The sequence below is a fragment of the Arthrobacter sp. JB02-1C genome (genome assembly GCF_057748045.1).
Map to the genome: position 1 here is coordinate 2595334 of NZ_CM173235.1, position 57671 is coordinate 2653004.

A 57671-nucleotide genomic window follows, 5' to 3' on the forward strand; every position below is an offset into this window, starting at 1 on the left:
GTGCAGATCCTGGGGGCCAACGCCGGCCAGGTCCTCGGCATCCTGCACGGGGTGCGTGAGGACCTGAACCGGCTGATCGGTACGCTGGAGGATCCGACCGCGCCCGGCGCCAGGCTTGACCTGGCCCAGCTGATCAGCGAGGGCAACGCCGGCCAGGCCCGGATTCCCGGCAAACACGGCGGACCCCCGCAGGCCTACTCCTGGCTGACCGTACTGGTGGATGACACCCCCGGCCAGATCGCCCGGCTGCTGACCGAGATCGGCGAAATCGGCGTCAACCTCGAGGACCTCCGCCTGGACCACTCCTCGGGACAAAATGTCGGCATGGTGGAAATCTCCGTGCTGCCCAGCAAGCATGAGCTGCTCATCGAAGCCCTCAACGACCGTGGATGGCGGGTACTCCAGTAATGACCCAGGAACTCATTGAAACGGTGGACATCCTCCGCCCCGGGAAAAGCCTGATCGTCGCGATCGACGGCCCTTCCGGCTCCGGCAAGTCCAGCGTCAGCAAAGAGGTGGCACGCCGGCTCCGGCTCGCCTACCTCGACACCGGCGCGATGTACCGGGCCCTGACCTGGTACTGCCTGCACAGCGGCACGGATCTCGCCGACGCCCAGGCCGTTGAGGACGCCGCCGAAGCCCTCGACCTTGAGATCAGCACCGGCCCGCAGGACGAGTACGTCCGGGTCGCGGGGGCGGACATCACCGAGGCCATCCGCGAGCCGGCCATCTCGGCCGCCGTCAGCGCCGTCGCCACCACGCTCGGAGCCAGGACCGAACTGATCCGCCGGCAGCGGGCGCTGATCGAAAAGCACCACCGCCGGATGGTGGTGGAAGGACGGGACATCACCACCGTCGTCGCACCCCAGGCCGAGGTGCGCATGCTGCTCACCGCCAGCGAGGAAGCCCGGCTGCGGCGCCGCGGCATCCAGCTCGGCGGCAGCCAGAACGCCGAACAGCTCGCGGCCCAGGTCACGGCACGGGACGCCAAGGACTCCACGGTGGTGAACTTCACCCAGGCCGCCGACGGCGTGGTGACGCTGGACTCCTCGGACCTGGACTTCGCCCAGACCGTCGACGCTGCGCTGGGAATCGTGCACAAGATCATCGACCACACGGCCTTCAACCGTGACTAAAGCGTCCGCAGGGTCGTCGTTGCCCAGCCGCTGGCTGCTGGACGGGGCCACGGCCTGGAGCCGCCCGGTCGGCTGGCTGCTGGACCACCTGGTCTACCGGACCACGGTCAGGGGCCGCACCAACGTCCCGGCGGCCGGGCCGGTTCTTTTCGCCGGCAACCACATCAGTTTCCTCGACGGCCCGGTGATGTTCGGCGCCGCGCCCCGGCCGATGCACATCTTCGTCAAGAAGGAAATGTTCACGGGCCTGCCGGGCCTGGTCCTGACCGCCGCCGGGCAGCTGCCGGTTGACCGTACGGGGGACCGGGGAGCGCTGCAACGGGCCAAGGCCCTCCTCGACGACGGCCGGTGCGTGGGCATCCTGCCGGAAGGCACCCGGGGGAGCGGACAGGCGGCAGCGATCAATAACGGGGTCGCGTGGCTGGCGCTGAACTCGACGGCCACCGTCATCCCGGTCGCCATCCTCGGAACCCGGATCGGCGCCGAGCCCCTCAACACCGTTCCCCGCCCCCGCCGCCGGCTGCATGTCAGCTTCGGCGAGGCCCTCCAGGTCAGCCGCAAACCCGGCGAGACCGGGCGTGCTTCAATGGACAGGGTGGGAGACGAGATCCGCGCCGCCCTTGCAGGGCACGTCCAGGACACCATCAAGCGCAGCGGGCATCGCCTGCCCGCCGCGGAATTCCCGCCAGAACGCCAAACAGCAGTAGCCGGGACGCCGGCAGATCACCACCTAAGGAAAGTGCAATGAGCGATACGACTCAAACCCCCGGCCATTTTGGCGCCGGCGAAGACGAATACACGCCCACCGGCACGGACCAGGTGGCCGAGCACCTCGCCGCCCTGGACGACGAGGAAGCCGAGCTCCGCGCCGCCACCCTCCGCGCCGGGCTGGACGATTACGACCTGGACGAAGAGGACGCCGCGCTGCTGAGCGGCCGCGACGACGACGAAGACTTCGACGGACCGGTCAAGCTGGATCCGGTCCTGGCCATCATCGGCCGGCCGAACGTGGGCAAATCCACGCTCGTCAACCGGATCCTGGGCCGGCGTGAAGCCGTCGTCGAGGACACCCCCGGCGTCACCCGCGACCGGGTCATGTACTCCGCGCACTGGAACGGCCGGAACTTCACTGTGGTGGATACCGGCGGCTGGGAGCACGACGCCCGCGGCATCCACGCCCGGGTCGCTGAGCAGGCCGAAATGGCGGTAGAGCTCGCCGACGCGGTGCTCTTCGTGGTGGATTCGGCTGTTGGCGCGACCGCCACGGACGAAGGCGTCATGAAGATGCTGCGCAAGTCCAAGAAACCGGTCATCATGGTGGCCAACAAGGTCGACGACTTCGCCCAGGAAGCCGACTCGGCCGCGCTCTGGGGCCTCGGCTTCGGCGAACCGTACCCGGTGTCCGCGCTGCACGGCCGCGGCGTCGCCGACCTGCTGGACCACGTCATGGACACGCTGCCCGAGTTCTCCACGATCGAAGGCCTGGAACGAAGCGGCGGCCCCCGCCGGATCGCCCTGATCGGCCGGCCCAACGTGGGGAAGTCCTCGCTGCTGAACAAGCTGGCCGGTTCCGAACGCGTCGTCGTCGACAACACGGCAGGAACCACCCGCGACCCGGTGGACGAGTTCATCGAGCTCGGTGGCCGCACCTGGCGTTTCGTTGACACCGCGGGCATCCGCCGCCGCCAGCACATGGCCCAGGGCGCCGACTTCTACGCCTCGCTCCGGACCCAGAGCGCCCTCGAGAAGGCCGAGGTCGCCGTCGTCCTGCTCGCCGTCGACGAGGTGCTCAGCGAGCAGGATGTGCGCATCCTGCAGCTGGCCATCGAGTCGGGCCGGGCGCTGGTGCTCGCCTTCAACAAGTGGGACCTGCTCGACGACGAACGCCGCAGCTACCTGGAACGCGAAATCGAGCAGGACCTGGCCCACGTGGCCTGGGCGCCCCGCGTCAACATCTCCGCCAAGACCGGGTGGCACAAGGACCGCCTGGTCCCGGCACTGGACGTCGCGCTGGAGAGCTGGGACAAGCGCATCCCCACCGGACGCCTCAACGCCTTCCTCGGCGAGCTGGTTGCGGCTCATCCGCACCCGGTCCGCGGCGGCAAGCAGCCGCGCATCCTCTTCGGCACCCAGGCCTCCAGCCGGCCGCCGAAGTTCGTGCTGTTCACCACTGGCTTCCTGGACCCGGGGTACCGCCGCTTCATCACCCGCCGGCTCCGCGAAACCTTCGGCTTCGAGGGCACTCCGATCGAGGTCAATATGCGGGTCCGGGAAAAGCGCGGCAAGAAGCGTTAATTCCGGGCGCCCCCGCCGGGAAAAATCGCTTGACATGGTGAAAGTGTCACGGGCACCCTCCGGAGTCGTGTAAGCTTTTGGAGGTGGTTCGGCCGGACTGCTCGATGAAATTCTTCTGGTTTACCGGAGGATCGCATCAGGAGCGGAGAACGGCAGAACCAGCGGGCTGTAGCGCAGCTTGGTAGCGCACTTGACTGGGGGTCAAGGGGTCGCAGGTTCAAATCCTGTCAGCCCGACCAACAGAAAGTACCCCGCCGTTCCGGCAACGGAGCGGCGGGGTTTCTGTTTCCCGGCCGGGGCTGGATTCCTCGGGGGCACCTACTTCAAGAACCGCGACGTCCGCCGGTCGGCCAGGATCTTTCCCTTGGTCTGGCAGGTGGGGCAGTACTGCAGCGCGGAGTCCGCGAACGACACTTCCCGCACCGTGTCACCGCACACCGGGCACGCCTCGCCGGTCCGGCCGTGCACCCGCATGTGGCTGCGCTTCGCATCCTTCAGCTCACTCGGGGGTTTCCCGCGTGCTTCAGCCACCGCCGTCCCCAGAATCTCGTGGATCGAGTCGTAAAGACGCTGCACGGCCGGCCGGTCCAAGGAGCCGGCGACCGCGAAGGGCGACATGTTGGCCGCGTGCAGGATCTCGTCGCTGTAGGCGTTGCCGATTCCGGCCATGATGGCCTGGCTGCGCAGCACACCCTTGATCTGCTGGGAACTGCCGGCCAGGACCGCGGCCAGGGCGTCGACGTCGAACCCGGGGCTGAACGGGTCCGGACCCAGCGCCGCAACGCCGGGAACGTCCAGGGGATCCCGGACCAGATAGACGGCCAGGCTTTTCTTGGTGCCGGCCTCGGTCAGGTCCAGGCCCAGCGGGCCGGTTCCGCTCGAAAACGAGAGCCGCGCGGCGATGTGCCCGCTGCCCATTTTCAGCAGCGTCCCGGTGGGGGTTTCGGTGAAGCGCACCCAGCCCGCCCTGGCCAGGTGGAAGACAAAGTGAAGGCCGCCGGCCTCAAGATCCACGAACTTGCCGTGCCGGCTCACTCCGGTCACGGTCCTGCCCTCCAGCTCGGAGAGCGGCGGATCGGCGGTCTTCAGGACGGCGAAGGAGACAATCTGGACCTTCGCCAGGACAGCGCCGCGCAGCCGCCTGTCGAGAAAGTCCGCCAGGGCCGCCACCTCGGGGAGCTCAGGCATGGTCACATCCCTGCGCGGCCGGTGCTGGTGCTGCCATGGGCCCATCATGCCAGAGACCTCCCTGGCCCGGGCCGATGTGCCTATACTTTCAGCGGCGGCCGGAACGATCGGCCGCCGCCGACCTTGATGATTGACCCGACGAAAGGCCCGTCATGAGCAACATTCCCGAAGAGCTGTCCTACACCGCCGAACACGAATGGATCACGGCCCCGGATGCCGACGGCGTCGTACGCGTGGGAATCACGGACTTCGCGCAGGACGCCCTGGGCGACGTCGTCTATGCCCAGATGCCGGAGGTCGGCACCGCCATCAAAGCCAACGACGTCGTGGGCGAGGTTGAATCCACCAAGAGCGTCAGCGACATCTACGCCCCGGTGAGCGGCGAAGTGGTGGCCCGCAACGAGGCCCTGGACACCGATTCCGCCCTGATCAACTCGGATCCCTATGGTGAGGGCTGGCTGATGGAAATCAAGCTCGCGGAGGCTGACGCCATGGAATCGTTGCTCAGTGCATCGGAGTACGAACAGCAGGTAGGCTAAGGGAACGGTCTCCGGGGCGTGCCGCTGCGCAATACTTAAATTGCGGGAGTTCGTGGACGCTGCAGTTCTTGGACGCGGTGGTTCCTGGCCCCAGCGGTTTGTAGGAACCAGCGGCCCGCCCGGGGGGACTGAATACCGGATCTGCCAGGCTTTTCCGGACGGCATGCGTTGTTTGCAGGGGGGACACCTGCAACGAATGAGGAGGACTCAATGGCTCGGCACGGACAGAACGACACCGGTGACTACGGCACGGGTGGCGTGAAAGCGTCGGAGACCACCTCGATCCATCTCTCGCCCGTACGGGACGAGCCCACGATCGCCCCCAAGGTTTCGCTCGATGAGCGTTCATCGATCGAGTCCCTGCCCGCCGGCTCGGCCCTGCTGGTCGCGCACAGTGGGCCGAACGCCGGGGCACGCTTCCTGCTTGACTCGGATGTCACGACCGCCGGACGCCACCCGGACGCCGACATCTTCCTTGACGACGTCACCGTCTCGCGGCGGCACGTCGAATTCCGCCGCACGGCGCGCAGCTTTGAGGTTGTTGACACCGGAAGCCTGAACGGCACCTATGTCAACCACGACCGTGTCGACAGTGTAGAGCTGAAGTCCGGCAATGAGGTGCAGATCGGCAAGTTCCGACTCACCTTCTACCTCAGCCCTGCCCGTACCACAGGCAACGTCTGATCCCGGGGTAGTTGCCGGTGGCCATGGCACAAGCCGAACGGCGCGGACCCCAGGTCCTGAACATCGGGGAGGTCCTGGCTCAGCTGAGCGATGACTTCCCCACCATGACCGCGTCGAAAATCAGGTTCCTCGAAGAAAAGGGACTCATCAATCCGCAGCGGACGCCGGCAGGTTACCGGCAGTACTCCGAGAGCGACGTCGAACGGCTGCGCTTCGTGCTGGCCCTGCAGCGGGACCAGTACCTGCCGCTGAAGGTCATCAAGGACTACCTGGACGCCATCGACCGCGGCGAACGCCCGGACAACCTGCCGCCGGGCGTGACCGTGTCCCCGCGCATCGTCTCACCGGAGCTGGCCGCCGAATTGAACAACCGGGTGCGGCGGCTCAGCGAGGAGCAGCTCCGGGCCGAGTCCGGTGCCAGCGTCCCGCTGCTGGAGTCGTTGCTCAGCTTTGGCCTGATCGGCCACGTGAACGGCCACTTCGATGACCACGCCCTGCAGGTGGCCCGCGCCTGCGTGCAGCTTGAGGGCCACGGGCTGGAACCACGCCACCTGCGCCCGTTCCAGGCCGCGGCCGACCGCGAGTTCGGGCTGGTAGAGCGTGCGGTGGCCACCCTGATGTCCCGCAAGGACGCCGCCTCGCAGGCCCGTGCGGCCGAGGCGGCGCGGGAGATCAGCGAACTTTGCCTGTCCCTGCACCGCGCCCTGGTCCAGGACCGCATCTCGAGGATGGACAGCTGATGATTGAGGTGGAGATTGTAGGCGTACGGATCGAGCTGCCGTCCAACCAGCCGCTGGTCCTGCTCAAGGAGCTGCACGGGGAACGCCACGTGCCGATCTGGATCGGCACCCCGGAGGCCAGTGCCATTGCCCTGGCCCAGCAGGGCGTCGTTCCGCCGCGGCCGATGACCCACGACCTGCTGATCGACGTCGTCGAAGCGCTGGGACACGCGATTGTCAGCGTGAACATCGTGGCGGTGGAAGACAACGTCTTTTACGGCCAGCTGCAGTTCGACGACGGCACCACCGTCAGCTCGCGGGCTTCGGATGCGCTGGCGCTGGCGCTGCGGGCGCAGTGCCGGATCTGGTGCGCCGACGCCGTGATGGAGGAAGCGGGCGTGCGGATCACCGAGCACGACGACGGGGAAGAGGCCGAGCCGGGTCCCGCCGTCGACGAGGAAGGCGAACTGCGGCGCTTCCGCGAATTTCTGGACGACGTCGAACCCGAGGACTTTGCCGGCTGAAAATGCCAAAAGCTTAAAGTCGAGGTCGAAACTTTCGACACGCCCCGGTAATACCCCCAACGTCTTTGACCTTGGGGCCCGGCGGGCCTAACGTCGGAGGTAGAAGTTCCCATTGCATACAACAGCCGCGCAAGTCACACTGGACAGTGCAGCCCGATCCGAAACTACACGGATGCTTTTACGCCGTCCCGGACCGACGCCCGCCCGGAGGTGTGCTGTTGCTGCAGGTTCCCGCGGGAGCTCATGACAAGGAGGATCCACGTGAGTCCTAAAGGCGAAGCAGGCGAGCTGAAGCAGGCCTCGACGGCAGGCGTAGCCCGGCCCGCGAGCGGTGCCCAGGGCCTGCTCTTCACCGAAGATCTTCCGGTCCTCGACGAAGACGCCGGCTACCGTGGCCCGACCGCCTGCAAGGCGGCCGGCATCACCTACCGCCAGCTCGACTACTGGGCCCGCACCGGCCTCGTCGAGCCTGCCGTCCGCGGCGCCGCCGGATCCGGTTCGCAGCGGCTGTATGGCTTCCGTGACATTCTGGTGCTCAAAGTCGTCAAGCGGCTCCTCGACACCGGCGTCTCACTCCAGCAGATCCGCACTGCCGTGGAGCACCTCCGGGAGCGCGGCGTCGAAGACCTGGCCCAAATCACCCTCATGAGTGACGGTGCCAGCGTCTACGAGTGCACCTCGGCGGACGAGGTCATTGACCTGGTTCAGGGTGGACAGGGTGTCTTCGGGATTGCCGTCGGACGGGTCTGGCGGGAAGTTGAAGGCAGCCTCGCCGCTCTCCCCAGCGAACATGCCGTGGATCAGTCATTCCCGGACGATGAGCTCAGCAAACGCCGGGCCGCACGCAAGATCGGTTAATCTGGCCGGCACCCGGTAAGAACGCAGCAAAAACTAGAACGCAGCAAAAACAAGAACGCAGCAAAAACGCGGGGCCAGGCGGCTCCGCGTTTTTCGTGCCGTCGCAGCGACATGCCCTCGTGCCGTCGTGCCGAAGCTGGCCGGTCTCTCCGCGAGCTGGCCGGTCTCTCCGCGCTAGCGCTGGTTGCGGTTCCGGGCCGGGCCCGCGGCCACCGGCTCTCCGCCGGCCTCCAACAAGTTGGCCAGCAGCGCGTCGAACAGACCGGCCGCATTCTTGGCGGAGTCCCCGGGCCAGTGATGGATCGAATGCGCCGCCCCCTGGATCTGCTGCCAGTTGGCCTGTTCCGGGATGTGCGGGCTGAGCAGGAGCCCGCCAAACATGGACTCCATTTCGGCCAGCCGGAAGCTGTGTTCGGCAGAGCCTGAGCGTACCCGGTTCGCCACGATGCCTGCGGGGGAGAGGCCGGGCGCGAACTCCTGCCGGAACAGCTGGATCGCCCGCAAGGTCCGCTCGGTGCCGGCGACAGAGAACAACCCCGGCTCGGCGACGAGGGTGACCTTGTCGCTGGCCGACCACGCCATCCGGGTCAGCCCGTTCAGGGACGGCGGGCAGTCGATCAGGACCAGTTTGTACGTGCCTGCGCCGGCCAGCACCGTGGAGAGCCGGCGCAGATCCCGGCGGCCGAGGTCCGGCCGGTCGTAGATGCCGGTGTACGCAGACCCGACGGCGACGTCGAGGACCGGCGCCGCGGCACCGTCCGCGGCGCCGCGGGACGAAGCGCCGTTGCCGTGCTCCACCCAGCCGCTGGGAACCACATTCTCGGCGAGCCGGGCGCGTCGGGGAGCTTTCAGCATCCGGCCGATGTCCAGCTGTTCGCCGGGGCGGACTCCGAGGGCCGTACTGGCATCCGCATGCGGGTCAAGATCGACCACGAGGGTGGGGATGCCGGCGGCGAGGGCGGCCGAGGCGAGTCCGGTGGTCACGGAGGTCTTGCCGACGCCGCCCTTGAGGCTGCTGATGCTGACTACTTGCACTTGAAAATCAATACCTAACGCCGGTTGCCGAGACTGGGTCATGCCGGCCGCGCGATCCGTAGGGCCGGGGCGTGCGTGCGCCACCCACCAACTCATCATATGTTGACCGCGCGGCCAAACCCGTTTCATCCGGCCGGCGGCAGCGTTGCCCGCGGGATGGTCTGCCGGGCAGGCTCCGGCTGGACGGCTGATCTGCCATAACCGGCCGAAATGACGGATAATGCTGTGATGGTCGCCACAAGGATTTGTGCATGCGTGCACAGGTCCTAGAAACTGTGACAACTTACCAACACCGGCAATGATGCAGGAGAAGTATGTTTTCCAAGATTCTGGTGGCTAACCGCGGCGAAATCGCGATCCGGGCCTTCCGTGCCAGCTACGAGCTGGGTGCCAAAACCGTTGCGGTGTTTCCGAACGAAGACCGCAACTCCATCCACCGGCAAAAGGCCGACGAGGCGTATCTGATCGGTGAGGAAGGCCACCCCGTCCGGGCCTACCTGGACGTCGATGAAGTAGTCCGGGTGGCGAAGGAGTCCGGCGCCGACGCCATCTACCCCGGCTACGGGTTCCTCTCCGAAAACCCCAACCTGGCCCGCGCGGCCAAGGCCGCCGGTATCACCTTTGTGGGTCCGCCGGCCGAGGTCCTGGAACTTGCCGGCAACAAGGTGGCTGCCCTCGAGGCGGCCCGGAACGCCGGCGTCCCGGTGCTGAAGTCCAGCCGGCCGTCGAAAGACCCTGACGAACTGATCGCCGCCGCGGACGAGATCGGCTTCCCCATCTTCGCGAAAGCCGTCGCCGGCGGCGGCGGCCGCGGCATGCGGCGGGTGGACACCCGGGAGGCCCTGCCCGATGCCCTGCAGGCCGCGATGCGCGAGGCCGATGCCGCGTTCGGGGACCCCACCATGTTCCTGGAGCAGGCGGTCCTGCGGCCGCGCCACATCGAGGTGCAGATCCTCGCGGATGCCGAGGGCAACGTCATGCACCTCTTCGAGCGGGACTGCTCCATCCAACGCCGGCACCAGAAGGTCATCGAGATCGCGCCCGCGCCCAACCTCGACGACGGCATCCGGCAGGCCCTGTACCGGGACGCCATCAAGTTCGCCAAGGCGCTGAACTACGTCAACGCCGGCACCGTGGAATTCCTGGTGGACACCGTGGGGGAGCGCGCCGGCCAGCACGTCTTCATCGAGATGAACCCCCGCATTCAGGTCGAACACACCGTCACCGAGGAAGTCACCGACGTCGACCTGGTCCAGGCGCAACTGCGCATCGCGTCGGGCGAGACCCTCGCGGACCTGGGCCTGTCCCAGGAAACGGTCAAGCTCAACGGTGCAGCGCTGCAGTCCAGGATCACCACCGAGGACCCGGCGAACGGCTTCCGGCCCGACGTCGGCAAGATCACCGGCTACCGTTCCGCCGGCGGCGCGGGCGTCCGGCTCGACGGCGGCACCGTCTACTCCGGCGCCGAAATCAGCCCGCACTTTGACTCGATGCTGGTCAAACTGACCTGCCGCGGCCGTGACTACCCGACCGCCGTCGCCCGCGCCCGCCGGGCCCTCGCGGAATTCCGGATCCGCGGCGTGTCCACGAACATCTCGTTTCTGCAGGCCGTCCTGGATGACCCGGACTTCGTCGCCGGCAACGTTGCCACCTCCTTCATTGACGAGCGGCCCGAACTGCTTAAGGCCCGCGTCTCGGCGGACCGCGGCACCAAGCTGCTGACCTGGCTGGCCGAGGTCACCGTCAACAAGCCCCACGGTGAGCGCACGGTGCACACCGACCCCGCCGAGAAGCTTCCTGCCCTGACCGACGGCGAGGCTCCGGCCGGATCCCGGCAGCGGCTGCTCGAACTCGGGCCGGAAGGCTTCGCCAAGGCCCTCCGCGACCAGGTCGCCGTCGCCGTCACCGACACCACGTTCCGGGACGCCCACCAGTCGCTGCTGGCCACCCGGGTCCGCACCCGGGACCTCGTGGCCGCCGCGCCCGCCGAGTCCAAACTGCTGCCGGAGCTGCTGTCCGTGGAGGCGTGGGGCGGCGCGACCTACGACGTCGCCTTGCGTTTCCTGGGCGAGGACCCCTGGGAGCGCCTGGCGGCGCTGCGGAAGGCGCTGCCGAACATCTGCCTGCAAATGCTGCTCCGCGGCCGCAACACGGTGGGCTATACGCCGTACCCCGAGGAAGTCACTGTCGCGTTCGTGAACGAAGCGGCTGCGACCGGTATTGACATCTTCCGCATCTTCGACGCCCTCAACGACGTGAACCAGATGGCACCGGCCATTCGCGCCGTGCGTGAGACCGGGACCGCCGTGGCCGAGGTGGCGCTCTGCTACACCGCCGACATGCTCGACCCGGACGAGAAGCTGTACACCCTCGACTACTACCTGGAGCTGGCACAAAAGATCGTCGACGCCGGCGCCCATATCCTCGCGATCAAGGACATGGCGGGCCTGCTGCGGCCGGCGGCCGCGGCCCGGCTGGTGTCCGCTTTGCGGGAACGGTTCGACCTGCCGGTGCACCTGCACACCCACGACACCGCCGGCGGCCAGCTGGCCACGCTGCTGGCCGCCGTGGACGCCGGCGTGGACGCGGTGGACGTCGCGTCCGCCTCGCTCGCCGGAACCACCAGCCAAGTGTCCGCTTCAGCGCTGGTGGCTGCGCTGGCCCACACCCCGCGTGACACCGGCCTGAGCCTGGCCAACGTCTGCGCCCTGGAGCCCTACTGGGAGGCCGTGCGCCGGGTCTACGCGCCCTTCGAATCCGGCCTTCCGGGACCGACGGGGCGGGTGTACCAGCACGAAATTCCCGGCGGCCAGCTCTCCAACCTGCGGCAGCAGGCGATTGCCCTGGGACTTGGCGAACGCTTTGAGGCGATCGAGGACATGTACACCGCAGCGGACCGCATCCTGGGCCGGCTGGTCAAGGTCACCCCATCGTCCAAGGTGGTGGGCGATCTCGCCCTGCACCTGGTGGGCCTCAACGCGGATCCGGCGGAGTTCAACGAGAACCCGCAAAAGTACGACATCCCGGATTCGGTGATCGGCTTCCTGTCCGGCGAACTGGGTGACCCGCCCGGCGGCTGGCCGGAGCCGTTCCGGACGAAGGCCCTCGAAGGCCGCAGCGTGAAGGTCCGCGACGTCGAGCTGAGCGCCGAGGACAGCGCCGCGCTCAAGGGCGACTCCAGGACGGTGCAGCAGACGCTCAACCGGCTGCTCTTTGCCGGGCCCACCAAGGACTACGAGAAGAGCGTGGAGTCCTACGGCAACCTCTCCGTGCTGGACACCCGGGATTATCTCTTCGGGCTGCAGCGCGGCTCCGAGCACGAGATCGAGCTGGAGAAGGGCGTCCGCCTGATCGCCTCGCTGGAGGCTGTCTCCGAACCGGACGAGAAGGGCATGCGCACGGTGATGTGCACCCTAAACGGACAGTCCCGGCCCGTCGTCGTGCGCGACCGTTCCGTGGTCAGCAACGTCAAGGCCGCCGAGCGGGCCGATGCCTCGCAGCCGGGCCAGGTCGCGGCACCCTTCGCCGGTGCCGTCACGCTGACCGTCAAGGCCGGCGACACGGTCAAGGCCGGTGACACGGTCGCAACCATCGAGGCGATGAAGATGGAGGCCTCGATCACCACCCCGGTGGGCGGCACGGTGGGCAGGCTCGCCGTCAGTGCCGTCGAACAGGTGCAGGGCGGGGACCTGCTGCTCGTCGTCGAGTAGGCGCCAGGACAAGAAACACCAAGGGCTCCTCCGGCCGCAGCCGCAGGAGCCCTTGGTGGTGGGGCCCGGTGTTGCGCTACGCGTGCGTGGGACGTTTCGCCGAGTACATCTCCTCGATCACCCCATCGAAGTCCTTCAGCACCTGGGCGCGCTTGACCTTCATGGACGGCGTCAGGTGCCCGGAGGACTCGGTAAAGTCGGCCGCCACAATCCGGAAGGCCTTGATGGCCTCGGCCTGCGAGACCGACTGGTTGGCCTGGTTGATGACCTCCTGCACCGCCGCCTGGACAACCGGGTTCCCGGTGGCCTCGGCCAGCGTGGTGGACGCCGGCAGCCCGTGCCGCTGCAGCCAGCCCGGAAGGGCCTCCTCGTCCAGCGTCACGAGGGCGCCGATAAACGGCCGGTTGTCGCCCACGACGAGGACCTGGGAGACGAGCGCGTCGGCGCGGATCTGGTCCTCGAGCAGCGCCGGGACCACGTTCTTGCCGCCGGCGGTGACGATGATTTCCTTTTTCCGGCCGGTGATCGTCAGGAAGCCTTGCTCGTCGAGCTGGCCGATGTCACCGGTACGGAACCAGCCGTCCGCGAAGGCCTCGGAAGTGAGATCGTCCCGGTTGAAGTACCCCCGCATCACGCAGACACCCCGGGCGAGGATTTCGCCGTCTTCGGCGATCCGCACCGCGTTCCCGGGGATCGGTGCCCCGACGGTACCGATCTTGATCAGCGACGGGGTGTTCACCGTGACCGGGGCGGTGGTCTCGGTCAGGCCGTAGCCCTCAAGGATCTGCAGGCCGATGCCCTGGAAAAAGTGTCCCAGGCGGGCGCCCAGCGGACCGCCGCCGGATACCGCGTGCTGGACCTCGCCGCCCATGGCAGCGCGCAGCTTGGCGTAGACCAGCTTGTCGAAGAGGGCGTGCTTGAGCCGCAGGACCAGGCCGATCCTGCCGTCCTGCCGGGCCCGGGAGAACGCGATGGCGGTTTCCGCGGCCCGGTGGAAGATGGCACCCTTGCCGCCGTCCTCGGCCTTGGTCAGGGCGGAGTTGTAGACCTTTTCAAAGACCCGCGGCACCGCGAGGATGAAGGTGGGCCGGTAGCTTTGGAGATCCGGCAACAGGTTCTTGATGTCCGGAGTGTGCGCCACCTTCACACCGGCGGCGACCGCCAGGACCGAAATGAAACGGGCAAAGACGTGCGCCAGCGGGAGGAACATGATGGTCCGGGCCTGCTCGTGGACCGCCTGGCCCAGCGAGGTGGCGAGCACATTATCGGAGAGTTCCACGAAGTTGCCGTGGGTCAGTTCGCAGCCCTTCGGGCGTCCGGTGGTGCCCGAGGTGTAGATGATGGTGGCCAGGTCCGTGAGCGAGGCCTGGCTGCGCCGCGCCTCCAGCTCTTCGTCGCTGATACCGGTGCCGGCGGCGCGGACCTCGTCCAGGGCCTCGCCTTCGAGCTGCCATACGTGCCGGAGCCCGGTCAGGCCCTCGGAATCAGCGGCCTGCCGGATGACGTCCTCGTGGTGCGCAGACTCCCCGAACGCCGCCACCGCGCCCGAGTCGCCGAGGTTCCAGGCGACTTGGGAGGGCGAGGATGTCTCGTAGATCGGCACCGAGACGGCACCGGCGAACCAGATGGCAAAGTCGACAAGGGTCCATTCGTACCGGGTCCGGGACATGATGCCGACCCGGTCACCGGCTGCCACGCCGCTGGCCATCAGGCCCTTGGCGAGCAGGGACACGTCGGCCAGGAAATCGGTGGCCCGGACGTCCTGCCACTGGCCCGCGGCGTCCAGCCGGGAGAACAGGGCCGGATTCGATGCCTTGGCGGCCTGGCGCAGGACCAGGTCCGTGACGTTCGATTCCGCCGGGACCGTGACCAGGGGCGGGACACTGATTTCTCGCACGATAGCTCCTTTGATATCCATAGACCCGCAGCGGGTACAACCAACACTAGTATGTGGCCCTGACGGCGTGTGCTCCATTTCACTACTGATGAGTAACTTTATGGTCCGGGCAGCGGGCAGCGCTTCCCGGTCGCGACCCTAGAATGAGGAGCGATGCAAACACCAATCATCGGCCGGCCGCCGGCCCGCCCCGAGTGACGGCCTGGCGGCGCCGTGTCCCGGCCGGCGCAGGGGCGGGGACAGCGCGCGCGGACCGGCTCCGCCCGCACCTCCGGCTCGGTCGCAAGGGGCTGGCGATCGGGGTCGACATCGGCGGAACCAAGGTCGCCGCCGGAGTGGTGGACGCCGAGGGCCGCATCCTCCGCCAGGCCCGGCGGTCCACCCCGGGCCACGACCCGCGGGCGGTCGAACGAGTCATCGTCGAACTGGTCGAGGAACTGGCCCGGGGCCACCGGGTCCGGTCGGTCGGCATCGGCGCTGCCGGCTGGATGGACCTCGACGGCGGCACGGTGCTTTTCAGCCCGCACCTGGCCTGGCGCAACGAACCGTTGCGGGACAACCTGCAGCGCCTCCTCCGGCGTCCGGTGCTGCTGGCCAACGATGCCGACGCGGCCGGCTGGGCCGAGTGGCGTTTTGGCGCCGGGCGGGGCGAGAGCAGGCTGGTCTGCATCACGCTCGGTACCGGGATCGGCGGAGCCATGGTGATGGACGGCCGGCTGGAGCGGGGCCGCTTCGGCGTGGCCGGGGAGTTTGGCCACCAGGTCATCGTTCCGGGTGGATACCGCTGTGAGTGCGGCAACCGTGGTTGCTGGGAACAGTACGCCTCCGGCAACGCGCTGGGCCGGGAAGCCCGGGAACTGGCCGATATCAACTCCCCGGTCGCCGAAGCCATGCTCAAGGCGGTTGACGGCCGGCCGGAGCAGCTCAGCGGTGCGATCATCACGGCCCTGGCCAAGGCGGGCGATCCCGCGTCCTGCGCACTCCTCGAGGACGTCGGCGATTGGCTCGGCCTCGGTCTGGCGAACCTGGCCGCGTCCCTGGACCCGGGCACCTTCGTGATCGGCGGCGGTCTCTGTGAGGCGGGCGAACTTCTCGCCGCGCCCGCACGGAAGGCCTTTGCCCGGAACCTGACCGGCCGCGGCTTCCGCCCGGCGGCCCGGATCGAGTTGGCGGCCCTTGGGCCTGCCGCCGGGCTGATCGGGGCCGCGGACCTGTCGCGGGTCAGCAGCCGCATGCACGGCTAACCGGTCCGTTGCCGGCTACACCCTGGCGCCGTCGTCGTGTTCATCCTTTTCCTGCGGCAGCTTCATGATCAGGAACACCACCGACGCCGCGAAGATCGCCACCATGCCGGCCACGGCCAGCACCGGTGCGGAGCGCCAGAAGATCGCGGACAGCAGCAGGGCAATCGGGCAGCCGACCGCCCCCAGCCACGCCAGGACGGTCATCGGGTCCGAACCGGCCAGGCTTGGCGGGTCCTCGGGGACGAAAACATCGTCGTCGTCGTCCGGCTGGTAATCGCGCGGGCCCGCCGGGGCGTGGCCCGCAGTAGCGTCGGTGCTGCCCGATGGTGCCGCGCGGCCGGCGGTCCCCGGTCCCTGCCGCACGGGACCCGCGAGGCCAAGCGGGTCAAAATCTCGAAACGTCCGGGCTGCGGGCGGCTCCGCGACCGTGCCGGAATCGGTAGCCTCCAGCCTTGCCACCAGGTCCAGCCAGACGGCGTCTTCCGGGTTGGCGCTGGAGTCCGGGTCAGGGGAGCCGGAGTCGGATTTAGTCATCTGCCGTTTCCTTTGGGCTGGCGCTGGTGGACTCCGGGTGGTGCCCGTCGACCACCGACCGGATGAACTCGGCGGTGCCGCGGAAGATCCGGGGTGCGTCGTTGTCCAGGGTGGCCACGTGGTAGCTGTTCTCCAGCAGGATAACCTCCAGGGGTGCGTTGCGGAGCCCGCGCCGCAGGGCCGCCAGGCTGGCGTCGGAGACCACATGGTCCACGGCGGATCGATAGACCCGCACCGGCGCGGTAACCTGCGGCAGCAGCCGCAACGTGTCCTTGAACATCTTGTGCAGCTCGAAGGCCGCCGCCACCGGGGTCCGCGGGTAGGCGCCCTCATCGACGCCCTCCCGGCGGATGTCATTGGCGATCGCCGGCGTGCTCTTCATGACGTAGCGCAATACTCCGGCCAGCGGCGCGCGGCGGTCGTCAATGACCAAACCGGGGTTCACCAGCACCGCCCCGGCCACCGGACGGGTCGCGGCGAGCCGCAGCGCCAGCGCACCGCCCATTGACAGGCCGGCCACCACCACGTGGTCGCATTCAGCAGCAAGCTCCTGGTAGGCGGCGTCCAGGGCCGCATGCCAGTCCTGCCAGCGGGTCCTGGCAAGCTCCTGCCAGCTGGTCCCGTGACCGGGCAGCAGGGGCATCCGCACGGCAAAGCCGTCCGCGGCCAGGGATTCGGCCCAGCCACGGACGCCGTGCGGGCTGCCGGTGAAGCCGTGGGACACCACCACCCCCGTCCGGGGGCCGGGGCCGGTGAATGAACTGCTGAACGGCGAGTGGTCGGGGACGTGGCTCATGGGTGCTCCGTGGCGGCGTGGACCGGGGATTCGGCGGCCGCGCGGGGCGGGACGCAGGCGGGGGCCGGGGCGGCGTGTCCGCGGACGAAGCCGGCAGTCCGGCTAAAAATCAGCGGCGCATCCACGTCGAGGGTGGCCACGTGCCCGCTGGCCGGCAGCGGCACCACAGCGAACTCACGGGCCCCGATGCGCCCGCGCAGCAGGTCCAGCGAGGAGGGCGGCACCACGGGGTCGACGTCGGATTTGAACACCAGAACGGGCGCCTTGACGCCCGGCAGCTCCCGACGGGTGGCGGTGAAGAGCTTGCTGAGCTGGTGGACCGCGGCGAGCGGGGTCAGCGAGTAGTCACCGTCCTCGGTGGGGGCGGCCGTCGATTCCGCCTCCCGCAGCGGCACGGTGGTTCTTTGCAGATGTTTGAGGACGCCGATGTACCGCACCCGGCGGTCATAGAAGCTCAAGCCCGGATTGACGACGGCGACGCCGGCCACCGGGTGCCGCGCGGCGGTGCGCAGGGCGATGGTCCCGCCCATCGACAGGCCGGTGACGAAGGTGCAGCGGGTCACCGCGGCCAGGTCAAGGTAGGCGGCCTCGAAGGCGCCGTACCAGTCCTGCCAGCGGCGCCGGGCGAGATCGCGCCAGTCGGTGCCGTGCCCGGGCAGCAGCGGTACGGTGACCGCGTAGCCCCGGGACGCGAGATCTTCGGCCCAGGGCAGGACCGAGAGCGGGCTGCCCGTGAAGCCGTGGCAGATGGCCACTCCGACGTCCGCGTTCGCACCGTGGCCCGGATACTCGAAAGCGGCAGGCGCCACTGGAGTGCTGCTTTCGGTCATGAGCCCATCGTGTCACTGTTCGGGCCAAAACTCACTAGAGTAGGGTGTCATTGAAGTCCTGGCCGGGCCGCAGAAGGGCCGGCCAGACGCCTGCTGGAGGGGACGCCACGTGTTTTATTGGTTCATGAAGACGTTCGTCCTCGGGCCGGTCGTCAGGCTGCTGTTCCGGCCCTGGGTCAAGGGTCTGGACAACGTCCCGGCCGGGGGAGCCGCGATCCTGGCCTCCAACCACCTCTCCTTCTCCGATTCGATTTTTATGCCGCTGATGGTGCCGCGGCCGGTGGTATTCCTCGCGAAGTCCGAATACTTCACCGGCAAGGGGATCAAAGGCAAACTCACCGCGGCGTTCTTCCGCCTGACCAACCAGCTGCCGATGGACCGGTCAGGGGGAGCGGCATCGGCCCGCTCGCTGGACGCCGGCATGGAGGTGCTGAAGAACGGCTCGCTGCTCGGCATCTACCCGGAAGGCACCCGGAGCCCGGACGGCCGCCTGCACCGCGGCAAGGTGGGGGTCGCGCGGCTCGCCCTGAAGGCGCAGGTTCCGGTGGTTCCGGTCGCCATGATCGGCACGGATAAGGTGCAGCCGATCGGAAAGCGGGTGCCGAACATCCGGCGGATCGGCATGATCTTCGGCGAACCGATGGACTTCAGCCGCTATTACGGGATGGCGGATGACCGTCAGGTGCAGCGCGCCGTGACCGACGAAATTATGTTCGAGCTGATGCGGCTCTCCGGCCAGGAGTATGTCGATGAGTACGCCGCCGTGGTCAAGCTCCGGCTGGCCGGGAAGGCCACCGAGGTCCCCGACGGTGGCCCGGGCCACGGCCAGGAGACCCCCGGAGCTGTGTGACGGTCGGCCGGCGGTCAATGACGGCGGGCACGCCAGTTCCCGTGACCGGCAACTATCCTTAGAGGGTGACTGAGCTATCTGCGCCTACGACAACCACCCTTCGTAACTCCCAGTCCGCGGGCTCCCCGGCCGGGATGCCGCCGGCCGCCGCGCCCACTGGCACGCCCTTCGCGAGCACCGCCTTCGCGAGCACCGCCTTCGCGAGCACGGCCCAGAGCGGCGCCGCGAACTATCCGGGGCTGGATGACTGGCGGCAGTTGCCCGCCTCGCAGCAGCCCGCCTGGTCCGACCAAGCCGTGTTCGAGGCCTCAGTAAAGGAACTCTCGACGGTGCCGCCGCTGGTCTTCGCCGGTGAGGTGGACGTCCTGCGCGAGCGGCTCGCCGCCGCCGCCCAAGGCAAGGCCTTCCTGCTCCAGGGCGGGGACTGCGCCGAAACCTTCGACGCCGCCACGGCGGACAAAATTTCGGCGCGCGTCAAGACCATCCTCCAGATGGCCGTGGTCCTGACCTACGGTGCCGCCATGCCCGTGATCAAGATGGGCCGCATGGCCGGCCAGTTCGCCAAGCCGCGCTCCTCCAACGATGAAACCCGCGACGGCGTCACCCTGCCCGCGTACCGCGGCGACATCGTCAACGGATATGACTTCACGCCCGAATCCCGCGCCCACGACGCCGGACGGATGCTCAGGGCCTACCACACCTCGGCGTCGACCCTGAACCTGATCCGTGCCTTCACGCAGGGCGGCTTTGCCGACCTGCGGCTGGTGCACCAGTGGAACAAGGGCTTCACCGAAAACCCGGCGCACGCGCGGTACGAGTCGCTGGCCCGGGACATCGACCGGGCCATCAAGTTCATGGCCTCCTGCGGAGCGGACTTCGAGGCCCTCAAGCGGGTGGAGTTCTACGCCAGCCACGAGGCCCTGCTGCTGGACTACGAGCGGGCACTGACCCGCATTGATTCGCGCACCGGGCTGCCGTACGACACCTCCGGACACTTCCTTTGGATCGGCGAGCGGACCCGGGAGCTGGACCACGCCCACGTCGACTTCCTCTCCCGGGTGCGCAACCCGATCGGGGTGAAGCTTGGCCCCTCGACCACCGGCGACGACGCACTGCGGCTGATCGACAAGCTGGACCCCGACCGCGAACCGGGCCGGCTGACCTTCATCACCCGGATGGGTGCCGGCAATATCCGGGAGAAGCTGCCGCCCATCGTCGAACGGGTCACCGCCTCCGGCGCGCAGGTCCTCTGGGTGACCGATCCGATGCACGGCAACACCGTGACATCGCCCAACGGGTACAAGACCCGGAACTTCGACGACGTGATCGACGAGGTCCGCGGCTTCTTCGAGGTCCACCACGGCCTGGGCACCGTCCCCGGCGGCCTGCACGTGGAGATGACCGGCGACGACGTGGCCGAGTGCCTCGGCGGGGCGGACCCGATCGACCAGGACGCCTTTCTGGACCGGTATGAGTCGGTCTGCGACCCCAGGCTGAACCACATGCAGTCCCTGGAAATGGCGTTCCTGGTGGCAGGGTCACTGGCCCGGCGCTAGGCAGGAGCCGATGCCACAGACTCGGGCCGCGGGGCTCAGGTCACGGTGATCGTGATGAGCGACCCTTCCGGCTGTCGTCCGGTCTTGTCTTGGCCGGCCACGAGGCCCAGCACGGAGGTGCCGAAGGCGTAGCTGACCTTCACCTCGAAGCCGGCGTCCTTGAGGGCCTTGACCGCCTCCGCCTCGGGCTTGCGGAACAAGTCCGGGACCTGGACCAGCCGGGGTCCCTTGGAGATGGTCAGGCTCACCGCTCCGCCCCGGGTCAGGGTGCCGGTGGCCGGGTCCTGCGCGACGACCGCCCCTTCGGGCACGCGCCGGTCAAAGACCCGCTCCGGTGCCACTACGGCTTTGAGTCCGGCCGCCTGCACCGCCGCGACGGCCGCATCCTGGTCCTTGCCACGCACATCGGGGACCGGGATCGGCTGCGGGCCCTTGGACACGGTCAGGCCCACGGGTGTGCCGTGACGGGCCGGTGTGTCCTTGGCCGGGTCCTGGCCGAGCACTATTCCGGCGGCCGCGGCGTCGTCATACTTCTCGGTGATGGGCCCAAGTGCCATTCCGGCGCCGTTGAGGGCCGTTTTCGCGTCGTCCAGGGACTTGCCGGTCAGTGCGGGCAGCGGGAACAGCTCCGGGCCTTTGGAGACGGCGAGCGAGATGGACTCGAACTTCCGGACCACCTGCCCGGCCGGCGGCTCGGATCCGACCACCAGGCCCGGTGAGACGTTGTCATCGAACACATCCCGGGTGGTCGACTGGAAGCCGGCGGTCCGGAGCAGTTGCTGCGCTTCGGCAACGGTCTTGTTGGCCAGCTGCGGGATGGTTCCCGGGGATCCCGGGCCCATCCCGAAGAACCAGCCGGCGCCGGCCGCGAGCACGGCGACAATCACCAGCACCAGGACCCAGACCAGGCCGCGCCGGCGCGCACTCCCGGCACGCAGGCTGCGGCTGGGAGTGGCGGCCGCTCGCTGCCGGGCGCGCTCCTGGTCCCGATCCAGTTTGCGTTGAACGCGCTTGCTGGCCGGCAGTGCCGGGTCGGAGGCCGGTTCGGCTGCCTGCCCGCCGAAATCAGGTTCCTCCGGGGCCACCAGCGGGCCGAAGCCGCCGCTCCGCTGGCGGCCCGAGAGTACCGTGGTGGGGTTGTTGCCGCGGCTGATGATTTCGGTCTGCTGCGGGACGCTGGCCAGAAATTCGGTGTGCGCCTCGCCGGGGGCCACCGCGGCCGGAAGGCCGGCGGCGGCGGGACCGGGCAACGCCGCCGGGGGCCGCAGTTCCAGCTCCGCGTCACTGAGGTTGGTGCGGATATGGCGGAGCTCGGACAGCAGGGCGTTGCCGTCCACCGGGCGTTTGTCCGGGTCGTTGGCGGTGCACCACTGCACGAGTTCGTCGAGTTCGCCGGCCAGCCCGGGCACCAGTGCCGAGGGCGCGCCAACGCTTGAGTTCACATGCTGGTAGGCCACCTGGATGGGGACCTCGCCGTCGAACGGCTGCCGTCCGGTGAGCAGCTCGTACAGCATGATCCCGAGCGAGTAGATGTCGCTGCGGGCGTCCGACTGCCGGCCCATGACAAGTTCGGGGGACAGGTACGCGACGGTTCCGATCAGGGCCCCGGTGCTGGTCGTCGTCGTGATGGCGCGGGCCAGGCCGAAGTCGCCGATCTTGATCCGGCCGTCATCCGCGATCAGGACGTTCTCCGGCTTGACGTCGCGGTGGATCAGTCCGGCGGCGTGCGCGGCGCCGAGGCCCTCCACGACCGGGTCGATCAGGGCCAGCGCAAGCCGCGGAGTGAGGGCCCCCTTCTCCTTCAGCACGTCCCGCAGGGTGTGGCCCTTGATATATTCCATGACGAGGTAGGCCAGCGGCCCGTCCTCACCCTGGTCCAGCACGCCGACGACGTGCGGATGCGAAAGCCTCGCGGCGGCCTTGGCTTCGCGGCCCAGGCGGTCCAGGAACTGCGGGTCGCCGGCCATATGCGGATGCAGCACCTTCAGGGCAACCTCCCGCTCCAGCCGGCGGTCGATGGCGAGGTAGACCGTGGACATGCCGCCGCGGGCCAGCTTTGATTGAATCAGGTACCGGTTGTCCACCAGGGTCCCGACAAGAGCGTCCGAAGTGTATTCCTGCACTATCTGATCCTAAGCTCTGCACGGAAACGGGCCCGGACTGACATGCAGTCCGGACCCGTATCGTTACGCGACGGAAGGTTCAGCCCCCGCGCGGGGACGGCGGTTTAGCTGAAACTCTTCTGCAGCTTCTTGATGGAGGCCACGTAGACCTTCGTGTCGTCGAACATGCCGCGGGTGCTCACCGAATACTGGCCCTGGTAGTAGCCGGCGATAGCGTTGTCCAGATCCTTGCTGGTGCGGACCAGCTGGCGGATGATCGCGACGCCGGCCGTAGCGTTGTCGTACGGGTCCAGCAGATTCAGCTTCCGACCGACCAGGTCGGAGGCCCACTGGCCCGAGGACGGGATGACCTGCATGGTGCCGATCGCGTTGGCGGGGGACACCGAGCGGTGGTCGAAGCTGGACTCCTGGAAAGCGAAGGCGAGGGCCAGCGCGGGATCCACGCCCATCCGGCGCGCCGTGTCCGCCACGATCTGTTTCATCTGTTCGCGGCTGGGGACCGGCGCCGCGTTCAGCAGGGCCTTGTTCTGGTTGGCCGAGTTGACGACCGCCTGCGGGTAGCTGAAACCCAGGAACGTGCTGGGCACCAGGGGGGTCACGGTGGCGGGCGGCTGGCTCGACGCCGGCGTGATCGTGCCGGAGCCCGTACCGGCGCCCGGGATAACCAGCTTGTTGCCGGGGTAGATGATGCTGCTCATGGTCAGCCGGTTGGCCGACAGGACATCCGCGAGCTTGACGCCGTGCCGTGCGGCGATCCCGGACAGGGTGTCACCGGACTTAATCGTGTAGGAGCCGGAGCTGGCCGGAGCAGCCGGTGCCGGAGCAGCCGGTGCCGGAGCGGGCGCCGCCTTCGTCGGAGCCGCAGGCGCCGGGGCCGCCGGGGCCGCTGAACCGCCGCCGACCTTGACCTTCTGGCCCGGGTAGATGATCGACCGCATGTTCAGGCCGTTCCAGTCGAAGACCTCGGAGAGCCTCACGCCGTGCCGGGCGGCAATGGCGCTCAGCGTGTCGCCGGACTTGACGGTGTAGACGTTGCCGCCGGCCGGGGCCGCCGGCGCGGGGGCAGCCGGCGCGGGAGCGGCCGGTGCAGTGGCGGAACCGGTGAGTTTGATCTTCTGGCCGGGGTAGATCAGGGTGTTGGCCTGCAGGTTGTTGAGCTTAAGCACCGCATAGGTGTCCAGGCCGTGCCTGCCGGCAATTGCGCTGATCGTGTCGCCGCGGGCAATCGTGTATTCCGCCGGCGCGGACACCTGCGCGGGCGCGAATGCGGCGGGGATGGCGGCGGAAACGGCACCGGCGGGAATCAGGGAAGGCAGCGACGTCACGGTCTGTCCCTGCGCCTGCGCCTTCATGGCAGCGGCCAGCGTCGCGGGGATGGCGCGGGGGCGCGGCTCAGCCGAGGCCGGCTGGGCGATCGCCAATGAAGAGAGCACGACGGCGGGCAGCGCCGCCGTCGTCGCCGCAATCAGCGGGAGGCCGTGCCTCGTGGGGGGCTTCGGCGAACGAGTCGTCGTCATGGGAAAGATCCTCTTCTCAGCGGCGAACGCTGCAGGTCAGGCCGGGACTACTGGTGTTACCAGTGTGACAAAAGAAACTACAGTTACAAATGTGAACTATGTGAATCTCTCATGAATTGCGGAATAGCACAAGAACTGTTTGACAATCGACATCAACGGCTTGCTGGAGTGTCGCTTGAACGCGCCGCTGCTGGCCGGCGGAGGGATCCGGCGGGCCTTTGGTGCCCGGACCGGCAGTCCCGGGTCCGTGGCTGACTAGGCGCAATCCGCCCGGGCGTGGCAATCTTGATCCGTGAGTACTGTTGAAAGCCTTGTAGACGAATGGCTGCCCCTGCCCGATGTAGCCGAGTTGCTGAATGTTTCGATTACGAAAGTCCATGCCCTGCTGGACGAACGGGCGTTGGCAGCAATCCGGGTCGGCGAGCGGCGGATCCGTTCCGTCCCCGCAGCCTTCCTCCAGGACGGCCATGCGGTGGAGAGCTTGAAGGGCACGATCGTGGTCCTGGCCGACGCCGGCTATTCGGATGAAGAGCTGATCACCTGGCTGTTCACGCCGGACGAGTCGTTGCGCGGCCGGCCGATTGATGCCCTGCGCGAGGGCCGGAAAACGGAAATCCGGCGCCGCGCCCAGACCATGGCCTGGTAGCCGGCCGCCGTACCCCGGGAGGCAGTACGGGAAAGGCCGTGTAGGGCGCCTGGCGCTCTGCACGGCCTTTGCCGTTTACTGCTCCGGCCGGCTAAGCGGTCCGGCTGACTACGGACTCGGCCAGTTTCCGCAGCGCGGTCTTGGGCAGTTCTTCCAGGGGCAGTGTGTCCAGGGCCTCAAAGGCGGCCCGGCCGAACTCCTCGATCAGGAGCTCGGTAGCCTGCAGGGCCCCGCAGTCCACGATGATCCGGCGGATCTCCTCGACGTCTTCGGCGTTCAGGTCCGGACTGCCCAGCCTCGTGTCGATAAAGCTTGCCTCCGCCGGGGCCGCGAGGTCCAGGGCGAAAGCGATCAGTACCGTGCGCTTGCCTTCCCGGAGGTCGTCGCCCGCCGGTTTGCCGGTGCTGACCGGGTCGCCGAAGACGCCCAGGACGTCGTCGCGCAGTTGGAAAGCCTCACCCAAGGGCAGCGCGAAAGCCGAGTAGCCGCGAAGCAGCCCGTCCGGCGCGCCGGCCAGCGCACCGCCAAGGGCGAGGGGGTGTTCGGTGGAGTACTTGGCCGATTTGAAGCGGATGATGGACTGCGCACGGCCGACGGCACCGGCACGGTCCCGATGCGGGCCCGCGACCTCCTCGAGGATGTCCAGATACTGCCCGGCCATGACCTCGGCGCGCATCAGGTTAAAGATGAGGCGGGCCTGGGTTCCCGCAGCCGCCCGCTCGCCGATGGCGGTGAAGGACTCCTCGCTGAACGAGAGGCAGAGGTCTCCGGTCAGGATGGCCGCGGCGTGGCCAAACCGCTCGGGGTCGAGCGCCCAGCCCTGGTCGGCGTGCAGTTCGCTGAAGCGGCGGTGAACGCTGGGGCCGCCGCGCCGGGTATCGGAGCGGTCGATGATGTCGTCATGGATCAGTGCTGCGGCCTGGAACAGCTCGAGCGCCGAGCCGGCCGTGACGACCTCCCGGGCGCCGGCTTCGCCGCCGGCCCCGCGCCAGCCCCAGTAGCACATCAGGGCACGGAGGCGCTTCCCCCCGGTCGCCAGGTGCGAGATGGAACTCATCAACGGATCGATGTCTGAGGAAATGGCCGCCATGACGGCGGTGCGTTCGGTCAGGAAGTCGGTCAGCTTACCGGCGACGGCGGCGACGAAGTCCGCCTGCTCATCCCGCAGCTGTCCGGCCAGGCTCACTTGACGGACCCGGCGGCGACGTTGGCACCGATCGTGAACGTCGATACCCCGCCGGTCTCCACGACGGAGAGATTCACGGTTTCATTGTCGCCGCGAAGGAAGTCCTTGGATGCCACCGTTCCCACGGTTTCGCCGGGAACTGCCTTGAACCCCTGGCCTTCGAGCTCCTTGCTGTAATACGCCACGACGCCGGCAGACGGCGACGTGACCTTCCCCACCAGCGCGACGGTCGCCGGCGTGGCGGTCTTGTCGAAACTGCTCGACTGCACCTTCGCGTTCGGCATGACCGGCAGCAGCTGCTGCGGGAAGCCCGCGACCAGCGCCCCCACGGTAGCGGAGGTACCGGGTTCGGCGGACGGGCTGGGAGGGGCCGTGGTGGAGGCCTGGGAGCTGGCGCCTGCCGGGGACGACGCCAACGCGGCCGGGGCCTGCTGGCCGGGGGTGCAGGCGGCCAGAGCCAGCAGGGCCCCGGCTGCCGCCGCAGCCGCCATGGCGCGTTTGCGCTCTCCAAAAACCTTCACGGGAATGTTCCTCCTGGTGTTGATGCCGGATTCAGCCTCCAGTTTAGTCAGTCCCTCCGCATAGGATTGGTGCGTGAGACCGGAGAGTGGGCAGGAGGCTGCAAAGGGGCCCTCGCAGCAGACCGGTCAGGCGAGCCCAAGACGGTTCAGCGAAGCGGCTCTTCGCGAACTCCGCCGCAGCAGCATCCTGCACGTGGACATGGACGCCTTCTTCGTTTCCGTGGAGCTGCGCAGCCGCCCGCAACTCAAGGGCCGGCCCGTGATCGTGGGCTACCCGGCGGACCGCTCGGTGGTGCTGTCGGCCTCCTATGAGGCCCGCAAGTTCGGCGTCAGGTCCGCGATGCCCATGGTGGTGGCCACCAGGATGTGCCCCTCGGCAGTGGTCATCGAGCCCCGTCACAAGCTCTACTACGAAGTCTCCGGCCAGATCATGGCCATCTTTGAATCCATCACGGACCTGGTCGAGCCGCTGAGCGTCGACGAGGCCTTCCTCGACGTCGGTGGCGCAATCCGCCGGCTCGGGACCCCCCGGGACATCGGTGAACTGATCCGCCGCCGGGTGGCAGCCGAGCTGGGCATCACGGCATCGGTCGGGATCGCGGCCAGCAAGTTCGTCGCGAAGATCGCCTCGACCCGGTGCAAACCAGACGGCCTGCTGCTGATCGGTCCGGAGGAGACCGTAGCCTACCTGCACACCCTGCCGGTGAACGCGCTGTGGGGGGTGGGCGCAAAGACCGTCGAGGTGCTGGCACGGATGGGCATCCGGACCGTCGCCGATGTTGCCGCAACGCCGCTGCCGTCGCTTCGAAAGATCCTCGGCGCCACCGGAGAACACGTCCACCGGCTCTCGTGGGGGATTGACCCGCGGCCGGTGACGCCGGTCCGGCTGGAGAAGAGCATCGGCGCGGAGGAGACCTTCGCCGTGGATACGGCCGACGACGCCCAGCTGCACCGGGAACTGCTGCGCCTGGCCCACCGGACCGCAGAGCGGCTGCGCGGCTCCGGCATGCATGCCAGGACCGTCGCCCTGAAGCTCCGCTACGCCGACTTCTCCACGATCACCCGCAGCCGGACCGTGAGTACCCCGATCGACAGCGCCCAATTGCTGTACGGCGTCGCGCTGCAGTTGCTGGAGTCCGTCGGCCAGCGTCCCATGGCGGTGCGGCTCATCGGTATCCGCGCCGAACAGCTTGAAGAAGCCGCGCAGGCGCCGCTGCAGCTCAGCCTGGACCGCCGCGACGACAACTGGCGAGCCGCCGAGCAGGCGCTGGACCAGGTCACCCGCAAGTTCGGCAACAAGTCGGTGCTGCCCGCCCGGTTACTGGACCCCGGTCCAGGTGCCGGCCCCGGACCGGTTTCCGGCTGAGGTGCCAGCTCGGAGCGGCGAAGCGGCCCACAGCGTCTTTCAGAACGGGCCGCAACAAACTATCCTAGAGATACGTAGATTTCGAACGACCGGATCGAACGTTCGGACTGCCGGGCCTGCTAACTAAACAGCTTCGGATGCGCTGGATCCGCCGCCTCGCTTCAATTTCGCGGACGGGAACCAGCCGGCAGCTCCGGACGTTGGGAGTTTAGGGAAAAGGTCGCGTCAAGTCCGGACGTTGGCCGACTTAAGGAGGTCGTGATGCCGCTCTCGGAGCACGAACAGAAGTTGCTTGAGCAACTTGAGAAGCAGCTGCACGAAGACGACCCGAAGTTTGCCAGCTCCATGGGGTCGGACCCGGGCCGTTCCTGGTCCACCCGTCATCTGGTCATCGGTGTTCTTGGCACCCTGGCTGGCATTCTGCTGCTGTTGCTGGGCGTCTCACTGCAGTTGATCGTCGTGGGCGTGCTGGGCTTCGTCGTCATGGGCGCTGGCGTGTACTACGCCACGATGCGCAGTTCCGGCGGCAAAGGACGGCCCGTCGGCGGCCGGAAGAACGGAAAGCAGCGCAGTTCCTTCATGAGCAATCTGGAGGAGCGCTGGGACGAAAGGCACCGCGGCGAGCCCTGAGCGCCGTTCCAGGAACAGCCCCTCCATTCCGCACCACCGCCGCAGCCCTTGATGGGCCAAGCAGCCACGCAAGACCCGCTTCGGCGGGTCTTTTGCTGTTAACCACCGGTTTTTGCTGCTAATCCCAAGTTGAGCGCTCCACAGACGCCGTTGCCGCGCGCAAAAGGGCGGCTTCCCAGGAATCGGGAGGCCCCGGACCCTCCACTGCGCACCACTTTGGCCGCTTCCCTTTATTGGCGCGTAAGAATTGCGTCAAAACTGCCCGAGATTTGTCTGGAAAATAGCGGAATGTCGTTGACGGGGGAGCAAAGTGGAGTAATGTGGAGGACGTAAGAGGGTAGTGGCAGCACAGGGGACGTTGGACTTCTACAAAAGACAGGCGGTGGGCCGTGTTTCTCGGCACGCATTCGCCGCGTCTGGATGAAAAAGGTCGCATCATCCTCCCGGCCAAGTTCCGCGAGGAGCTGGCGGGCGGTCTGGTTCTCACGCGGGGCCAGGAACGCTGCATCTACGTCTTCAGCGAGGCGGAATTCGGCCGGGTACACGAACAGATGCGGGAGGCGCCAATTTCTTCCAAGCAAGCTCGTGACTACATCCGTGTTTTTCTCTCTGGAGCCTCTGACGAGGTACCTGACAAGCAGGGGCGCGTGACCATCCCGCCGGCGCTCCGGGAATACGCAGGTCTCGGCAGGGAGCTGGCCGTCATCGGCGCCGGCACCCGGGCGGAGATCTGGGACGCCCAGGCCTGGAACGAGTACCTCGCCGAAAAGGAAACAGCCTTCTCCGAAACCGACGACGCCATTCCGGGGATTCTTTGATTCCCCGCATTAGCCACACCAGCACCGCCAACGCTTCTTGACCGAGATCTCCAGCCGCCCATCCGGCCGTCCACCTGGCTCACTTCCCCGGAGCCAGGCGGGCAGCAGGGTAGGCGCGGATGGGGATCTGGATCAAGAAACACCGACCCCCCGAACCTCCACCAACGAGCCGAACCTCCACCAACGAAAGGACGCAGGCATGAGTGATGACTCCAACCAGGCGAAGCCTACGTCCGAACGGCATGTACCGGTCCTCAAGGACCGGTGCATCAATTTGTTGGCGCCCGGTTTCGAGGCAGCGCGCCGCCGGGGTGAGGCGCCCGTCGTCGTCGACGCCACGCTTGGCATGGGCGGGCACTCCGAAGCCATGCTCCAGCGCTTCCCGGACCTGCACCTGATCGGCATCGACCGCGACGAGGAAGCGCTTGCCCTGGCCGGGGAGCGCCTGGCGCCGTTCGCCAACCGGATCGATCTGGTCCACGCCGTCTACGACGAAATCGCCGACGTGATCGAAGACCTCGGCTTCGACGAGGTCCACGGCGTCCTGATGGACCTGGGCGTCTCTTCGCTCCAGCTGGACGAGCGCGAACGCGGCTTCGCGTACTCCTTCGACGCGCCGCTGGATATGCGGATGGATACCAGCCGCGGGCAAACCGCCGCCGACGTCGTCAACACCTACAGCGAAGAAGACCTGGTCCGGATTATCCGGAAATGGGGCGAGGAGAAGTTCGCCGGCCGCATTGCAAACCGGATCGTCGCGGCCCGCGCCACGAAACCGTTTGCCACCACGGGAGAACTCGTCGACACCATCCGTGCTGTGGTGCCGGCCGGCGCTGCGAAGACCGGCGGCCACCCGGCCAAGCGCACCTTCCAGGCGCTCAGGATCGAAGTCAACGAAGAGCTCGACGTGCTGGAACGGGCCATCCCCGCGGCCGTGGCCGCCACAGCCATGGGCGGCCGGGTCGTGGTCATGTCCTACCACTCGCTGGAGGACAAGATCGTCAAGGCCGTCTTCCAGGCAGGCTCCAAGTCCTCCGCCCCGCTCGGTTTTCCGGTGGAGCTGGAGGAACACAAGGCCGAACTGAAGACCCTGACCAAGGGCACCGAAGTACCCACCGCAGCAGAAATCGCCGAAAACCCACGCGCCGCCTCCGCCAGGCTCCGCGCCGTGGAACGCATCAAAGCCAGGAGAGTCGCATGAGCACCGCCGCCGTCAACAGATTCCCCGTTGCCACAGCCGCGACGGCCCGTGCCCTGCCGGAACTGCACCCCGGTGCGCCGGCCCGCAAAACGCGAACGCCGCTCTCCGTCGTCCGTTCGGCGCCGCGCAAGCGACGCGCACCCTTCGTGGTGATGTGCTTCGGGATCCTGGCGCTGGCGCTGATGGCAGTACTCGTGCTGAACATCTCCGTGTCCTCCGCCCAGTACCAGCTGGTTCAGCTGCGCGCCCAGCAGTCCACGCTGACCAAGCAGAACCAGGACCTGACCCAGCAGGTCCAGAACTTTGACGCCCCGCAGAACCTGGCGGCCAAGGCCACCGAACTGGGCATGGTCGCCTCCACGGCCAAGGGCCAGATCGATCTGTCCACCCTCGCCGTGACCGGAAAGGCCAAGCCCGCCGTGAAGTCGGACGCGCCCGCCTCCGTCATTGCCGCGCCCGCAGTCGCCGGTGCGGTGGAGGTAGTCCCGCCGGCCACGGCCAAGGATCCGCTGGAAAACCGGAAGCCCGCAGAAGCCCCGGCAGCGGCGCCCGCCGCCGAGGCCCCCGCGGCCGCTGTTCACGCGCCGGCGCCTGCACCCGCCGTGGACCTCCATGGCGGATCCGTCCCGGCCCCCGCCCAGAAAGTTCCCGGCCAGTAGCCCACCGGCAGGCACCGGACCGGACAGTATCCGGCCGCGCATCAGCCGGGACGATCGTCGACCAGCCAGGCAAGCAGCAAGGATAGATCGTGGCGCAGAACAGCAGCAGGGCAGCCAAAGGCAGGGCACCCAAGGGCAAGGCACCAAGCGCCACGCGGAGGCTGCGGCTGGGGCTGGGCGTCATGCTGGCGCTCCTGCTCGTGGTCGGCGGGAAGCTGTTTCTGGTCCAGGGGCTCGACGTCGGCGGGATGGCCGAGGCGGCGCTGCAGAACCGGCTCAAGCCTGTCGAACTGCCCGCCGAGCGCGGCAGCATCCTCGCCGCGAACGGCACCGTGCTGGCCAGCAGCGTGATCCGCTACAACGTCGTCGTCGACCAGACCGTCAACACCAAGACCGAGTCCTTCCCGCGCCTGGAAAAGGTCGACGGCAAGGACACCGTAGTGAAGATTCCGCGCGAGCAGGGCATCCAGGAGCTGGCGGCGGTGCTGGGGATGAACACCGACGACGTCAGGGCGGCCCTGACCGGCAAGCAGCGCTACTACATCGTGGCCAAAGACATCAGGCCCGACGTCGAAGACCGGATTTCCAAACTGCAGGTTCCCGGCATCGTCACCGAGGGCACCAGCAAACGCGTCTACCCGAACGGGGCTGTGGCCGGCGGAATCGTGGGCTTCCTCAAGGACGGCACCACCGGCCAGTCCGGGCTCGAACAGACCCAGGATGACGTGCTCAAGGGCACGGCCGGCAAACGGCTCTTCGAAATCGGCGCCGACGGTCTCCGGATCCCGGTCGGCGTGGACCAGTTCACCCCGGCGGTGAACGGTAAGGACATCAAACTCACGCTCAACTCGGACCTGCAGTATTTTGCCCAGCAGGCGATCCAGAGCCAGAAGGACAAGCTCAGCGCCGAATGGGGCGTGATCGTCGTGTCTGACGTCAAGACCGGCAACATCGTCGCGATGGCGGATACCGACGCACCCGATCCCAACGCCCCCGGCAAGGTGGCCGCCAAGGACCGCGGCGTCCGCGCCGTGACCGCCGCCTACGAGCCCGGCTCGGTAGAGAAGATGATCACGGCCGCCGCCCTCATCGAGGAAGGCAAGTCCAACCCGTTGGACACCTTCACGATTCCGCCGACCTACACCGTGGACGGCCAGACCTTCACCGACGCCTTCGAACACGGCACCGAGGACCGCACCCTGGCAGGCATCCTGGGCTACTCGATGAACACCGGCACCGTGATGGCAGGGCAGCGGCTGAGCAAGGACCAGCGGCACGACTGGCTGCAGAAATTCGGCATCGGGGAGGCCCCGGACGTCGGCCTTCCCGCGGAAGCCAAAGGAATCCTGACCCCTGCCGACCAGTGGGACGGACGCCAGCAGTACACCGTCCTGTTCGGCCAGGGCGTCGCACAGTCAACCCTGCAGACGGTCCGCGCCTACCAGAGCATCGCGAACGACGGCGTCATGCTGCAGCCCCGCCTGATCGACAGCTACATCAACCCGGACGGCACGGAAGAAAAAGTGCCCCCGAAGGAAACCCGGCAGGTCGTGTCCAAGGACACCGCCAAGCAGGTGCGCGACATCCTCGAAAGCGCTGTCACCGAAGGCGAAATCAAGGAAGCGGCGATTGACGGCTACCGCGTCGGCGCCAAGACCGGAACCTCGGAGTCGCCGTGCGACGACGGCAAATCCGGCTTCTGCGGCTTCACGGCCTCCATGGTGGGGATGGCACCGATGGATGATCCGCGGTTTATTGTTGAAGTGGTCCTGCAACGGCCCAAAGGCAACATCTATGGCATCACCAACGGTCCGGTATTCCGTTCGGTGATGAGCCAGGCGCTGCGCACCTACAACGTCCAGCCCTCCACCGGCGCGCCGGTCAGGCTGCCGCAGTACGCGAAGTAGCACCCGGAACCACCAGGCAAACAGCACCAACCAGATCCACGCAGGCGGCACTGCGGGCGGGGCGATCCTCCGCGCGCAGCGTTCCCGGCACCAGCACCACCAGACGGAGATCCCCTTGTCAGAGTCCTACGCCCACGAAACGGCCCACACGCCGTCCGGCCAGAACACCGCGGCGGCGTTCCGGCCCGCCGCGGTTGCCCCGGTGCCGCTGGCGACGATCGGCGAGTGGATCGGCGTCGCCGTGCCCGAGGCTTCCGCCGCCGCGCCGGTCACCGGGATTGCGCTGAACTCCCGTGCCGTGCAGCCGGGGGACCTTTACGTGGCGCTTCCCGGCGCCACCCGGCACGGCGCCGACTTCGTGTCCCAGGCCGTAGACGCCGGCGCTGTCGCCGTCCTGACCGACGACGCCGGGGCCCGCCTGCTGGCGCTCTCCAATGACATCTCCGTGCCGGTGCTGCTGACCGGGGAACCACGCAGCCTGGTCGGCCGGCTGTCCGCGCTGATCTACCGGAGCCGCCCGGAAAACGAAGCCGTGCCCGAACTGTTCGGCGTCACCGGCACCAACGGCAAGACCACCACCACCTACTTCATCAACTCCCTGCTGCAGGCCCTGGGCCGAAAGACGGGCCTGATCGGAACGATCGAGATCCTCGCCGGCGGCGAAGCGATCCCCAGCCTGCTGACCACTCCCGAATCACCGGACGTGCACGCCCTGCTGGCCCTGATGCGCGAACGCGGGCTGGACGCGGCGTCGATGGAAGTTTCGTCGCACGCGATTGCGTTCCACCGGATCGACGGCGTGCAGTTCGATGTTGTGGGTTTCACCAATCTGACCCAGGACCATCTGGACCTGCACGGCAGCATGGACGAATACTTCCAGACCAAGGCGCGGCTGTTCAGTGCCGGCCGGGCCCGCGCCGCCGTCGTGACGGTGGACGATCAGTGGGGCCGCAGGCTGGCCGGCCTGGCCGGAATACCCGTCACCACGCTCGCCACCGCACCGGACACCGGCAACCCTGAGGGCCCTGGCGGCGTCGACGCGGACTGGAGCGTGCTGGGGCAGACGCCGCGCGGCCTCGGCACCGCCTTCGTCCTGCGGCACCGGGACGGCACCGAGCTGCGGGTCCACACCGGCCTGCCCGGCAGTTTCAACGTCGCGAACGCCGCGCTGGCCACCGCCATGGTGCTTGCCGGCGGGGCCACCCCGGCCCAGGTCCAGGACGCCCTGGACGCCGCAGACCCGTTCACCGTGGCGGTCCCCGGCCGCATGCAGCTGGTCGGCACCGCCCCGGCAGCGGTCGTGGACTTCGCGCACAACCCCGACGCCCTGGCCCGCGCACTCGAAGCCGTACGCGCCCCGGCGCCCGGATCCAGGGTCATCGTGGTGTTTGGCGCGACCGGCCAGCGCGACCAGGGCAAACGACCGGCGATGGGTGCCATCGCCGCGCGCCTCGCCGACGTCGTGATCATCAGCGACGACGACCCGCACGATGAGGACGCCGCCGGCATCCGTGCCGAGGTGCTGGCTGGGGCCCTGGAAGCCAAGGATGCCGAGGGCCTCGGCTGCACCGTACTGGAAGTTTTCCCGCGCGACGCAGCCATCCGGGAAGCGGTCGCACTCGCCGGCCCGGCCGACACGATCCTGGTCGCCGGCCGCGGCCACGAGGTGTGGCAGGAGATCAAGGGCGAGAACCTTGCCCTCGATGACCGGGTGGAACTGCGCACCTCCTTGACAGCACGAGGATTCACCGTTCTCGACGACCAGCGGATAGAGTCCTAAACCGAGATGATTGCATTTACCGCGGCGGAGATCGCCGAAATTACCCACGGCCGGCTGGCCGCCGAACCTGGCCTGACGCCCGGTTCTGTGGTGACCGACTCCCGCGAGGCCACAGCGGGTTCCCTCTACGTGGCCAAGCCCGGGGAGACCGCCGACGGGCATGATTTCGTGGCCGCAGCCTTCGACCGCGGCGCCGTCCTGGCCCTCGTCGAACGCGGCGTCGCCGACGCTGCCGGGCAGGACTACCCGGCCGTCGTCGTCGAGGATTCCGTCCTGGCGATGGGCGCCCTGGCTGCCGAAGCCGTCCGCCGGATCCGGGCGCACCGGACCGCCGCGGGGGAGCAGCTGACCGTCGTCGGGATCACCGGTTCCGCCGGCAAAACCACCACCAAAGACCTGCTGGCCGGGCTCTTCGCCGCGCACGGTGAAACCGTGGCGCCGCAGGGGTCCTACAACGGCGAGGTCGGCGTGCCGCTGACCGTGTTCAAGGCCAGCCTGGATACCCGGTTCCTGGTGATTGAAATGGGTGCCACCGGAATCGGCCACATCCGCTACCTCGCCGAGATGGTCCGCCCGGACATCGGCGTGGTCCTGTGCGTCGGCAGCGCCCACGCCGGTGAGTTCGGCGGCGTCGAGAACATTGCCGTGGCCAAGGGCGAACTGGTCGAAGCCCTGGCCGGCGGCGGCACCGCCGTGCTGAACCTGGACGATGCCCGTGTCGCCGCCATGGCCAATCGGACCGCCGCCGACGTGCTCGGCTTCTCCTCCCAGCCCGCCCGGGACGGCCAGCCCGCCGCGGTCCGTGCCGGGGACGTGGAGCTGAACAGCTCCGGCCACCCCGAATTCGAACTCCTGCTGCCGGACGGCACCCGGTACCACGTCGACGCCAAGCTGATCGGCGCCCACCACGTGGCCAACCTGCTCGCCGCCGCCGGCGCAGCCTACGCCGCGGGCATCCCCGGCGCGCAGATCGCCTCCGCCCTGAGCTCCCAGCGCGCGGCCAGCCGCTGGCGGATGGAACGCACCGACCGGCCCGACGGCGTAACCATCATCAACGACGCCTACAACGCCAACCCGGAGTCCATGCGTGCGGCCCTGCGCACGCTGGCGGACCTGGGCCGGGGCCGGCGGACCTGGGCCGTGCTGGGCGCGATGCTGGAACTGGGCGAGGACTCCATCCGGGAGCACACCGCCGTCGGCACCCAGGTGGTGCGGCTGAACATCTCCCGGCTGCTGGTCATCGGCCGCGAAGCACGTGCGCTGTACGTCTCGGCTGTCAATGAGGGCTCGTGGGGCGACGAATGCATCTTCGCCGAAACCGCTGACGAAGCCTACGAGATCCTCAGCGCCGAGCTGGAGCCCGGCGACCTGGTCCTCTTCAAATCTTCCAACAGCATCGGCCTGCGCCATCTGGGGGATCGGCTAGCATTGCCTGCATTGGCTCCGGCCGCCGCCGGAACCGATACAGCCGCACCCGCCGCCGGAACCGATACAGCCGGAACCGATACAGCCGGAACCGGGACGGCCCCAACCTCGGCTGAAGGGAGCACGCTGCCGTGATCGCACTGCTGATGGGTGCCGGACTGGCCCTGCTGTTCTCCTTCCTGGGAACCCCGCTGTTCATCCGGTTCCTGGTCAAACGGGGCTACGGACAGTTCATCCGCGACGACGGACCCACTTCGCACCACACCAAGCGCGGTACGCCCACCATGGGCGGCATGGTCGTCGTCGTCGCGGTCCTGGCGAGCTACGGCATCACGCACCTGATCATGTGGCTGATGAACCCGTCCTCGCCCGGCCCCTCCGCCTCCTCCCTGCTGCTGCTCTTCCTGATGGTCGGCATGGGGCTCGTCGGGTTCCTGGACGACTACATCAAAATCTCGGCCCAACGAAGCCTGGGGCTCAATGCCAAGGCCAAACTGGTCCTGCAGGGCCTGGTCGGCATCATCTTCGCCGTCCTCGCGCTCGGCTTCCCGGACGAAAACAGGATCACCCCGGCGTCATACCAGATCTCCCTGGTCCGCGACATCCCCTGGCTGAACCTCGCCTTCGGGGGGACTGTGCTCGGCGCGATCCTGTTCGTGCTCTGGTCGAACCTGATCGTCACGGCCGCGACCAACGGCGTCAACCTCACCGACGGCCTCGACGGGCTCGCCGCCGGCGCCTCCGTGATGGTCTTCGGCGCCTACACTCTGATCGGGATCTGGCAGAGCAACCAGGCCTGCGGCTCGCCCCGGCAGGCCGGCAGCGGCTGCTACACCGTCCGTGACCCGCTGGACCTTGCACTGCTGGCCGCCATCCTCAGCGCCGCACTGGTCGGCTTCCTGTGGTGGAACACCTCACCAGCGAAGATCTTCATGGGCGACACCGGGTCCCTGGCTATCGGCGGCGCCGTCGCAGGCTTCGCGATCCTGTCCCGCACCGAACTGCTGCTGGCCTTCATCGGCGGCCTGTTCGTGCTGATCACCCTCTCTGTGATCATCCAGGTGGGCTACTTCAAGGCCACCAAGGGCAAACGCATCTTCAAGATGGCACCGCTGCAGCACCACTTCGAGCTCAAGGGCTGGGCGGAAGTCACGGTGGTGGTCCGCTTCTGGATTCTTTGCGGACTGTTCGTTGCCGCCGGCCTGGGCATCTTCTACGCCGAATGGGTGGTGCTGCTGTGAGCGGGGCGATTCCCGAACCGCTGGCCACCTCACCGCGGCTGGACGGACTCACCAGCTGGGACTCCGACTGGTCCGGGCTGCGCGTGGTCGTCACCGGCATCGGCGTTTCCGGGTTCGCCGCCGCGGACACCCTGGTCGAACTCGGAGCCAGGGTGGTCGTGGTGGATGCCGCGGACAGCCCCAAGGCCCGCGCCCAGGCCGACACGCTGCGGATCGTCGGCGCCGCCGACGTGCTGCTGGGCGAGGACGCCGTGCGCGCTGTCCCCCCGGTCGACGGCGGGAAACCGGACTTGATTGTCACCTCACCGGGCTGGCGCCCGGACCAGGCCCTGCTCGCCGCGGCCGCCCGCGCGCACATCCCGGTCTGGGGCGACGTCGAACTGGCCTGGCGGGTCCGCGAACGCAAGGGCCGCAAGACGGCCGACTGGCTGACGATCACCGGAACTAACGGCAAGACCACCACCGTGGGACTGACCGAAGCCATGCTCCAGGCTGCCGGGCTCAAGGCGATCGCCGTCGGCAACGTCGGCACCCCGATCCTGGACGCCCTCCGCGACCCGGTGGACTACGACGTGTTCGCCGTGGAGCTCTCCAGCTTCCAGCTGCATTGGAGCCACTCCGTATCGCCGGTGGCCAGCGTCTGCCTGAACGTCGCCGAGGACCACGTCGACTGGCACGGCTCGTACGCCTCCTACCTGGCGGACAAGGCCAAGGTCTACGAACGGACCCAGAAGGCCTGCGTCTACAACGCCGAGCAGATCGAAACCGAGCGCATGGTCGAGAACGCCGACGTCGTCGAAGGCTGCCGCGCTGTCGGCTTCACTACACTCACGCCGGCCATCAGCATGCTGGGCGTCGTCGAGGGCCTGCTCGTGGACCGGGCCTTCATCCCCGAACGCAAGGACAGCGCCGCCGAACTGGCCGCGATCCCGGACCTGGGACCGGTGGCGCCGCGGCACCTGGTGGCCAATGCCCTCGCGGCGGCAGCCCTGGTGCGGGCCTACGGCGTGGAGCCCGCGGCGGTGCGGCAGGGTCTGCAGGACTACCGCCCCGGGAACCACCGGATCCAGGCCGTCGCACGGCACGACGGCGTGCTCTGGGTCAACGACTCCAAAGCCACGAACCCGCACGCCGCGGCGGCCTCGCTGGCCGCCTTCGAACAGGTTGTCTGGATCGCCGGCGGCCTCTCCAAGGGGGTGAACTACGACTCCCTGGTCCAGGAAAATGCCGGCCGGCTCAAGGCGGTGGTGCTGATCGGGACCGACTCGTCGGCCCTGTTGGCCTCGCTCCAGCGACACGCACCGGATGTCCCCGTGATCGGCCAGCCCAAGGGCGACACTGAAAACGTGCAGACCGCCGGAACTGTCCCTGCCGACGCAGCCCGTTCACCGATTTACGGTGACACTGTGATGGCCAGGGCGGTAGCGTCGGCGGCGCAGCTGGCTGCCTCCGGGGACACTGTGCTCCTGGCCCCGGCGGCTGCGTCCATGGATCAGTTCTCTTCCTATGCTCACCGTGGCGACGCCTTCATCGAAGCTGTCCGCGAGCTCGTGGAAGGGCAGGCTCAGACCACCGAGGAGTAGCAAATGGTCAGCACGCCCACCCGTTCCGGCGCGGCACCGTCGGCTGCCGCAGGCAGGACAACTGGCAGCACCGCCGCCCGGCCCGCCGGCGCGCCGGGCTCCGGCACACGTCCCTCCCCGGTGGCCCGGGTCCGCAACTGGTCGACCGGACTGTGGTCCGCCCTCGAAGGTACCGGCAGGTCCCGGAACGGTTCGACGTACTATCTGATACTCGGCTGCACCCTCGCCCTCACCGCGATCGGCATCATGATGGTGCTGTCCGCCTCCAGCGTGGAGGCGATCGCGGCAGGGGAGTCCGCCTACTCCGCCGCCCTCAAACAAGGCCTTTTCGCGTGCATCGGACTGTTTTTCATGTTTGTCCTGTCGCGGTTCAACGTGGTGTGGCTCAAGCGCGGCGCCTGGGCTGCCATCTTCGTCGCGTTCATCCTGCTGATCCTGGTGCTCTTCGTGGGCCGCAGCGCGCTCGGCAACCAGAACTGGATCGACGTCGGGCCGTTCACCTTCCAGCCCTCCGAAGCGGCAAAGCTGGCACTGGCGCTCTGGATGGCCACCGTCCTGCACGCAAAGGCCAAGCTCCTGGGACAGGCCAAGCACGCGCTGATCCCTGTCGTGATCCCGGGCGCGGCCGGCATCATCGGGCTGATCCTGCTGGGCAACGACCTTGGCACGGCCATGATTGTCATGATCATCACCGCCGCCGCCCTCTACTTCGCCGGCGTCCGGCTCTACCTGTTCGGCATCGCCGGGGTGGTCCTGGCCATCGGAACGGCAGTGCTGGCCATCACCAACCCGAACCGGGTCTGCCGGATCCTGTCCTGGACCGGGCAGACCTGCGCCGACGGCTCGGACCTGAACTACCAGTCCACCAACGGCCTCTACGCCCTCGCCTCCGGCGGCTGGTTCGGCGTGGGCCTGGGCCAGAGCCGGCAGAAATACAGCTGGATCCCGGAAGCGCACAACGACTTCATTTTCGCCATCATCGGTGAGGAGCTGGGCCTGATCGGCACCTTGGTGGTCCTGGCCCTGTTCGCGATCCTGGGCACGGCCATCTACCGCGTCGTGGTCGCCCAGCAGGACCTCTTCCACCGCGTCCTGGCCGGCGCGATCATGGTGTGGCTGCTCGGCCAGGCGTCGGTCAACATGGCCGTGGTGACCGGCCTGCTGCCCGTCGTCGGCATCCCGCTGCCTTTCATCTCCTACGGCGGGTCGGCGCTGCTCATGTCGTTGTGCGCCATCGGCGTAGTGTTATCTTTGGCCCGGGCCCAAATGGAACCGGGCATGCAGCCGAAGGGCCTTTTCAAGTTCGGGCCCGCCGGGTTCGCCAGTGCCCTGCGCAAACGGGTCGCGGCGCGCAGGACGGCCACGGCAGCGGACAAGCCGGCGCGCGGAAAGCCGGCCCACGGAAATCCGGCGCCCCGGGCGGCGGGAAAGCCGCCGGCCGCGGCCAAGGCCCCGGCCAGGGCGGCCGCCAAGCCGCCGGCGCCCCGGCCGAAGGCTGTTGCCAACCCGCCCGCTGCCAAGCCGCCCGCTGCCAGAACCGAAGGCCCCGCCAGAAACGGCACCAGGACCCCAGCCCCGAAGAATCCCGCACGAAAGCGTACCTAGCCCCTTATGAAGACCGAGTCGCCCCTGTCCGTCGTCCTTGCCGGCGGCGGCACCGCCGGGCACATCAGCCCGCTGATCGCCATCGCGAATGCCGTGCTGGAGGTGCGGCCGGAGTCGCAGCTGCTCGCCGTCGGCACCCCCGGCGGCATGGAAGCCCGGCTGGTCCCTGCCGCCGGTCTCCGGCTGGGCACCGTGGACCGGGTCCCCTTTCCGCGCAAACCCTCGCTTGACCTGCTCCGGCTCCCGGGCAGGCTGGCCGGCGCCGTGCGCCAGGCCGGCGACATGCTGGACGAGGCGCGCGCCGACGTGGTCGTCGGCGTCGGCGGCTACGTCTGCACCCCGGTCTACCTCGCCGCGTGGCGCCGGAAGATCCCGATCGTGGTGCATGAGGCCAACACCCGGGCCGGGCTGGCTAACCGGGTGGGCGCCCTGCTGAGCCGGCACGTCGCCGTCGCGTTCGCGCAGACCCGGCTGCGCGGCGCGCGGCACGTCGGGATGCCCATGCGCCGCGAGATCTCCGGCCTGGACCGCTCAGCAGCCCGGTCCGCGGCCCGCAGCGCGCTGGGCCTGGAGCAGGACAAACCCACGCTGATCGTCACCGGCGGCTCCTCCGGCGCGCAAAGCATCAACCGCGCCATTGCCGCCTCCGTTACTGCCCTCGGCGACGCCGGTATCCAGACGCTGCACATCACCGGTCGCGGCAAGACCGTCCATGACGCCCAGGGCCGGCTCCTGGCGGCTCCGGGCTACCGGCAGGTCGAGTACGTGGACGGGATGGAACTGGCCTACGCCGCCGCAGACCTGCTCCTGGCCCGCTCCGGTGCCGCGACCGTCTGCGAGGTGGCCGCCGTCGGGGTTCCCGCGGTCTTCGTTCCGTTGCCGATCGGCAACGGGGAACAGTCCCTGAACGCCGCCGGGCTGGTCGCGGCCGGCGCCGCCCTGCTGGTCGAGGACGCGCGCTTTGACGCCGGCTGGGTCACCGACCGCCTCATCCCGGTGCTGCGCGACGCCGCCGGCCTGGACCGGATGGCATCCGCCGCCGAAGCCCTCGGCATCCGGGATGCCGACCGCCGGATGGCCGCCCTGGTGCTGGACGCCGCCCAGCACGCCGGCGCCCCCGCCGCCGGCGCGGCCGACCCAGAACAGAAGGACTCCGCCGCCGGCGCGGCCGACCCCGAACGGAAGGACCCCGGACAGAAGGACCCCGGACAGAAGGACCCCGGGCGCGGGGACAGCAGCAGCGCCAGCGACGCCACCAACGACAGTGACCGCCGGTAATGAACAGCGGTGACCCCCAACAGCAGGCAGGAAGCGGTAACGCCATGACCCAGGCCCCCCACGGCAGCCCGCAGGCGGCCCCGCGCCAGGACGCGCTGGGACGCGTGCACTTCATCGGCATCGGCGGCGTCGGAATGTCCGCCGTCGCGCGGATCATGGTGGCCCGCGGCGTCCCGGTCAGCGGATCGGACGCGAAAGACCTCCCGGTCATGGCGGAACTGGCCGCGGGTGGCGCCCGGATCGAGGTCGGCTACCGTGCCGCGAACCTCGGCGACGCCCAGACCGTCGTCGCCGGCTCCGCGATCCGCCCGGACAACCCCGAACTCGCCGCCGCACGCTCCGCCGGGCTGCCCGTGCTGCACCGTTCGGAGGCGCTGGCCGCCACCATGGCCCAGGACACCGCGATCACCGTGGCCGGAACGCACGGCAAGTCCACCACGACGTCGATGATCACGGTGCTCCTCCAAGGCGCCGGGTTGGACCCGTCCTTTGCCATCGGAGCCAACGTGCCCGCCCTCGGCGTGAACGCCGCCTCCGGGACCACTCCTGTTTTTGTGGCCGAGGCCGACGAATCGGATGGTTCCTTTTTGAACTACCGGCCGCAGATCGCGGTGGTCACCAACGTCGAACCGGACCACCTGGACCACTACGGCACGGCCGAAGCGGTCTACGCCTCCTTTGACCGTTTCGCCGCGCTGCTGCCTCCGGACGGGCTGCTCGTCGCCTGCGCCGACGACGACGGCTCCCGCGCCCTCGCGCAGCGCAGCAGGGAGAACGCCGGCACCCGGGTCATCCTCTACGGCACCGCCGAGGACGCCGACGTCCGGCTGCACGACGGCGGCCCGGGCGACGTCTGGATCTCCACCCCGGCAGGCCGCACGGCGGTGCAGCTGCAGGTTCCCGGCCGCCACAACGCCCTGAACGCCGCCGCGGCGTTCGCCGTGGCGCTGGAGCTCGGCGTCACCCCCGACGCCGCAGCCGCGGCACTGGCCAACTTCTCCGGCGCCTCGCGCCGCTTCGAATACCAGGGCGAAGGCCGTGGCGTGCGCGTCTACGACGACTACGCGCACCATCCCACCGAAGTGCGGGCGGCCCTGGCGGCGGCACGGTCGGTGGCCGGCGAGCACCGGGTGCACGTCTTGTTCCAGCCGCACCTGTTCTCCCGCACCCGGGAATTCGCCCAGGATTTCGCCGACGCCCTGAACGCTGCGGACACGGCCCTGGTCCTGGACATCTACCCGGCCCGGGAAGACCCCATCCCGGGCGTCACCAGCCAGCTGATCGCAGACCGCCTGGGTCCGCACGGGCGGCTCGTCGGCAGCGGCGAGGAAGCAGTGCAGGCGGTCCTCTCGGCAGTCTCGGCCGGGGACATCGTGCTGACGGCAGGGGCCGGCGACGTCACCGGCTACGGACCCAGAATCGTTGCCGCGCTCATCGCCGAGGCGCCCGGTGACTAGCCCGCGCCGGCCCGGCGACGGTTCGCGCGGCACCGGGGCCGGCCGGCCGGCGGCCACACCCCCGGGACAGGGGGCCGACGTCATCTCCGCGTCCAAGGCGGACACCGGCCCCGCCCGCACCAGGGTGCCATCTTCCGGTGGGATACCCGCCGGGGCAGGATCGTCCGCGTCCGGGCCGTCCGCGTCCGGGCGCGGGAACGTGCTGAGCTTTCCCGAACCCAAAGCCAAACGGCGCCGCCGGATCGTGCTCAGCACGGTGGGCGTGCTTGCTGTGCTGGTCGCCGGCATCGTGGCGGCCGCCGTCTACTCGCCGTGGCTGGCGCTCCAGACCGTCAGCGTGGAAGGCACCCGGATGCTCGCCCCGGACCAGGTCAAGGCGGCCCTGGCGCCGCTGCAGGGCAAACCCCTGCCGCAGATCAGCCAGGCGGAGGTCAGCGGACTGCTGCGGCCGCTGGTCCAGGTCAAGGCCGTGAGCACCGAGGCCCGCCCGCCGTCCACGCTGCAGGTCAAGATCATCGAACGCACGCCCGTGGCCCTGGTCAAGCAGGCAGGCACCTTCCAGCTGGTCGACGTCGACGGCGTCCAGCTCGGCACCGCCGCTGACCCGGCGTCGGTGAAACTTCCGGTCATTGACAGCGGCGGCGGCGCACTGCCACAGGACCTCTTCCACGCGGTCACCGCCGTGCTCGGCGCGCTGCCGGCCGATGTCCTGGCCCGGCTTTCGGACGCCTCCGCGAAGTCGGCGGATGCGGTGGAGCTGAAACTCGTGGACGGACAGACGATCGTCTGGGGCAACGAGGGGGAGAAGGAGCTTAAGGCCAGGGTCCTGGCGGCGTTGCTGAAAGTTCCGGCGGACCCCAAAAACCCGGTCCGCGTCTACGACGTCAGCGTGCCCCGGCATCCCGTGACACGCTAGGGCACCGGATGCCGCGAACCGGCGGCGGTTACGGCAGATTAGGGGGCATTTGCCCGGTTTAACCGCGACACGCGGAGCCGGTTATTGAATGTCCCCGGCATAGGAAATAGCGTCACAACATGAGTTACTTGACATAACTATAACCTTCAACTAGAAGGTTAAGCTTTCGGCTTCAAGCTTGACTCCATCAGTTTTCGCAATAGAACACGAACAAGGGACACGTAACGTGGCAGCTCCGCAGAATTACTTGGCCGTCATCAAGGTCGTCGGCATCGGCGGCGGTGGCGTGAACGCAGTCAACCGCATGATCGAAGTCGGTCTTCGCGGCGTCGAATTCATCGCCATTAATACCGACGCGCAGGCGCTGCTGATGAGCGACGCCGACGTCAAGCTTGACGTCGGCCGTGAGCTGACCCGCGGGCTGGGTGCCGGTGCGAATCCCGAGGTCGGCCGGCAGGCTGCGGAGGACCACGCCGACGAGATTGAGGAGGTCATCCGCGGCGCGGACATGGTCTTCGTCACCGCCGGCGAAGGCGGCGGCACCGGCACCGGCGGCGCACCCGTCGTGGCGCGGATTGCCCGTTCGCTGGGCGCGCTGACCATCGGCGTCGTGACCCGGCCGTTCACTTTCGAGGGCCGCCGCCGCGCCGGGTCCGCCGAGGCCGGCATCGACGCCCTGCGCGACGAGGTTGACACGCTGATCGTGATCCCGAACGACCGGCTGCTCTCGATCAGCGACCGCAACGTCTCCGTGCTGGACGCCTTCCGCTCGGCCGACCAGGTCCTGCTCTCCGGCGTCCAGGGCATCACCGACCTGATCACCACGCCCGGCCTGATCAACCTCGACTTCGCCGACGTCAAGTCTGTGATGCAGGGGGCGGGTTCGGCCCTGATGGGCATTGGTTCGGCCCGTGGCGAAGACCGCGCCGTGAAGGCCGCCGAATTGGCCATCGCCTCGCCGCTGCTCGAAGCGTCGATCGACGGCGCGCACGGCGTCCTGCTGTCCATCCAGGGCGGCTCGGACCTCGGCCTGTTCGAAATCAACGAGGCCGCCCGTCTGGTCCAGGAAGTCGCGCACCCGGAGGCCAACATCATCTTCGGCGCCGTGATCGATGATGCGCTTGGCGACGAAGCCCGGGTCACCGTTATCGCCGCCGGCTTCGATGACGTCAAGGCCACCTCGCCGTCGATGGACCAGTCCCAGCCCGCCCCGGTGCGTCCGGCCACGCCGGCCCCCGCGCAGGCCCCCGCGTCGGCGCCCGTCCAGCCGGTGCATGCCGCCGTGGGTGCGCCGGGCCTGGGCAGCACCTGGGGCCAGCAGCGCCCGTCGGCGGTGCCCGCCGACTCGGGGTTCGACGTCGACCTGCCTTCGGTGGTGGAGCCGGACCTGACCGGCCGCCACTCCGATGACCTGGACGTCCCCGACTTCCTCAAATAGGGCGCCTCGATGCCGGCCGCCGGCACCGCCGTGGCAGCGCTGCGGCGGTGCCGCGGCGGCGGGCGGGTTACGGTGTTGGGTATGAATTCTTTGATGGTGCTGGTTCCAACCGTGGCGGTGTGCTGAGTGTTTTCCTGGCGAGCTGAGGTGCGGCCCGGGATCTGGGTAGCGTTCACGAACGCCGCGGCCGGAAACCTGGCCCTCCATGTCGGCGACGACGCGGACGCGGTGCTCCGGCGCCGGGAACTGCTGGAACAGGCCGCCGGGCTCGGCGCCCGCCGCTTCCGCTTCATGAACCAGGTGCACGGAAGCGCCGTGGCCACCGTCGCCGAGGCTCCCGCGGATGAGCGCCCCGCCCCGACCGGCCCCGCCCCCACCGCGGACGCGATGGTCTCGACCGGTGTGCCGCTGGGCGTCATGGTGGCCGACTGCGTGCCCATCGTCCTGGTGGGGGACGGCGCCGCGGGTCACCTCGCGGAGCCGGTGCTCGGCGTCGTCCATGCGGGCCGGGCGGGTACGGCCGCCGGTGTGGTGCCCGCCGCCGTGGCCAGGATGCGGGCACTGGGCGCCGAAAACATCGCCGCCTGGATCGGCCCGTCGATCTGCGGAAACTGCTACGAGGTGCCCGAAGCCCTGCGGGCGGAGGTAGCCGCACAGGTGCCCGCCGCGTGGTGCACCACCTCCCAGGGCACCCCCGGGCTCGACCTGCCCGCAGGGGTCCGCTCCCAACTGGCCGCCGGGGGAGTCGTCGTGGAATACTCCGGCGGCTGCACCCTGGAGGATGAGGCGCTGTTCTCCTACCGCCGCAACAGCCGCGCGGGCCGCTTCGCTGGCCTGGTCTGGACCGGGGCGGCCGCGTGAACGGGCCGGATCCCGGCGAGCATCTCGCTGACCCCCGGCTCGCGGAGCTGCGCGAACGGCTGGCCGCTGTGCGGCAGCGTATCGCGACCGCCACGGCCGAGGCCGGGCGCGGCGCCCCGCCGGCATTGATTGTCGTCACGAAGTTCCACCCGGCCGCCGACGTTGCGCGGCTTGCCTCCCTCGGCGTCGGCGACGTCGGCGAAAACCGGGACCAGGAAGCCGCCGACAAGGCAGCGGCACTGGCCGGGCTGCCGCTGCGCTGGCATTTCATTGGCCAGCTGCAGACCAACAAGGCCAAGTCCGTCGTTAAATACGCCCACTCGGTGCACTCGGTTGACCGGCCCCAGCTGGTCGCCGCCCTGGCCAGGGCGATGGCCGCCGAGCAGGAACGCACGGGCCGGGCCGACCTTGAGTGCTTTATCCAGGTCAGCCTTAAGGACGACGACGGCGCGCAGCGCGGCGGCGCCCTCGCTGCGGCGGTCCCGGAGCTGGCCGGCCGACTGGCCGAGGCGTCCGGGCTCCGGCTGGCCGGGGTGATGGCCGTGGCGCCACTGGGATCGGTTCCCGACGCCGCCTTCGAAAAACTGGCGGGAATCTCGGCGCAGCTGCGGGCGGAGTATCCGCAGGCCACAGCGATCTCCGCCGGCATGAGCCAGGACCTTGAGGCGGCCATCCGCTTCGGGGCGACACACCTTAGAATTGGCTCCGATATTCTCGGTCCGCGCCCGGCATTGCGGTAGGTTCAACGTATTGGAAGGGAACGGCGGGGATTCCAATACTGTGACTCCCGAACTGTCAGGTCACTGAGCGGCCCGCATACGGACACGATTAGGAGCCGACCATGGCTGGCGCTCTGCGCAAGACAATGATCTATCTTGGGCTCGCCGATGGCGATGAACACTACGAGTCCGAGCTTCACACACCGCACAAGGATGAGGACGAATCCATGGAGCACGACCGCGAAGAGCGCCGAGCGCCGGCGCCCGTCCGCGAGGCCCCCCGGGAAGAGTCCTACGCCGAAGAGGAATACCGCGCACCCGTGACACCCATCAAGCGAGCGGCGGCCAGCCGCGAAGAGACCACCGGACTCCGGCAGATCACCACGATCCACCCGCGGTCCTACAACGACGCAAAACTCATTGGTGAGAGTTTCCGTGACGGCATCCCCGTCATCATGAACGTCACCGACATGGGCGAGGCGGACGCCAAGCGGCTCGTCGACTTTTCCGCCGGACTGGTCTTCGGCCTGCGCGGCAGCATCGAGCGGGTGACCAACAAGGTCTTCCTGCTCTCGCCGTCCTATGTCGAAGTCATCGGCGATGACAAGAAGATCAGTGAGACGCAGGCCAGCTTCTTCAACCAGAGTTAGGGCAGTGTCCCAGCATGGATGCCAGGCGGGACGACCCGCCTGGCATCCGTGCTGAACAATCCGTGTTGGAATAGATGCGTAACCACTGTCAGGACACTGCCGTACCGGAATGAACACGGAGATGTAAGTTAACCCATGGGAATTGTTTTCGGACTGGCCTATATCGCGCTGCTGCTCTTCTTCGTCGCCTTGATCATCCGCCTGATCTTCGACTGGGTCCAGATGTTCGCGCGCAGCTGGCGTCCGCGCGGTGCTGCGCTCGTCACCGCCCACGCTGTGTATTCCGTCACAGACAAGCCCCTCAAATTCCTCGGCCGGATCATCCCGCCGCTACGGCTCGGCGGAATCTCGCTGGACCTGGCGTTCCTGGTGCTCTTCCTGGCCGTTTCGGTGGCCATGGGCATCGCCAGGTACTTCACCTTCGCGCAGCCCATCGCTGCCTGACCCCGGCACCGGACCCGATCCGGCGCCGGAATAGATTGAAACTCCGGTTTGACACCGCGGTGTTGAATTAGAGGAACCAGACCATATTTAGGTACCGTAGTTTTGACGGCCGGAAGGCCTCTGACTAACTAGACCAACGAGGTGACCAGATGGCTTTGACGCCAGAAGACGTTGTCAACAAGCGCTTTCAGCCGACCAAGTTCCGTGAAGGCTACGACCAGGACGAAGTTGATGACTTCCTCGACGAGATCGTCGTTGAACTCCGTCGCCTGAACCAGGAGAACGACGAGCTTCGTAAGAAGCTCGCCGAAGCAGGTTCCGGCACGGCCGCCAGCTCCGCCGCTGCCGCTCCGGTCGTAGAAAAGGTCCCGGCACCCGTCAAGGCCGAGAAGGAAGACCGCGCCAAGGCAGAAGCCGAAGCCAAGGCCGCCGAAGCCGCGAAGAAGAAGGAAGCCGAGCAGGCACCCGCGCCGGCACCCGTCGCCGCGCCTGCTCCCGCCGCCTCCACACCTTCCGCCGAGTCTGCCGCAGGCCTGCTCGCGATGGCGCAGCAGATGCACGACAAGCACGTCGCCGACGGCGCACAGCAGCGCGACAAGATCATTGCCGAGGCCCAGATCGAGGCCAGCAGCCTGGTCAACGACGCACAGGAAAAGTCCCGCAAGATCCTCGGCGCCCTGGAGCAGCAGCGGTCCGTGCTGGAGCGCAAGGTCGAGCAGCTGCGCGGCTTCGAACGCGACTACCGGTCCCGCCTCAAGGCCTACATCGAAGGCCAGCTGCGTGACCTCGACGCCCGCGGCTCGGTGGCGGCCCCCGAGGTCGAAGCCAACCACTAGGCGCAACCCGCGTATTCTGAATGCCGGTGGCTGAGGACTCCTCGGCCACCGGCTTTCCGCATTAACCCCATGCGTCGCTGCCCCCGGGCGACGGCGGCACGCTCCCAGACCGCCCAGCCACCACGGCACCGGAACGAAAGCACTATGACTGACGCACCCACCCCAGACGCCGCCGGGCCCGCGGACGACCAGGCGCAGCCCGCCCGCCGGCCACGCCGTGCCCTGCTGCTGTCCCTCTTCGCCGGCTTCGCCGTGTTCGCCTATGTGTTCGACCAGCTCACCAAGCTCTGGGTCACCTCCAGCATGGTCGAGGGGGAGCGGATCCCGGTCCTGCCGCCGCTGCTGCACTGGTACTACATCCGCAACTCCGGCGCCGCCTTCTCGATCGGCGAGAACGTCACCTGGGTTTTCACCATCATCATGGCCGCCGTCTCGGTCGCGATCCTGCTGCAGCTGCGCCGCCTCGGTTCGGCGTGGTGGGCGCTGGCCCTGGGGCTGCTGCTCGGCGGTGCGCTCGGCAACCTGACGGACCGGCTGTTCCGTGAGCCTTCCTTTGCGATGGGGCACGTCGTGGACTTCATCCAGCTGCCCAATTTCGCGATCTTCAACATTGCCGACTCGTCCGTCGTTTCTGCGGTGGCCATCATCTGCCTGTTGACCCTGCGGGGTGTGGGCCTCGACGGCTCGCGCCACGGCAAGGACCAGCACGGCAGGGACCAGCACGGCAGGGACCAGCCCGGGGACGCCGCGGAGGCGCCGCGGGACCGGCAGGCCCGGGAACACAATGCCTGAGACCGAAGCGGCGGCCACCCCCAGCTCCGACCGGCTGCACTTCACCGTCCCCGCGGAGCTGGCCGGGGCACGGGTCGATGCCGGGCTGGCGAAGCTGATGGACATCTCCCGTTCACAGGCCGCCACCCTGATCGCAGAGGGACACGTCAGCAGCCACGGCAAGCCGGTCGGCAAGTCCCTCAAGCTCACCGCCGGCGCCGGGATCGACGTCGTCGTTCCGGAGCGCCGCGATCCGTTGCAAGTCGTGGAGGAAGTCGTGGAAGGCCTGAAAATCCTGTTGGACGATGACGAATTCGTCGTGGTCGACAAACCGGTCGGCGTCGCCGCTCACCCCTCCCCGGGCTGGGTTGGCCCCACGGTGGTCGGCGGCCTGGCCGGCGCCGGGTACCGGATTTCCACCTCAGGGTCGCCGGAGCGCGCCGGGATCGTGCACCGGCTCGACGTCGGCACCTCCGGCGTCATGGTGGTGGCCAAGACGGAGCACGCCTACACCGTGCTGAAACGCGCGTTCAAGGAACGCACCGTGGACAAGGTCTACCATGCCGTGGTGCAGGGCCTGCCTGACCCGCTGGCGGGCACGATCGACGCCCCGATCGGGCGCCACCCGGGCCACGACTGGCGCTTCGCCGTGATCGAGGACGGCCGCGACTCCGTGACCCACTACGAGGTGCTGGAGGCCTACGGCAAGGCCTCGCTCGTGGAGGTCCACCTTGAGACCGGACGGACGCACCAGATCCGCGTCCACTTTTCCGCCCTGCGGCACCCCTGCGCCGGGGACCTGACCTACGGCGCCGACCCCCGGCTGGCTGCCACCCTGGGCCTCACCCGGCAGTGGCTGCATGCCCGGCAGCTCTCCTTTGACCACCCGAGGACCGGGGAACGGGTGAGCGTGACCAGCGACTACCCACAGGACCTGCAGTATGCCCTTGAGGTGCTGGAGTCCGGCGAGGCCTGACCGGCAGCGTGGCGGACACACCCGGTCTGGGCCCGGCACTAGAATGGTTCGGTGACTTCCAGCAACAACTCGTTCGTCCACCTCCACAACCACACCGAATACTCCATGTTGGACGGTGCGGCGCGGCTTGGGGAGCTCTTCGACGAGACCGAACGGCTGGGCATGCCCGCCCTGGCCACCACCGACCACGGTTACCTGTTCGGTGCGTTCGACTTCTGGAAACGGGCCACCGACAAGGGCATCAAGCCGATCATCGGCGTCGAAGCGTACGTCACGCCGGGAACGGCACGCACGGACAAGAGCCGGGTCCGCTGGGGCGAGGAAAACCAGCGCAAGGACGATATCTCCGGCGGCGGCGCCTACACGCACATGACCCTGCTCAGCTACAACAACGTCGGGATGCGGAACCTGTTCCGGGCCTCGTCGATCGCGTCGCTCGACTCGGTGTTCGGCAAGTGGCCGCGGCTTGACCGGGAACTGCTGAACACTTACTCGGAGGGCCTGATCGCCACCACCGGCTGCCCGTCCGGCGAGGTACAGACCCGGCTCCGGCTCGGCCAGTACCGGGAAGCGCTCGAGGCGGCCGCGGAGTTCCGCGACATCTTCGGCGCTGAGAACTATTTCTGCGAGTTGATGGACCACGGCCTGGACATTGAGCGGCGCGTCACGGGGGACCTGCTGCGCCTGGCCAAGGAACTGAACCTTCCGCTGGTGGCCACCAACGACCTGCACTACACCCACGAGCACGATGCGAAGGCCCATGAGGCCCTGCTCGCCATTCAGTCCGGATCCACCCTGCTCGAACCGACGTACGACAACGGCGGCTCGCGCTTCGCCTTCTCCGGCAGCGGGTACTACCTGAAGTCGCCGCAGGAAATGCGCGAACTCTTCCGTGACCACCCCGAGGCCTGCGACAACACGCTGCTGATCGCCGAACGCTGCGACGTCTCGTTCAACACCGGCGCCAACTACATGCCCCGGTTCCCCTGCCCGGAGGGTGAGGACGAGACGTCCTGGCTGGTCAAGGAAGTAGACAAGGGACTGCACTACCGGTACCCGCAGGGCATCCCGGACAAGGTCCGCACCCAGGCCGACTACGAACTCGGTGTCATCACCTCCATGGGCTTCCCGGGATACTTCCTGGTGGTCGCCGACTTCATCAACTGGGCCAAGAACAACGGCATCCGGGTGGGCCCGGGCCGTGGCTCCGGGGCCGGCTCCATGGTGGCCTACGCCATGCGCATCACCGACCTGGACCCGCTGCACCACGGCCTGATTTTCGAGCGCTTCCTGAACCCGGACCGCGTCTCCATGCCCGACTTCGACGTCGACTTCGATGACCGGCGGCGCTCCGAAGTGATCGACTACGTGACGAAGAAGTACGGCGACGAACGCGTCGCCATGATCGTCACCTACGGCACCATCAAGACCAAGCAGGCCCTGAAGGACTCCTCGCGCGTGCTGGGCTACCCGTTCAGCATGGGCGAACAGCTCACCAAGGCGCTGCCGCCGGCCGTGATGGCCAAGGACATCCCGCTGGCCGACATCCAGAACCCGGAGGCGAAGCGCTACGGCGAGGCCGGGGACTTCCGGCAGCTGATCAGCACCGATCCGGAGGCGGCGAAGGTCTTCGAAACCGCCCTCGGGATCGAAGGGCTGAAGCGGCAGTGGGGCGTGCATGCCGCCGGTGTCATCATGTCCTCGGACCCGATCATCGACGTCATCCCGATCATGCGCCGGTTCCAGGACGGCCAGGTCATCACCCAGTTCGACTACCCGACCTCCGAGGGCCTCGGCCTGATCAAGATGGACTTCCTCGGCCTGCGGAACCTGACGATCATTTCCGACGCGCTGGAAAACATCAAGATGAACCGCGGGGAGGACCTCGACCTGGAATCCCTGGCCCTGGACGACACAGCGTCCTACGAACTGCTGGCCCGCGGCGACACCCTGGGCGTGTTCCAGCTTGACGGCGGGCCGATGCGGTCGCTGCTGAAGCTGATGAAGCCGGACAACTTCGAAGACATCTCCGCCGTGCTGGCCCTCTACCGGCCGGGCCCGATGGGCGCCAACGCGCACACCGACTACGCCCTGCGCAAGAACGGCATCCAGGAAGTCATCCCGATCCACCCCGAGCTTGAGGAGCCGCTGAAGGAGATCCTGGGCGGCACGTACGGCCTGATCGTGTACCAGGAGCAGGTCATGGCCGTGGCCCAAAAACTGGCCGGCTACTCACTGGGCCAGGCCGACATCCTGCGCCGCGCCATGGGTAAGAAGAAAAAGTCCGAACTGGACAAGCAGTTCGCCGGCTTCTCCCAGGGCATGCAGGACAACGGGTACTCGATGGAGGCCGTCAAGACTCTCTGGGACATCCTGCTGCCGTTCTCCGACTACGCCTTCAACAAGGCCCACTCGGCAGCCTACGGCGTGATCTCCTACTGGACCGCCTATCTGAAGGCGCACTACGCGCCCGAGTACATGGCCGCCCTGCTCACCTCGGTCGGTGACGACAAGGACAAGTCGGCGATCTACCTGAACGAATGCCGGCGCATGGGCATCACCGTGCTGCCGCCGGACGTCAACGAGTCGGCGCTGAACTTCACCCCGGTCGGCAACGATATCCGCTTCGGCATGGGCGCCATCCGGAACGTCGGCGTCAACGTCGTGGACGCGATGGTGGCCGCCCGCGAACGTGAAGGGGCCTACACCTCCTTCAAGGACTACCTGATGAAGGTGCCCGCCGTCGTGTGCAACAAGCGCACCATCGAATCCTTGATCAAGGCCGGCGCGTTCGACTCGCTCGGACACCACCGCCGGGCACTGGCCATGATCCACGAAGAAGCCATCGATTCGGTCATCACGCTCAAACGCAACGAGGCGATCGGCCAGTTCGACCTGTTCGCCGGCATTGACGCCGCCGAGTCGGAGTCCTCGCTGAGCATCGACATCCCGGATCTGCCCGAATGGGAAAAAAAGGACAAACTGTCCTTTGAACGCGACATGCTCGGGCTCTATGTTTCGGACCACCCGCTGCAGGGCCTCGAAGGGCTGCTCTCCCAGCACGCGGACCAGTCCATCACCTCGGTCATCGCCGAAGACGGCCCGCAGGACGGTGCCATCATCACGATCGCAGGCATGATCACCTCGCTGAGCCGGCGGATCGCCAAGGCCAGCGGCAACGCCTACGCGCGCGCCGAGATCGAGGACCTGGGCGGCTCGGTGGAAGTGATGTTCTTCGGCCAGGTCTACGGGCCGATCGCCAACGTGCTGGCCGAAGACCTGATCGTCGTCGTCAAGGGCAGGCTGCAGCGCCGCGACGACGGGGCCGTCGCCGTCAACTGCATGGAACTGTCGGTTCCGGACCTGAGCGAAGGCCTCGACGGCCCGCTGGTGATTACCATGCCCACCCACAAGGCCACCGAAGCGGTGGTGACCGAACTGGGTGACGTGCTCAGGACCCACCGCGGCAAGTCCGAGGTCCGGCTGCACCTGCATGGCGACAGCCGGGTGGAGGTCATGGGGCTGCCGGTGCACCTGCGGGTCAACCCCAGCCCCTCGCTGTTCGGTGACCTGAAGGTGCTCCTGGGCCCGGCCTGCCTCGACAGCTGAGCGGTTTGCCGCGCCGTTTCGACGGTTCCGGGCCCACCCGACGCTGCCGAACATCTAACCGGGCACGGAACCGTCGAAACGGCCGGCCCGTGGCTAGATTTCGTAGTCCAGCGGCGCCGGCTGGCTGTAACTGCCGCCGTGGTACAGCAGGGGCAGGCCCTCGCCGCCGATGGCGCCGTCGACCACCTCGACGACCACCACGGCATTGTTCTCGAAGGAGAGCCGCATCTGGATTTTGCCGATCAACCAGCCGGAAACATCCTTCAGGACCGGTACCCCGTGCGGGCCAAGCGCCCAGTGGTCGCCCTCGAACCGGTTCCGGGTGCGCGCGAAGCGGTCCGCAAGCTCCTGGTTTCCGAGGCCAAGCATATGCACACCGATATAGCTCGAGTTGGCCACCGCGGGCCATGAGCTGGAGGTCCGGGCCATGTTGAAGGTGAAGCGCGGCGGCTTCGCCGAGAGGGACGCCACGGACGTGGCCGTAAAGCCGTAGGGGAGGCCCTCATAGTTCGCGGTGATGATCGCGACGCCGGCCGCGTGCCGGCGGAACATCTCCCGGAACGTCCCCTCGAATGAATCTTCGGCTGCGGCCACGTGGTTCATCTCCCTGCTCTCCTTGCGACTGTACTCTTGCCAGCGTATTCCGGCCGGGGCCCGCGCGCGGAATCCGGGGCACCCCACCCGGCCTTCGTGGCGTCACGTGACGGCCACGGGCGTAATGTCCGGACACCCCCGTTCCTTTGTTAAGGTTTATGGCATGACACCACCTGCGGCACCCGCACCCGTTGGACACCACGACGGCGGCCGCCGCGCCCTGCGGGACACCCCTGGACTGCCCCGGCACGCCGGCGCCTGGCGGGGCCCTGCACTGATCGCCGCCGCCGGGATACCGGTGGGGCTGCTGTGGTGGCTGCTGGCACCCACCGGACTTAACCTGATCACGCGCGACCCGTCCCTGGCCGCCGGCAGCAACCCCGAGACCTGGCTGCCCCGGGATCTGGTCCTGGCCGGACTGTTCCTGCTGGCCGGGTGCCTCTCCGGCGTCTTCACGGCCGGCAACCGGCCTGCGCGGCTCGGCACCGCAATGCTGGTCCTGGCCGTCGCGGCCGGCGCCGCCGGTGCGCTCCTGGCCTGGGGGACCGGTGTGCTGGCCGGCAGCTGGTGGAGCCCTGCCGCGGACACGTCGCGCAGCGCCAGCGTTGCCTTCTCCCTGCGGTCCTATGCGATGCTCCTGATCTGGCCTGCGGCCACCGCCCTGGCGGTCTTCTGCGCCACGGTGCTGCACCGTTCGGACCCCGGCGAACAGGACGAACCGGGAGCGTAACGCCCGCGGCCGCCCCGGCGTCCCGCCGCGGGCCGCCGGTGCGTAAAATGGACAGGTGACTCCGACAGCTGACAGCCCCGCAACCTCCACTCCCGCGCCGACGGCGCCGGCCGAGACCCTGACCTTCCGCACCGTGGATGTGCGCGGGCAGCGGTTGTCCCTCGCCGGCCTACGGGCAGCCGTTCCGCGGGCCCAGCACGGCACCGTGGCGGACGCCGAACAAAAGGTCCAGGACATCATCGCCGCGGTCCGGGACCGCGGCTTCGAGGCCCTGAGCGAACTGGCGCTTGCCTTCGACGGCGTCGAACAGACCCACCCGCGGGTTCCCGCGGAGGCTCTCAGCGACGCCCTGGCCAGGCTGGACCCCGCCGTCCGGGCAGCACTGGAGGAGTCGATCCGCCGGGCCAGGCGCTTCGCCGACGCGCAGCGTCCCGCCGACACCGACCTCGAACTGGGGGCCGGAGCGGTGGTCAGCCAGCACTGGGTTCCGGTGGCCCGCGTGGGCCTCTACGTCCCCGGCGGGCTGGCGGTCTATCCGTCCTCCGTCATCATGAACGTCGTCCCGGCGCTGGCCGCCGGAGTGGAGTCCATCGCCCTGGCCTCGCCGCCGCAAAAGGATTTCGGCGGCCTGCCGCACCCCACGATCCTGGCGGCAGCCCGCCTGCTCGGCATCGAGGAGGTCTACGCGATCGGCGGGGCGCAGGCCATCGCTGCGTTCGCCTACGGTATCCCCGGTGGCGCCGGGACCGCCGGCATCGACCCGGTCGACGTCGTCACCGGTCCGGGCAACATTTTCGTGGCCACCGCCAAACGGCTGGTCAAGGGGGCAGTGGGGATCGACTCGGAGGCCGGCACCACCGAGATCGCGATCCTGGCCGACGCCACCGCGCGGCCGGACCTGGTTGCCGCCGACCTGGTCAGCCAGGCCGAACACGACCCGAAGGCCGCCTCGGTGCTGATCACCGATTCCGAGGAGCTCGCGCAGGCGGTGCGCGGAGAACTCGAGGTCCGCGCCGCTGCGACCAAACACGGCGCCCGGGTCCGGGAGGCCCTGTCCGGTCCGCAGTCCGGCGTCGTCCTGGTCGATGATCTGGAGCAGGGCATTGCCGCCTGCGATGCCTACGCCGCCGAACACCTGGAAATCATGACCGTCGACGCGCCCGCCGTGGCCGCCCGGATCCGCAACGCCGGGGCCATTTTTGTCGGGGACTACAGCCCGGTCAGCCTGGGCGACTACTGCGCCGGTTCCAACCACGTGCTGCCGACCAGCGGAACGGCCGCGTTCTCCTCCGGCCTGAACGTGACCACCTTCCTGCGGGCCATCCAGCTGGTCAATTACAGCAAGCCGGCACTGGCGGAGGTCAGCGGGCACATTGTCAGCCTCTCCGGAGCAGAAGACCTGCCGGCGCACGGCGAGGCCGTCACCGCCCGGTTCCCGGAGTAGCGCCGGCCCCGGGCCATCCGCCGGCCCGCCGGAAACGGGCGGCAACCACTACATGTAGTAATTACAGGCTTGTTATTCACCTACATCTGGCCGTAAACTGAATTCGGCAGGACCACCCCGGTGCTGCGGCTCGAAGGAGCATCCAGGTTTGCGGCAGGGGAGGAACCGACGTGTATTGCCCGTTCTGCCGTAATCCCGATTCGCGCGTCGTGGACAGCCGCATCGCCGACGACGGCTCGGCCATCCGCCGCCGCCGCCAGTGCCCCGGCTGCGGCCGCCGCTTCACCACGGTGGAAACGACAAGCCTGACCGTGATTAAACGCTCCGGCGTCGGCGAGCCGTTCA

The 57671-nt window shown here is 68.3% G+C and carries 50 protein-coding genes, 1 tRNA gene and 1 pseudogene (2 of these 52 only partly in view); 41 read left to right on the forward strand and 11 right to left on the reverse strand.

The features are described 5' to 3' along the window. The 5 genes from AC3ANP_RS12220 to AC3ANP_RS12240 form a co-directional block, all read left to right on the forward strand. Nucleotides 1-408, forward strand: the final stretch of a protein-coding gene (locus AC3ANP_RS12220; protein WP_488330441.1) for a prephenate dehydrogenase. 699 nt of this gene lie to the left of the window's left edge; the window shows 408 of its 1107 coding nt (coding positions 700-1107); its start codon lies off the left edge, out of view; the stop codon is at nt 406-408. Beyond that, nucleotides 408-1136, forward strand: coding sequence for a (d)CMP kinase (gene cmk, locus AC3ANP_RS12225; protein WP_488330442.1), 729 nt, complete (start codon nt 408-410; stop codon nt 1134-1136). Before AC3ANP_RS12220 ends, cmk begins: the two co-directional genes overlap by 1 nt. Before the next feature lie 37 nt (nt 1137-1173). After that, on the forward strand, nt 1174-1884 hold the full coding sequence (locus AC3ANP_RS12230; protein ID WP_488333044.1) for a lysophospholipid acyltransferase family protein: 711 nt from the start codon (nt 1174-1176) through the stop codon (nt 1882-1884). Then, nucleotides 1881-3431 (forward strand): ribosome biogenesis GTPase Der, encoded by a 1551-nt coding sequence (gene der / locus AC3ANP_RS12235; RefSeq protein WP_488330443.1) that lies wholly within the window; start codon nt 1881-1883, stop codon nt 3429-3431. Before AC3ANP_RS12230 ends, der begins: the two co-directional genes overlap by 4 nt. A gap of 162 nt (nt 3432-3593) precedes the next feature. Next, nucleotides 3594-3670: transfer RNA gene (locus AC3ANP_RS12240), tRNA-Pro, on the forward strand. A gap of 79 nt (nt 3671-3749) precedes the next feature. On the opposite strand, the gene AC3ANP_RS12245 is transcribed toward AC3ANP_RS12240, so the two are convergent. Further along, nucleotides 3750-4619 (reverse strand): Fpg/Nei family DNA glycosylase, encoded by an 870-nt coding sequence (locus tag AC3ANP_RS12245; protein ID WP_488330444.1) that lies wholly within the window; start codon nt 4617-4619, stop codon nt 3750-3752. Nucleotides 4620-4771: 152 nt separating this feature from the next. On the opposite strand from AC3ANP_RS12245, the gene gcvH reads away from it, so the two are divergent. The 5 genes from gcvH to AC3ANP_RS12270 all read left to right on the forward strand — a co-directional run bounded on the left by gcvH (nt 4772) and on the right by AC3ANP_RS12270 (nt 7943). Continuing rightward, nucleotides 4772-5158 (forward strand): glycine cleavage system protein GcvH, encoded by a 387-nt coding sequence (gene gcvH / locus AC3ANP_RS12250; RefSeq protein ID WP_488330445.1) that lies wholly within the window; start codon nt 4772-4774, stop codon nt 5156-5158. A 210-nt stretch (nt 5159-5368) separates the two neighbouring features. Beyond that, entirely contained in the window at nt 5369-5842 is a 474-nt protein-coding gene (locus AC3ANP_RS12255) for an FHA domain-containing protein (protein WP_488330446.1), read from the forward strand. Nucleotides 5843-5865: 23 nt separating this feature from the next. Then, nucleotides 5866-6582 carry a transcriptional regulator FtsR gene (gene ftsR, locus AC3ANP_RS12260; protein WP_488330447.1) on the forward strand — a complete coding sequence of 239 codons (717 nt, stop codon included), beginning with the start codon at nt 5866-5868 and terminating at the stop codon, nt 6580-6582. Further along, nucleotides 6582-7085, forward strand: coding sequence for a bifunctional nuclease family protein (locus AC3ANP_RS12265; protein WP_488330448.1), 504 nt, complete (start codon nt 6582-6584; stop codon nt 7083-7085). Before ftsR ends, AC3ANP_RS12265 begins: the two co-directional genes overlap by 1 nt. Nucleotides 7086-7346: 261 nt before the next feature. Continuing rightward, nucleotides 7347-7943, forward strand: coding sequence for a MerR family transcriptional regulator (locus AC3ANP_RS12270; RefSeq protein ID WP_488330449.1), 597 nt, complete (start codon nt 7347-7349; stop codon nt 7941-7943). Nucleotides 7944-8117: 174 nt separating this feature from the next. On the opposite strand, the gene AC3ANP_RS12275 is transcribed toward AC3ANP_RS12270, so the two are convergent. After that, complete coding sequence (locus AC3ANP_RS12275) at nt 8118-8978, reverse strand: ParA family protein (protein WP_488330450.1); 861 nt, start codon at nt 8976-8978, stop codon at nt 8118-8120. A gap of 314 nt (nt 8979-9292) precedes the next feature. On the opposite strand from AC3ANP_RS12275, the gene AC3ANP_RS12280 reads away from it, so the two are divergent. Then, nucleotides 9293-12688 carry a pyruvate carboxylase gene (locus AC3ANP_RS12280; RefSeq protein ID WP_488330451.1) on the forward strand — a complete coding sequence of 1132 codons (3396 nt, stop codon included), beginning with the start codon at nt 9293-9295 and terminating at the stop codon, nt 12686-12688. A gap of 76 nt (nt 12689-12764) precedes the next feature. On the opposite strand, the gene AC3ANP_RS12285 is transcribed toward AC3ANP_RS12280, so the two are convergent. Next, nucleotides 12765-14585, reverse strand: a complete 1821-nt coding sequence (locus AC3ANP_RS12285; RefSeq protein WP_488330452.1) for an AMP-dependent synthetase/ligase — start codon at nt 14583-14585, stop codon at nt 12765-12767. A 143-nt stretch (nt 14586-14728) separates the two neighbouring features. Here AC3ANP_RS12285 and AC3ANP_RS12290 point away from each other — a divergent pair, with 143 nt between their 5' ends. Next, the gene (locus AC3ANP_RS12290; protein ID WP_488330453.1) at nt 14729-15829 is read left to right on the forward strand and encodes an ROK family glucokinase; all 1101 of its coding nucleotides are present in this window, start codon (nt 14729-14731) and stop codon (nt 15827-15829) included. A gap of 15 nt (nt 15830-15844) precedes the next feature. Here AC3ANP_RS12290 and AC3ANP_RS12295 read toward each other — a convergent pair whose 3' ends face one another. The 3 genes from AC3ANP_RS12295 to AC3ANP_RS12305 are packed head-to-tail and all read right to left on the reverse strand — an operon-like array spanning nt 15845 to nt 17989. Next, complete coding sequence (locus AC3ANP_RS12295) at nt 15845-16363, reverse strand: hypothetical protein (RefSeq protein ID WP_488330454.1); 519 nt, start codon at nt 16361-16363, stop codon at nt 15845-15847. After that, a complete protein-coding gene (locus AC3ANP_RS12300) occupies nt 16356-17159 on the reverse strand; it encodes an alpha/beta hydrolase (RefSeq protein ID WP_488330455.1) in 804 nt (267 codons plus the stop codon). Before AC3ANP_RS12300 ends, AC3ANP_RS12295 begins: the two co-directional genes overlap by 8 nt. Beyond that, entirely contained in the window at nt 17156-17989 is an 834-nt protein-coding gene (locus AC3ANP_RS12305) for an alpha/beta hydrolase (RefSeq protein WP_488330456.1), read from the reverse strand. The genes AC3ANP_RS12300 and AC3ANP_RS12305 overlap by 4 nt, the downstream gene beginning before the upstream one ends. A gap of 109 nt (nt 17990-18098) precedes the next feature. On the opposite strand from AC3ANP_RS12305, the gene AC3ANP_RS12310 reads away from it, so the two are divergent. Both AC3ANP_RS12310 and AC3ANP_RS12315 read left to right on the forward strand, forming a co-directional pair. Continuing rightward, entirely contained in the window at nt 18099-18839 is a 741-nt protein-coding gene (locus AC3ANP_RS12310; RefSeq protein WP_488330457.1) for a lysophospholipid acyltransferase family protein, read from the forward strand. 134 nt (nt 18840-18973) lie between these two features. Further along, nucleotides 18974-20395, forward strand: coding sequence for a class II 3-deoxy-7-phosphoheptulonate synthase (locus AC3ANP_RS12315; RefSeq protein WP_488333045.1), 1422 nt, complete (start codon nt 18974-18976; stop codon nt 20393-20395). A gap of 35 nt (nt 20396-20430) precedes the next feature. Here AC3ANP_RS12315 and pknB read toward each other — a convergent pair whose 3' ends face one another. Beyond that, on the reverse strand, nt 20431-22521 hold the full coding sequence (gene pknB, locus AC3ANP_RS12320) for a Stk1 family PASTA domain-containing Ser/Thr kinase (RefSeq protein WP_488333046.1): 2091 nt from the start codon (nt 22519-22521) through the stop codon (nt 20431-20433). 101 nt (nt 22522-22622) lie between these two features. Further along, complete coding sequence (locus tag AC3ANP_RS12325) at nt 22623-24035, reverse strand: LysM peptidoglycan-binding domain-containing protein (protein ID WP_488330458.1); 1413 nt, start codon at nt 24033-24035, stop codon at nt 22623-22625. Between the two features lie 292 nt (nt 24036-24327). On the opposite strand from AC3ANP_RS12325, the gene AC3ANP_RS12330 reads away from it, so the two are divergent. Then, nucleotides 24328-24681 (forward strand): Rv2175c family DNA-binding protein, encoded by a 354-nt coding sequence (locus AC3ANP_RS12330; protein ID WP_488330459.1) that lies wholly within the window; start codon nt 24328-24330, stop codon nt 24679-24681. A gap of 91 nt (nt 24682-24772) precedes the next feature. Here the strand turns inward: AC3ANP_RS12330 and AC3ANP_RS12335 are convergent, their stop codons facing one another. Then, complete coding sequence (locus tag AC3ANP_RS12335; RefSeq protein ID WP_488330460.1) at nt 24773-25867, reverse strand: polyprenyl synthetase family protein; 1095 nt, start codon at nt 25865-25867, stop codon at nt 24773-24775. Continuing rightward, nucleotides 25864-26388 (reverse strand): hypothetical protein, encoded by a 525-nt coding sequence (locus AC3ANP_RS12340; protein ID WP_488330461.1) that lies wholly within the window; start codon nt 26386-26388, stop codon nt 25864-25866. Before AC3ANP_RS12340 ends, AC3ANP_RS12335 begins: the two co-directional genes overlap by 4 nt. A 184-nt stretch (nt 26389-26572) precedes the next feature. On the opposite strand from AC3ANP_RS12340, the gene dinB reads away from it, so the two are divergent. The 23 genes and pseudogenes from dinB (at nt 26573) to dnaE (ending at nt 54558) form a co-directional block, all read left to right on the forward strand. Next, nucleotides 26573-27754, forward strand: coding sequence for a DNA polymerase IV (gene dinB, locus AC3ANP_RS12345; protein WP_488333047.1), 1182 nt, complete (start codon nt 26573-26575; stop codon nt 27752-27754). Nucleotides 27755-28015: 261 nt separating this feature from the next. Next, nucleotides 28016-28384 carry a DUF3040 domain-containing protein gene (locus AC3ANP_RS12350; protein ID WP_488330462.1) on the forward strand — a complete coding sequence of 123 codons (369 nt, stop codon included), beginning with the start codon at nt 28016-28018 and terminating at the stop codon, nt 28382-28384. 389 nt (nt 28385-28773) lie between these two features. Continuing rightward, nucleotides 28774-29202: a division/cell wall cluster transcriptional repressor MraZ gene (mraZ, locus tag AC3ANP_RS12355; RefSeq protein ID WP_160666519.1), complete on the forward strand. Its 429-nt coding sequence runs from the start codon at nt 28774-28776 to the stop codon at nt 29200-29202. Between the two features lie 199 nt (nt 29203-29401). Continuing rightward, complete coding sequence (gene rsmH, locus AC3ANP_RS12360) at nt 29402-30403, forward strand: 16S rRNA (cytosine(1402)-N(4))-methyltransferase RsmH (protein ID WP_488330463.1); 1002 nt, start codon at nt 29402-29404, stop codon at nt 30401-30403. Next, nucleotides 30400-31062: a cell division protein FtsL gene (gene ftsL, locus AC3ANP_RS12365; RefSeq protein WP_488330464.1), complete on the forward strand. Its 663-nt coding sequence runs from the start codon at nt 30400-30402 to the stop codon at nt 31060-31062. Before rsmH ends, ftsL begins: the two co-directional genes overlap by 4 nt. An 89-nt stretch (nt 31063-31151) precedes the next feature. Next, nucleotides 31152-32969, forward strand: a complete 1818-nt coding sequence (locus AC3ANP_RS12370; RefSeq protein ID WP_488330465.1) for a peptidoglycan D,D-transpeptidase FtsI family protein — start codon at nt 31152-31154, stop codon at nt 32967-32969. A gap of 115 nt (nt 32970-33084) precedes the next feature. Beyond that, nucleotides 33085-34749 (forward strand): UDP-N-acetylmuramoyl-L-alanyl-D-glutamate--2,6-diaminopimelate ligase, encoded by a 1665-nt coding sequence (locus tag AC3ANP_RS12375; RefSeq protein ID WP_488330466.1) that lies wholly within the window; start codon nt 33085-33087, stop codon nt 34747-34749. Between the two features lie 6 nt (nt 34750-34755). Next, a complete protein-coding gene (locus tag AC3ANP_RS12380) occupies nt 34756-36309 on the forward strand; it encodes a UDP-N-acetylmuramoyl-tripeptide--D-alanyl-D-alanine ligase (RefSeq protein ID WP_488330467.1) in 1554 nt (517 codons plus the stop codon). After that, nucleotides 36306-37415: a phospho-N-acetylmuramoyl-pentapeptide-transferase gene (mraY, locus tag AC3ANP_RS12385; protein WP_488330468.1), complete on the forward strand. Its 1110-nt coding sequence runs from the start codon at nt 36306-36308 to the stop codon at nt 37413-37415. Before AC3ANP_RS12380 ends, mraY begins: the two co-directional genes overlap by 4 nt. After that, nucleotides 37397-38998 carry a UDP-N-acetylmuramoyl-L-alanine--D-glutamate ligase gene (gene murD, locus AC3ANP_RS12390; protein ID WP_488330469.1) on the forward strand — a complete coding sequence of 534 codons (1602 nt, stop codon included), beginning with the start codon at nt 37397-37399 and terminating at the stop codon, nt 38996-38998. The genes mraY and murD overlap by 19 nt, the downstream gene beginning before the upstream one ends. Before the next feature lie 3 nt (nt 38999-39001). Next, nucleotides 39002-40309 (forward strand): annotated as a pseudogene (ftsW, locus tag AC3ANP_RS12395) (putative lipid II flippase FtsW); the annotation flags it as partial. Nucleotides 40310-40609: 300 nt separating this feature from the next. After that, the gene (gene murG / locus AC3ANP_RS12400; protein WP_488330470.1) at nt 40610-41881 is read left to right on the forward strand and encodes an undecaprenyldiphospho-muramoylpentapeptide beta-N-acetylglucosaminyltransferase; all 1272 of its coding nucleotides are present in this window, start codon (nt 40610-40612) and stop codon (nt 41879-41881) included. Nucleotides 41882-41925: 44 nt separating this feature from the next. Next, nucleotides 41926-43338, forward strand: coding sequence for a UDP-N-acetylmuramate--L-alanine ligase (gene murC / locus AC3ANP_RS12405; protein ID WP_488330471.1), 1413 nt, complete (start codon nt 41926-41928; stop codon nt 43336-43338). Next, complete coding sequence (locus AC3ANP_RS12410) at nt 43331-44254, forward strand: cell division protein FtsQ/DivIB (protein WP_488330472.1); 924 nt, start codon at nt 43331-43333, stop codon at nt 44252-44254. The genes murC and AC3ANP_RS12410 overlap by 8 nt, the downstream gene beginning before the upstream one ends. A gap of 226 nt (nt 44255-44480) precedes the next feature. After that, a complete protein-coding gene (gene ftsZ, locus AC3ANP_RS12415; RefSeq protein WP_488330473.1) occupies nt 44481-45692 on the forward strand; it encodes a cell division protein FtsZ in 1212 nt (403 codons plus the stop codon). Nucleotides 45693-45818: 126 nt separating this feature from the next. Then, nucleotides 45819-46553 carry a purine nucleoside phosphorylase YfiH/LACC1 family protein gene (locus AC3ANP_RS12420; protein WP_488330474.1) on the forward strand — a complete coding sequence of 245 codons (735 nt, stop codon included), beginning with the start codon at nt 45819-45821 and terminating at the stop codon, nt 46551-46553. Further along, the gene (locus tag AC3ANP_RS12425) at nt 46550-47293 is read left to right on the forward strand and encodes a YggS family pyridoxal phosphate-dependent enzyme (RefSeq protein WP_488330475.1); all 744 of its coding nucleotides are present in this window, start codon (nt 46550-46552) and stop codon (nt 47291-47293) included. Before AC3ANP_RS12420 ends, AC3ANP_RS12425 begins: the two co-directional genes overlap by 4 nt. A 101-nt stretch (nt 47294-47394) precedes the next feature. Further along, nucleotides 47395-47922, forward strand: a complete 528-nt coding sequence (locus AC3ANP_RS12430; protein WP_488330476.1) for a cell division protein SepF — start codon at nt 47395-47397, stop codon at nt 47920-47922. Between the two features lie 135 nt (nt 47923-48057). Continuing rightward, a complete protein-coding gene (locus AC3ANP_RS12435) occupies nt 48058-48366 on the forward strand; it encodes a YggT family protein (RefSeq protein WP_488330477.1) in 309 nt (102 codons plus the stop codon). 149 nt (nt 48367-48515) lie between these two features. Beyond that, the gene (locus AC3ANP_RS12440) at nt 48516-49202 is read left to right on the forward strand and encodes a DivIVA domain-containing protein (RefSeq protein ID WP_488330478.1); all 687 of its coding nucleotides are present in this window, start codon (nt 48516-48518) and stop codon (nt 49200-49202) included. Nucleotides 49203-49346: 144 nt separating this feature from the next. Next, on the forward strand, nt 49347-49994 hold the full coding sequence (gene lspA / locus AC3ANP_RS12445; RefSeq protein WP_488330479.1) for a signal peptidase II: 648 nt from the start codon (nt 49347-49349) through the stop codon (nt 49992-49994). A 97-nt stretch (nt 49995-50091) separates the two neighbouring features. Further along, nucleotides 50092-50949 (forward strand): RluA family pseudouridine synthase, encoded by an 858-nt coding sequence (locus AC3ANP_RS12450; RefSeq protein ID WP_488333048.1) that lies wholly within the window; start codon nt 50092-50094, stop codon nt 50947-50949. A gap of 51 nt (nt 50950-51000) precedes the next feature. Beyond that, nucleotides 51001-54558 (forward strand): DNA polymerase III subunit alpha, encoded by a 3558-nt coding sequence (gene dnaE / locus AC3ANP_RS12455; RefSeq protein ID WP_488330480.1) that lies wholly within the window; start codon nt 51001-51003, stop codon nt 54556-54558. 93 nt (nt 54559-54651) lie between these two features. On the opposite strand, the gene AC3ANP_RS12460 is transcribed toward dnaE, so the two are convergent. After that, the gene (locus AC3ANP_RS12460) at nt 54652-55161 is read right to left on the reverse strand and encodes a flavin reductase family protein (RefSeq protein WP_488330481.1); all 510 of its coding nucleotides are present in this window, start codon (nt 55159-55161) and stop codon (nt 54652-54654) included. Between the two features lie 154 nt (nt 55162-55315). Here AC3ANP_RS12460 and AC3ANP_RS12465 point away from each other — a divergent pair, with 154 nt between their 5' ends. The 3 genes from AC3ANP_RS12465 to nrdR all read left to right on the forward strand — a co-directional run. Next, a complete protein-coding gene (locus tag AC3ANP_RS12465; RefSeq protein WP_488330482.1) occupies nt 55316-55882 on the forward strand; it encodes a hypothetical protein in 567 nt (188 codons plus the stop codon). Between the two features lie 55 nt (nt 55883-55937). Further along, entirely contained in the window at nt 55938-57326 is a 1389-nt protein-coding gene (gene hisD / locus AC3ANP_RS12470) for a histidinol dehydrogenase (protein WP_488330483.1), read from the forward strand. Nucleotides 57327-57496: 170 nt separating this feature from the next. Then, nucleotides 57497-57671, forward strand: partial view of a transcriptional regulator NrdR gene (gene nrdR, locus AC3ANP_RS12475; protein WP_488330484.1) — the 5' end (the start) only. It continues 317 nt past the right edge of the window; the window shows 175 of its 492 coding nt (coding positions 1-175); its start codon is at nt 57497-57499; its stop codon lies off the right edge, out of view.

Bases quoted from the DNA above. Each gene is read 5' to 3' on its own strand.
- cmk (WP_488330442.1), top strand. From the start codon at position 408: ATGACCCAGGAACTCATTGAAACGGTGGACATCCTCCGCCCCGGGAAA.
- der (WP_488330443.1), top strand. From the start codon at position 1,881: ATGAGCGATACGACTCAAACCCCCGGCCATTTTGGCGCCGGCGAAGAC.
- AC3ANP_RS12245 (WP_488330444.1), bottom strand. From the start codon at position 4,619: ATGCCTGAGCTCCCCGAGGTGGCGGCCCTGGCGGACTTTCTCGACAGG.
- gcvH (WP_488330445.1), top strand. From the start codon at position 4,772: ATGAGCAACATTCCCGAAGAGCTGTCCTACACCGCCGAACACGAATGG.
- AC3ANP_RS12255 (WP_488330446.1), top strand. From the start codon at position 5,369: ATGGCTCGGCACGGACAGAACGACACCGGTGACTACGGCACGGGTGGC.
- ftsR (WP_488330447.1), top strand. From the start codon at position 5,866: ATGGCACAAGCCGAACGGCGCGGACCCCAGGTCCTGAACATCGGGGAG.
- AC3ANP_RS12265 (WP_488330448.1), top strand. From the start codon at position 6,582: ATGATTGAGGTGGAGATTGTAGGCGTACGGATCGAGCTGCCGTCCAAC.
- AC3ANP_RS12280 (WP_488330451.1), top strand. From the start codon at position 9,293: ATGTTTTCCAAGATTCTGGTGGCTAACCGCGGCGAAATCGCGATCCGG.
- AC3ANP_RS12290 (WP_488330453.1), top strand. From the start codon at position 14,729: ATGAGGAGCGATGCAAACACCAATCATCGGCCGGCCGCCGGCCCGCCC.
- AC3ANP_RS12295 (WP_488330454.1), bottom strand. From the start codon at position 16,363: ATGACTAAATCCGACTCCGGCTCCCCTGACCCGGACTCCAGCGCCAAC.
- AC3ANP_RS12300 (WP_488330455.1), bottom strand. From the start codon at position 17,159: ATGAGCCACGTCCCCGACCACTCGCCGTTCAGCAGTTCATTCACCGGC.
- AC3ANP_RS12305 (WP_488330456.1), bottom strand. From the start codon at position 17,989: ATGACCGAAAGCAGCACTCCAGTGGCGCCTGCCGCTTTCGAGTATCCG.
- AC3ANP_RS12315 (WP_488333045.1), top strand. From the start codon at position 18,974: ATGCCGCCGGCCGCCGCGCCCACTGGCACGCCCTTCGCGAGCACCGCC.
- AC3ANP_RS12325 (WP_488330458.1), bottom strand. From the start codon at position 24,035: ATGACGACGACTCGTTCGCCGAAGCCCCCCACGAGGCACGGCCTCCCG.
- AC3ANP_RS12350 (WP_488330462.1), top strand. From the start codon at position 28,016: ATGCCGCTCTCGGAGCACGAACAGAAGTTGCTTGAGCAACTTGAGAAG.
- rsmH (WP_488330463.1), top strand. From the start codon at position 29,402: ATGAGTGATGACTCCAACCAGGCGAAGCCTACGTCCGAACGGCATGTA.
- ftsL (WP_488330464.1), top strand. From the start codon at position 30,400: ATGAGCACCGCCGCCGTCAACAGATTCCCCGTTGCCACAGCCGCGACG.
- AC3ANP_RS12380 (WP_488330467.1), top strand. From the start codon at position 34,756: ATGATTGCATTTACCGCGGCGGAGATCGCCGAAATTACCCACGGCCGG.
- murD (WP_488330469.1), top strand. From the start codon at position 37,397: ATGGGTGGTGCTGCTGTGAGCGGGGCGATTCCCGAACCGCTGGCCACC.
- murG (WP_488330470.1), top strand. From the start codon at position 40,610: ATGAAGACCGAGTCGCCCCTGTCCGTCGTCCTTGCCGGCGGCGGCACC.
- murC (WP_488330471.1), top strand. From the start codon at position 41,926: ATGACCCAGGCCCCCCACGGCAGCCCGCAGGCGGCCCCGCGCCAGGAC.
- AC3ANP_RS12430 (WP_488330476.1), top strand. From the start codon at position 47,395: ATGGCTGGCGCTCTGCGCAAGACAATGATCTATCTTGGGCTCGCCGAT.
- AC3ANP_RS12435 (WP_488330477.1), top strand. From the start codon at position 48,058: ATGGGAATTGTTTTCGGACTGGCCTATATCGCGCTGCTGCTCTTCTTC.
- AC3ANP_RS12440 (WP_488330478.1), top strand. From the start codon at position 48,516: ATGGCTTTGACGCCAGAAGACGTTGTCAACAAGCGCTTTCAGCCGACC.
- lspA (WP_488330479.1), top strand. From the start codon at position 49,347: ATGACTGACGCACCCACCCCAGACGCCGCCGGGCCCGCGGACGACCAG.
- AC3ANP_RS12450 (WP_488333048.1), top strand. From the start codon at position 50,092: ATGGACATCTCCCGTTCACAGGCCGCCACCCTGATCGCAGAGGGACAC.
- AC3ANP_RS12460 (WP_488330481.1), bottom strand. From the start codon at position 55,161: ATGAACCACGTGGCCGCAGCCGAAGATTCATTCGAGGGGACGTTCCGG.
- AC3ANP_RS12465 (WP_488330482.1), top strand. From the start codon at position 55,316: ATGACACCACCTGCGGCACCCGCACCCGTTGGACACCACGACGGCGGC.